We start from the raw sequence: 57,671 nt of genomic DNA on the forward strand, positions 1-57,671 counted from the left end.
TGGCTATACTTGTTTGGCATCATGTCACAAGTTTCCGCCTTCGTGGCGCACAATCATCTGCATATACAATTAGAAAGTTATCTCCCTTGCATTCTTTGGTAATAATAAACTTATACCATAGTGTCAATACATTGTGCATATATATGTTTGCTAGGATTGGACTTATGATATTGCCTTGAGCTGAACCTTCTTCATTCGCCATAAGTTCACCATTATCCAGCACTCCCACTTTAAGATACTTCTTGACAAGACCAATTATGTTGGGGTCTTTAATATAAAGTTTGAGAAACTTGATAATCCATTCATGCTTCATATGGTCGAAGAATCCTTTGATGTCAGTATCCACAATATAGCAGATTTTCGTGTTGTTTAATCTCTTACACAGTTCTTTTATTGCGTTATGACATCCTCGATTTGGTCTGAATCCGTACATGCAGTTCAGAAATCTCGGTTCATAGATAGCTTCCAATATCTTCTTTAATGCTAATTGGACTATTTTGTCCTCATAGCATGCAATTCCTAATGGTCGAAGTTTTCCATTGCTTTTAGGGATATATACCCTAATTGATGGCTGTGGTTTGTATGATTTTCTTTTCAGTCTTTCTACCAAGTCATCTAAGTTTTGCTCCAGATTTCTCCCGTACTCTTTCTTAGTAATCTCATCAACACCGACTGCTTTGTTTCCGTCTGATTCTTTGTGACATTGCAAAAGCATTTCTTTATTGATTAGATGATACAACGATGTGAACTCTGGTCCCGGCGAATTTGCCGATATTTCTGCTATTCTTTCTAATTTCGTCTCCATCAATACCTCCGTCCCTGAGTACGGTTGATGTGTCCTCAGAAAGACCATTATTATGTAGCTCCCTTTCCTCCGTTGGCATTACCCAACTTCTTCAGTACTATGAAGCTATCCGACTGCCTACTGTTCTTTTGACATTCTCCTGTTTTGCAGTTGTTTGCCATACTTGCAATGGCAAGAAACAATAGGCTCTCCCCAGTTGACTGAATAATCACAATGTAAAACATAAAGTGCTCTTTGACCCCGCAGAAGCAAACCATTTCTCACCAATGCGAATTGATTTGTATTGCTTTCCGTCGAAATTAGAACGTCAGCCTTCTAAATGTCAAAATTTCGAGGCTCAATCACACTCTCTATTTTCTCGCTGTCTACGCTTAGCAACTACCATTACTGACAGTCACCCAAGACTCGCTACTGGCGGTTGGTTAGACCTTACCAGACAGGCATTCCACCTGCTAGACTACTCGCCCTTATCTGGGCGCACAACTCCGATTTATCATAATCATTCTACCATACCGTTATGAATAAATCATCTCATGCAAAACAATTTCTTCTGCCCGATTGTGAATGTTATTGCAACGCTGCACCCATTCCATCTGACAGATACTCTTTAATTCTTCTGTGACCCCCTCAGCAGCTTTCATCTGCTCTATGATTGTATCTAATCGCTTCTGTGCCTGTTCGTTCAGATCTGCAAGATATGTCCATAATTCCCCTGTCATGGTCAATGTATTCAATCTGGCTGGGTGGACTTCTCTTAAATATTCCCGGTGCATCCGTCCGTACTTTCCGATAGGGCGGTGTTCCTCCGGCAATTTCAAATCTGGTAAATAATAATCTCCATTCAGAGTGTAATGCAGTCCGTTTTTCTCTTCATAAATGTGTTTCTTTAATCCGCTCATATTTTTAATCTCCTCATTCTGGTTTGTTGTTTCTGCAAGTCTGACTCTCCAGAAATATTGGTAAATCATTGGTAAAATCGAGAATTGAACACAAGAAATGCTATTTATAGAAGTATTTAAGACGATTTAAGACTTTTTCTCACGAACAGTAAATCCTGCCGTGGCAGACAAATAACACTCTTATCATTGCTTAAAACTCCTTGAAATGCTGTATTTACGCTGTTTACAGGCATTTTCCGATAATCTTCAATCCTGTCATTTTCCTGTATATCACAGCATAAATTCGTATATTTTCTTATCCAAATTTAGTAACTTCTTAGTAATAACCAGCCTGGAAAACAGGCTTTCTAAGAACCTTATAATCAGATTATTTTTAATTCTTTTTTCTATTATTTTATCATACTATGCCAGTTTTGCAATCCTATTCATCTCTTCTTTTGCATCAATTAATCCCAGATGCGTATATACGTTTAACGTAACCCCTATATCAGAATGTCCCATTAAATATTGGAGTGCCTTCGGATTCATTCCAGCTTTCGCCATATTGGAACAATATGTATGCCTACATACATGTGGATGTGTCAAGTATAGGACAAAAAAAATTTTATTTTTTTCTGCCGAAGACTATCTGACGCTTCCATCAGGTAGTCCCAGCACCTTTATTATCTTCTGATAAGTCCTTCTTGTCCTGCTCAAGTTACCTCTGTTCCGAAAAAATATCGTCAAAATTCCATTCGATTTCAATTTCATCCTGACTATGAACACGGATCACCTTGATAATCTCACGCAACTTCTCTGTATCGAACTTCTGAATTCCCAAGAAATCTTTTAGTTTTATTTTATCAGAAAGTTCATTTTGTTCAAGAAGCTTTTTACTATTCTCCGCATCTTCTATCTTTCGTTTTATTTCCTCCAGCTGTACACTTATCTTTCCAGCTCTCTGCTTATACGAATCACGATCTATACGACCATCTTTGTAAGCATCATAGAGTTTCATCTTTTCCGAGGTCAACTGTCGGCTTTGTTTTTGCAATTCTGCGGTATTGATCTCTTTGTCGTCGCATTGCCTGTTGGAAGATACTTTCTTTTCTTTTTCCAACATTGACGCTGCATACTGATGGACAAGCCCAAGGATATTCTCCTCCAGCGGTTCCCGTCGGATCACCAGACTTCGACACACAGGATCTCCATTGGTTCGAGCATCTGAGCATTTTAGCAGATGCTCCGTTTCTTTTAGTAAAGAATGCCCACAGTTGGCACATATCAGTAATGCCGGCTGTTTTTTACGCCTTTCCAGAGTAAAATTGGTGCGTGATTCCGCAACACTTCTCTTCTTTTTCGGATGCATTTCATTTGCTTTTTCAAACAATGCCCTGTCTATAATTGCCGTATGATGATTTTCCAGGCGAATCCATTCTGTTTCATCATTCAGAACTGCTTTATGACCGGTATGCATACTGCAACGTGTTTTTCCCCAGATTCTGGTTCCAATATAAATCTCATCCCGGACAATTGCCGCTACTGTCGTAGGGCTCCAATGTTTCTTTTTGATCGTGTCAAACCTCTGGAACTGCACCTGATCCCCTCTTGATAATTTCTGCTCATCACAAGTGGCAATCGCCTGTCTGTTCAATTCCCTTGTAATATCTGCAAAACTTGTTCCTTCCGCTGCCATCCGAAAAATCATTTTCACGACTTTTGCAGCCTCCGGATCAACTTCCAGTCTTCCGTCTTTTCCTTTTTTATAGCCATATCTGGCATTTACTGGAAGGCGTGTACCATTTCTCGTTCTTGTCTGTAATGCTGATGAAATTTTCTTGGACAAATCCAGGCTATACATATTGTATACCAGATTCTGCAATGCTACATTCATTCCACCAGTCATTCCGCTGCTTGCTGCACTGTCATAGCTGTCATTAATCGAAATAAATCGAATCTGTAGAAGTGGGAAAATATATTCAATATAAAATCCAACTTCCAGATAGTCTCTTCCGAATCTGGAAAAATCTTTTACAACTACACAGCCGATTTCTCCACTTTTCATGTCATCCTGCAGCTGTTGAAATCCCTGCCTTTTAAAATGAGTACCGCTGACACCGTCATCCACATATTCCAGGATATCTGCCTCAGCAACACCCAACTGATCAATCACAAATGATTTTAACAGAATTCTCTGAGAAGTTACACTGTCGCTCTCTTTTTTGGCTCTGCCATCTACATTGTCATCTTCTGCGGATAAACGGATGTAAACAGCTGTTTTTCTATGATCTGTCATCTTGACTGCGCCTCCTTCTCTTTCTTTAATTTCTGTAAATCTGCAAACTGATCGTCATATACCAGCTTGATCTCATAATCATACTTACCATGGATAATAATTGAATCCACAAAGGCATCTGCCATTTCTTTTGTCAGCTTACGCTTTGACATATAAGTATGTATCACATTTCCCCAGCCTTCTTCAATGTGGTAATCCTGGGAATACCGAACCTTTGCCGCCAATACTGTGTCCAGACGGCTCTTGATATTCTCAATTTCATTGGAATAGATCCGAGAAAACTGTATGTACTCTTCTTCTGTAATCAAACGTTCCGAGTAATCTTCATATAAATCCGACTTACGCTTACTGATTCGGCTTAGTTCCCGTCGGAGTTTCCCCACCTCTTTATCCAAAAGCAGGTACTGTGTCTGATTTTTGGAAGCTGCATTCATTTCCTGAATCATTTTTTCTGTATCCAATACGGTTTTCATATGCGTTTGGATCAGGCGAAGAACATCGTCATCCACATATTCTTTTCTGACTCTGTGCCCTTTGCATTGCTTTCCTCCGGATTTATGGTTAGTATTGGCTCCGCAGATATAAAAGAATGTGCCATTTCTTTCTCTGGACAACGTCATGCGGTTGCCACAGCCTCCGCACCATATTTTTCCTGTATAGAAATTATGATTTCGAATAGCCCCATTGTTCTGCTGATGTTTCTTCTTATAAGCTTCCGTATATTCCTGAATTTTAGATTGTACCTGTTGAAACAACTCTCTATCTATAATCCCTTCATGCGTGTTCTCCACATGCACCCATTCACTCTCTGGTCGATTTCTCTGTTTATTTTCCTGGAAAACACTTTGCTGATATTTTCCAAATACAGAATCACCTGTGCAATGAACATCCTGAAGTACTCGCTTCACTTCATAATTATTCCAGGGTTTAGACTCCGGAAGCGGCTTTTCACCGGTTTTATAGAATTTTCTCTGTAAAGTCGGCGATAAAACTCCATCTTTATTGAGCTGTCTTGCAATATCACTATAATTCCTGCCATCCATATACATAGAAAATATACTTTTCAGATGTTCTGCAGCTTCATCATCAACAATCAGCTGATGATGGTCTTCTTCTGACTTTCTGTAACCATACGGTTCCCAGGCACTTGTAAATTTTCCCTCTTTCCAAAGTGCTTTTTTTGCGCTGCTACTCTTCTTGGCAAGGTCTTTCGAATAGAATTCATTGATGATATTCTTCAGTGGAACTGTAAGATCCACACCTTCTCTGAAAGAATCGAAATCATCTGTCACAGCCAGGAATCTTACATGGAAAAACGGGAATACTCGTTCAATATAATTGCTGGTTTCGACATAATTTCTGCCAAGTCTGGACAAATCTTTTACAATAACACAATTGATTTTTCCATGCTTGATATCTTCCATCATCTGTACGAATCCAGGACGGTCAAAATTTGTACCTGAATAGTCTGAGTCCTTATAAACTTTCGCAACCGAAATATCTTCCGTATCTGCTACAAAGTTTTTCATCAATTCCACCTGGGTTTCTATCGTTCCTCTTTCTAGTGTTTCTTCTGTTTCCATTGAAATTCTGGCATACAATCCTGCCCGGAATGGTCTGCTCATCTCTGTCTGGACGGTTGCACTGCTGACTACTTCCGGAATGTTTTTCCTGCTCTTTCGTGCCATTTTATACAACCTCCTTTACCTTGACCTGCAGATTATTATCATCATCTATTACCGTATCAACTCCCATAGCCGGTAATTGACTCAGCAATGTCTGATAACAATCATCAAAATCAAAAGTGATCTCTATATTCTTTTTATCATATACTCGGATTTGCCTGATCAGTTCTACCACCACAGTGCGGGACAGTTCTTCAATATCTTGATATTTCACAAAATAATCCAGCCAGGTATTGGCATTGTCTGCTTTTTCCAGCTCACTATCCATTTCTTTCTGGATCGCACGGATACTCTCTTCCGCATTTTTAAGCCTCTTTCCATAGGCTGCATGAAGCTCTACATAGTCTTCTTTTGATACAATGCCCTCTTTCATATCCGAATAGAGCATCATCCGTAACTCCTTACAGCGTTCTGTCTCCTGTTTTTTCTTCTCCAGCCTGTCCTGCAGCTTCTTCATATTGATCTCCTGAAATGGCACAGTACCAACAAATTCCAGGACTCTTTTCAGGTGCAGGATATTCTGGATATGCTGTTTCAGCATCACCAGTACGGCATCTTCCAGATCCTTTTCCGGTATTCTATGACTGGAACAGCGTTTTGTTTCTTTATTTGTGGAACATAGATAATAAGCATATTTTTTCCCTGCCACAGTGGAAACCTTTCTTGTCATAGGTGCACCACAATCCGCACATACAGCAATTCCGGATAACAGATATACCTGCTTTTGGTCAGGTGAAGTACGTGTATCCATGCCCAGAAGTCTCTGAACAATTTCAAAATCACGGTCACTCACCAGTGGCTCATGATTTTTCTCAATCCGGATCCAGTCATCTTCCGGTTTCACATAAGTCTGCTTCACTTTATGGTTCGGTGTTGTCCTTTTTCCCTGCACAAGGTTTCCGATATAAACCTCGTTTTCCAGTATTCTGCGGACTGTAACAGAACTCCAAAGTGCCTGTTCTTTCTGTCGGAAGCCAGTTTCATAATGACTGCCACTGCTGATTTTATACTCAAATGGGGAAAGAATACCCAGTTCATTTAAACGATTAGCGATCGCATCCTGACTCATTCCCTGCAGCTTCATCTTAAAAATATCCTGTACTACACTGCCTGCAGATGGATCAATCTCTAATTTATGCTTATCTGTCTTTGTCTTCCTGTATCCAAAAGCTACAAACGGAGTCACGCATTCGCCTTTTTTCCTCTTAATCTCAAGATTACTCCTGATCTTAATAGAAATGTCACGGCAATAAGCATCATTGATTAAATTCTTAAATGGGATAATGATTTCGTCTGCCTGATTCTTTCCCTTGAGACTGTCATAATTGTCATTGATGGCAATGAAGCGCACACCAAGAGCCGGGAATAATCTCTCGATATACTTCCCGGAATCAATATATTCCCTTCCAAATCGTGATAAGTCTTTTACCACTATGCAGTCTACAATCCCACGCCGGATATCTTCCAGCATTGCCTGGAATGCTGGGCGCTCAAAATTAGAGCCTGAGTATCCATCATCAACTCGGACTGAAACAACTTCAATATCTTTTTTGTCTTTCAGGAAATCCAGAATCAAAGCTTTCTGGTTAGAAATGCTATTACTTTCCAGTTTTGCTGAACTGGAAATATCGCCATCTTCTTTAGATAATCTGACATAGATGGCGGCATGATAGATTTTATTGATATTCTGATACATATCTTACCTCCTTTTATTACGTCAGAAAATCCATGTAATAAAAGGGGGCTGCATAATTTGTCCTTACCGACATTCTAACACAGTCCCCTCAATCTTGCCAGTACTTTTTCAGACACTCAGAAGCATATTCTCAAATGCCTGCTCCATAGATATACCGTTATTAGCAAATCTGACTTTTACTTTCATATTACCGATCCGGACCAAATATGGATTTCCTACTTTATTCAGAAAAATATCTCTCCGTTCCTGAAGCGATTTATTTCTGTCTGCTTTTATCATCCGTAGGTCAGTCATTTCATTGATATCTACATCACTGAAATCCTGCTCCAGATAGTTTCTATATTCCTCTGCCGTCATGCCCTTCTCCTTCCATTCCCATCTGAATCCGTACTGCTTTCAGTACCCGATCCAGGCTCCACTTATTTACTCTTCCGCATTTCTCAATAATACATTTTGTAGAAATGCTCATAACCTGTTCGGCCAAGGCTAGGCTTCCTTTTCGGATCCCTGTCATGTCATATTTACTGATAAATACATGTGTTGGCAAATACCGCTTCTTATATATTCTTGACGTCAGCGGAACTACTGTAATGACTGAACTGTATGTATTAGCTTTGTTGTTACTTACTACGATCACCGGTCTTACTCCACCCTGAACCGAAGTTGTCGGGAACATACCGAGATCCGCCCATAAGATATCTCCTCTTCGAATCGTCACTTGTCATCTCTCCAATCCTTTTTTATTTGTAAAGCATTCATAGCGCTATATTAGCTCCACAGGAATACGGCAGAGTTCCTTTCCAAGACGGAAAGCTCTGCCGCATAACCTCTATAGCCAATTTGATTATTAAACAGTGCTCGCTCGATTCTATTTATCCTCGATACCCCGAATCGTTACTCCCGCATATGCAGGAAGGGAATAATAACCTGCCCGGATGCATACTCCGGACCACAACCCGGAAACTCTCGTTTCCAGGCTCCAGCAGTTCATAGGTTTACCAGTTACAGACTTCTCAGGATCTGCAAGTGTATCGCATCTCATACATATCATCGCATCACCAGCCTGCCAGCTGGCTTCGGTCAGTGCTTTTTCGCAGCATTACGGACTGAACTAAAAATCTTTGTTTTGTCTTATAATCCTATAGCGGCATCTTCCTCGTGCTCTTTGCATGAAATGTCACGTCAGTTATTATTGGATATTCAGTTATCATGGTTCATTTTAGGAAGTCCTTTAACTTCCTCTAATTACTAAAGTCAAATGACTTTGGCAGATGCAAAAGATTTTGAAAAATTTTTTAAAAAAATTTATTCATATACATTTCACGCATCTTATTAAGAGTGGATTTTAACTTGTATGACAGCATCTGTCTGGAAATCCCCATAATCTCCGCCATCTGTGTCTGTGTCTTGTTTTCAAAGAAAATACCATAAATAATCATGCGTTCCTCTAAGTTCAGTTGATTGATCACTGTGTGAATATCCTGCTGTTCCATTTTTGTCAGTACACAGTGCTCCACATCACAGTTCAGATCTGGAAAATCCTCAATCATGAAGCCTTCTCCATCAATGGACTGACCGCTGTAAGGTACTTCTCTCAGCATCTTATCCACAACCTCACCCAGTTCATTCTTAATCTCAACTTTTTTTGCCTTGCTGCTTCTGTAAAAATTATTCATCGCATACGCAACTTCTTTTGTAATCTCGATCATTTCTCCATCAATATTTGCGTAATACTTTCCTTCGTAAAAATATGGGTGTTCAATATACATATCCGTTCCTCCTGAATTTGAAATCTTGTTGCTCGTTTCAAATTCGGAAGGAGGACCTTTGTTTAGGATCATGCCTGCTCCGCCTTCATCCTGCCGGGACACATCCGCAGTTATTGGCTGATAAATTCAGGCACGAAAAAAAGCCCCAGTAGTTTTTCTTAACTACTGAGGCTTCTGTCTCTTTCTTGTATTCAGTTATCTATGCCCTCTTTCATCAGCATAATCATTGTATCAGGATAAAGTTCACAAAGTATCCGCAATACGTTCCCATAAGTTCATGTCATAACAGAAATCGTACATATTTCGGTGTTAAAAGTTCACCCTGCTATTCTTTTACTTCTTTTCCATCTATATAGAGTTCAAATATATCAGGATTATTGACAACATCATAATCCTTTCCATATTCTACAGGTCTGTATTCGACTGTCATCACCGACGCTCCGTCTTCAATATCCTCTTTCCATAGATATATATTCATACCAAGGCTCGTCGCATATCCTCTGTCCGTAGAAAACTTTATCGAATAAAAGAACTTTTCTTTAATACTAATCCTATCCGATACCAGTCTTTTCCCTTTCTTGCAAGCAGTAATCCCAGCCCAAACTTCTGGTACATAATCTGCACAATCAGAGATACTTCATAAATTCGTTACTATTTTTCAATTATAATACTCTGATAAAAATATCGAGGACCTCATTTTCAGAGGCCCTCTTAATACAAACTTTCCATGAACATCTCGAGCTTAAATCCAGAAGCAGTTATCCTGATATGTACATTAACAGATCCTGTGTATAATATTGTTAACTTCCTGATGAATTAACTCTCGACTGTACGAGAACCTTATAATAATGGATTTGTGACTGTTTTATAAGTTAACTCTCGAGAGTTAATTAATTCTCGTGTCGTTAACGATATAACACGCACAAACCGCATAAATAAGCCATTTATTTGGAACGAGAGTTAATTTTACAGGAAGTTAAGAAATATACTATAAATGAGCAAATTTGAAAAATTGCACAAAATTATCCTGCTAACTTCATAAATGCCTTAAAATCATTACTTCCTTTTGCAAGTTGGAAGAGATACTGATACTTTTCTGTCTGAATAATGCTTCCAATCCGGTGGTAGCCTTTTTCAAAAGAACAGAATTCACCAGTCCCTGTCACACACATAAAATGTGCCATTGACATAAGAAGCCAGTATCTTCGGACTCCCTGTGCAGAACGTATCTGATAGCTGTCCAGTGCCAGTTTATTCTTACACTGGCGAAAAAATACCTCTATCGGTCACCGGCAGACATAATAAGACAGTGTTTCGTCCAATGATAATGAAACGTCTGTACTGAGAAAAGCACGCAGTGCTTTTGGATTTCCAAATGCTTTTTCCGGATAACTTAAAAGAACTACGGCATTTTCAATACCGTTGAGTTTTCCCTCATAACGATACACGTAATATTTTTGTTTTTTCACTGTCACAAGGCGAAAATTGGAACGTGTGGACGTTAAAAAAGCAGCAAACTCATTAAGTTTCTTTTTGAATCCAAATGGATAAAGCATCCGGTTTGTTTTCAGTGCACCTATGGTATGAAATCCTCCGGCTGCGAAAGTGTTGATTATTTTTTCAGAAGTATACCAGCAGGAAAGCATAACAGCAACTGCCTGGTGTCCGTAATCCTGTTTCCCCTTTAAATGGGATTGGTGAAAGTACGCGTCTTCAATTGGATGCAGAGCCTGTGACGAAGGCTTTGTTTTTGAAGCTGTCGTATCATCTACAATACAGAAAAAAGGCTTTCCGGTGCGAGCTGCTTCTGAATAAATAATCTCTATAACAGAACGTTTTAACGTATCTGAAAGTGAGGAATCATCCCATTTTCCTGAATTAAGGAAATGTGCGATCGTAGTCCTGTGACAGGAACTGTTTTTAGCAAAGTCCGTGGTTTTCCCATGGTATCCTAAAAGAAATATGCTGATCAGAATGCTCATAAGATGATTTATCACTCGATTGGAATAAAATTTGTATAAGTTTAATTTCTTAAGCTGGTTGTATATGAATGTAGAATGATGTATAGTATTTGCGAGAGACACCTTCTTTCGTAAATGTTGCAAATGTTTGTTTAGGTACTTTCATTATACAACACACGGAATCAAGGTGTCTCTCTTTTATGCAAAATCACGAACTTGCTCATTTATAGTTAATTATCTGCCTACAATTCTATCAAAAAAAGTAAAAAATACTTAAATTCGGAACAGATTACATTAATGGCTCAATATATCCTAGCTTTATTGCTTTGTTATAAGCTTCAACTGTATTAGATACTTCAAGTTTATCATAAATATTTTGAATATGGTTATATAATGTACGTTCACTTATAAAAAGATTCTTTGCTATTTTCTTCTTTATATCCCCCTTACAAATTGCTCGTAATATTTCAATTTCCCTCTCTGTTAATACCTCAATATCTGGAATTTTATTATAATATGTTTTATTACAAAGAACTCTCTTTAATCTTTCTACTAATTCCTCCATAGAAACAGACTTATTTATAAAATCCGCAGCTCCTTTGTCAAATGCCATCTTTTTGTATATAGGCATATCATACGAAGAAAGTATAACTACTTTTGAATCTGGATTAATTGATAATATATCTGCCAATATTTCAAATCCATTCTTTTCAGAACTATTCTTTAAATTTATGTCCAATAGAATAATATCAAATTCTTTTTCTCGAAACGTACGGAAAAAATCATTCTCCCTTTCAACATAGTAGCAAAGTGATACAAATTGACTCTCTATCAGTAATTTCTTTAAACTCTCTCCAAATAATCTATGATCATCAAATAGTAAAATTTTCACTAATCTACCTCCAGCTCGACACTAGACCATAAAATGCCATTTGAATAATTATATGTCAATTTCCCATTGTTTGCCTCTACAAGCACCCTCAAAAGTAGCACACCACCTTTAGACTTGAAAATATTTTCATAATCTATTGCACTCGCCCCATCACTCTTGCAGTTAATTATTAACACCATATTTTCGTCCAATTTTATTTCGTATTTGATATAAGTCGCATTGGAATGCTTAAAAATATTGTTAATCAATTCCTTACTAATCTGTAACAGCATTTCTAAATGCACTTTATTTTTTAGATATTTTTCTGCTTTTTCATTTATATCAATTTTTAATTGAACTTTCTTATTTGGATATATGGCTTGTATAGAATTTAACATATTTTCTAAATTAATATAGGCACCATATTCCAGAAAAATATTTGCCGAATAAAAATTCATCATTTTCCTTGCACGATCTTCCAGATTTAATAAAACCTTTTTCGATAGCACAATATCCGGTTGTTCTAATGCTAATAAATTGTAAGATGCTCTGATATCCTGGACAATATCATCGTGAAGTATTCTTGAAAAATTCTCTCTTTCAGTATTTATATACTTTGTTAAGAAAAAAAAGGAACTTATTTCTCTATAAAATTCTTGCCTATCCTCTATATGTATCATAGTTAATATTTCAAACAATAGCATAAAAACCTGGAAAATCATATTAAGGCAAAATGAATCCCAATCAAAAATATAAGATATATATACTACTAGTGGTATCCATAAGGTTAAAATATATTTTGACTTCTTTGCAGAAGTCGGAAGTATATGTACATATTTGAAATTTATCCATTTATACTTAACAAAAATATCTACCGCCATGCCCAATACTATCATAAACGAAGAAAAAAGGACAAACCGATTAATGTAAAAAAGCAATCCCAAAAAATAAGAAATAAGAACAGTTATTTCTTCCTTATATCTTTTCCTGGCTAATAAATTCCTTGCCTTATACAATAAAAATAATACAAATGCGATTTCAAAAATTATAATACCTGTTCTATGTATCATGGAACTACAGAATAATATAGGAACTGTATAATCAATACTATCCACTATATCTGTTTTTTTTTGTGATGTCATAATATATACATATAATGCACTAATAAAACAAACTAACAATATCATAGATAATGCATTTATCTCTACAGCATCATTTGTAATCAAATTAAATTTATAAAAAAAACTCCACATAACAATTATAGCTATATGGAGCAGAATATATATGCTGTACTTACTCTTCATACTCTTTTTCACCCACATCACTGAAACATCATTTACCGTATCTAGTAGTATGCCATTACAATTCTCTCTTTAGTGGCCATTCGCAGAACAAATACACTAACACACAAACTTATTACATACTTTATTATAACAGTTAAAATAAAATTATTGCTCCAGGAATAAAACATACTCTCAATAATTAAAATAAAAAAATAAAATACTGATATACGCAAAGAAATTCCCTTATATTTATTCATATCTCTTATAACCAAAATAACTGCATTAATAATTATACTGCTTAATAAGGTAAATGTAAAGAAATCAAGTATTTGGGCAACATCAGGTGATCCTATTTTGTATATAGTAATACCTAACAGTGGCATAAGAAGTAAGAGAGTTGATATCCACAAAGAAACTGTATGATTAATAAGGATAGATTGAAGCCTAGTCCCATTTGCAATCAACCACTCTATTCTTCTTGTGATTTTTTCCATTTGTAGTAAATCTTTACTTAATTCACAGGCAAATATAATATATAAAAAAATATACCCCTTCCAAAGCATATCAATATAAGTATATGAGCCAATTATTTTTTCCTGCCCTTTACTAAATAAGGTTAATATACCAAAAATAATTGCTACTAGACTCATAAAAACAAAATTACCTGTTAAAATTTTTTTCACATGAATCCTAATAATAGTCAAATCCATTGTCCAACACTCCTTACAACACTTTCATTGTCTAATTTAGAAATCTTTCTGAAAGAAATAACAGCTAAAATTGTCGCACCAATTATATTCAGAATAATAATAAAAATATACATACTAATATTTAAACCTGATACAAATTCAACAATTTCATTCGCACACATAGCACTAATATAAATCAGAAAAAAATTTCCAAAAAAGACCATATTTTTAAATAACTTATATTTTTCTACAGAAAATGTAATTGTATTGAAAAATAGAACTTCAGTGTAACTCATTATTACTGTCGATATAAAAAAGGCTATAATACCAAAAAATGAAATTTTAAAATCTATGAGATAATAACCTAATACAAATATAATAAAAGGAATTATAATTGATGCTTTTAAAATTTGTATTGTGTAGGCCTTAATAATAAACTTTAAATCAATCCCTGATGCTAAAAAAAACTCCATCCGTTTACTCATTTTATCTTTCACTGTCAAATCTATTATTATAGAATTTGCCTGAAGAAGAGTACATCCTAAAAGAACTACAAAAAAAACTAAAATAAGATAATCTGTTCCTTTTGAATAAAATTGATCCTGTTGAAATACAACCAACATCAGTGTCCCAAGCACTCCTACTCCTAACATATTAAAAATTGTAGATTTACTCTTAAATATAATATAAAAAACAGCTTTTTTAATATTATTCATAATCTCCACCTTCTTTTATAAATAACTCTTCCAGTGTTGTCCCTTTTATGTTATCTATATCCTCATTGAAAACAACCTTACCATTTTCAATCATAGTGACATAATCTGCACTTTTCTCAATTTCACTTAAATCATGAGATGTAATCAATATTGTTTTTCCTTCTTCCTTTAGTTTCTGGATAATCTTTCTTATTTCAACACGAGACAACGGATCTACCCCTGATGTTGGCTCATCAAGGTAAATAATCTCACTGTTGATTAGTATAACGATTAGAATTGACAATTTTCTTTTCATTCCTTTTGAATACGTACTAACACGTTTCAATAAATGTTCTGTAATATTTAATGAATCACTATATTTCTTATAGTCCTTTACGTAGTATCCAAAATACAACCCAAAGATTTTCAAGTTCTCCAAACCTGTTTTATCCTCATATAAATAATCATTCTCAAGCAACATTGCATGTTTACCCGATACAGATATTTTTCCTTCATCTGGTTCGTATAATCCGGTGAGTAAACGCAATAGTGTAGTTTTTCCTGCTCCATTTGCTCCTATCAAGGCATGGACAGAATTTTTCTTGACAGTAAAATTAAAATTTTGAAATAATTTCTTACCATCAAACGCTTTTGAAAGATTGTAAATAGAAATAATATTTGTCATTATATTAACAGCCTCCTAAACTCATTTGGTATATATTGGGAATACCATGCACAATTTTCAAAGCCTTTTTCTTTAGCAGCTACTAACCCACGTATTATGCAATAACTACAAAAGTACTTTTTTTCACACCCTGAGCATTCTTTACTTGTATAATCTGGAGCTTGTATACCACGAATCATATTCATTAATTGATAATTATTTGAAAACAACTGTCCGATATCCTCTTTAAATACATTTCCCAAAGATTTAATCACTGTCTGGTTATCCATTGCACAAAATTTGATTTCTCCCTCTGGCGTTATTGAAGGATTCGATGTAAATGCTCCACAATTCTTTGCGTTGCTATTTCCGTCTTTAATTTTATATAAAAACCCTTTTCCATATCGGGTATTAATGTTTTCTATTACTTTACCAACCCTTTCATGTTGTTCTAATGTCTTTAAAAGCAAATTATTTTTATCCTCTAAATCAGCTCTTCCCATAGGAGTAATTGCTGATATACCATAAGTTTCGATACCTGCTTCTTTTACCCATCCTGCAATATTTTCAATTTGGTCAATGTTTTGCGGTGTTACCATTGTAACAACTCTCATCAGTATTCCTGAATTATTAATTCTCATAATTGTGTCTTTAACACGGTGAGTAATATTGGGTATTTGTGTTCCCATAAACCAATTTATATAATCATCATTATCTCCGTGTAAATCGATTTGTACAACTGTCTGCTCCTTATGTTCTGCAATCAGTGCGAACAATTCTTTATTCCAAAATAAACCATTCGATAGTATACTTACTAATGAATAGTCAAGATTATACGCTTCATTCAGGATTTCTAAAAACCTCGGATGACACGTGACTTCTCCACCTGTAAATTCTACTACTCTTGTCCCTGCTTTACGTGCATCCTTAAGTAACTTCTTTATTTCCTCTGTATTATCTTTAAATGCATTCGTTGCACAATATTCTCCATAACAGTGCAAACACTTTGCATTACACCTATGTGTAATTTCTACAGAAATAGCTGATGGATACTGTGTTTTTCCATTTCCAAGTATTGGTATTTCTATTGGATTTGTTTTTTTTAAATACTCCACAGAAATTCCTGGATTTTTCTCCAATTCATTCAAAAAATTATTTAATTTATACTTAGCCTGTTCTTTCTTCTCTAAATGACAACTGATCATCATGTCAACTAGATCATCAAATGTTTTTGTCCCATTTAGGTTACGTATAATTTCTAAAGCATCTTTGTTAATGCGATACAATGATTCACCCATCTTTTCATAACGGTTATTTATTACAAGAATATAAGAATCTCTTTGTCTTTCTATTGCTTTTACGTTAATTAATCTCAGATACATACCTTCTCCTTATTGTTGTTTAACCTACAATATAATCAATCTTATTTCTATTATCATCTGTAATTATTTTATAGAAAGAACAGGAAGTGAGAATTATTACTATCTAGCGGTAAAATCTCACTTCCAGTCTTCTGCTTGTTATGATTTATTACTCAGAAAAATCCAACAAAGCCTGCTGCACCCGCTGCAGCAATTGCGGATGGTCCACAGAACATACACCCTGTACATCCTGCACATAATTTACATCCGTTTCCCATTGGTGAAATACTAGGATTCATGGCATTTCCTCCTTATGTATATTCTCGACTTTGTTATCGAGTGACTAAATTATATATTAGCTTTACGACATTTACATGAGTAATTACTGCAATGTTCTTAGATTATGTCGATTATGCCATTAAGCTTAATCATTAAAAGCTTTATTTACTACTATAAATATAATATTCCTATTTCCATTTATTCCCCTCTAAATTCAAGATCATATCTTTGGAATGCGATTTCGAAATCTTTACGTCTTCTTCTTGCAACATTTATTTCTTATCCATTTATATTTATTGTTCCTTTTTTATAAGAATCAACATTCATTAAATTTACAATGCCGCTCTTACTAATTCTTATAAATAAATTTCTATCCAACATGTCTTCCAGTTGCACGAGTGAACAATCTCTTCGCATTGTTTTGCTTCCTAATTTCTATTCACATCAATTCTGAGAAAGCACTTTTTCTTTGTGTTCCAATTTCTTAAAAAGAAGCTGCCAGAAAATCATATCTTCTGGCAGCTTCTTTGAAATTCAGTATTTGTTAATGTGCAACACTCATGCTCTCATCAATCCATTTCTGTACGACATCGACGCCAATCTTAACGGCTTTAGCAATCTTGTCAGCAGGTAAACCCATCTCTGCAAGGGCAATCGTTGTCTCTTTTGCTTTTTGCATTTCACCGCTTTCAATACCTTCACTGTAAATCTGTTCCATCTCACGGCACATGAATTCCACCCCTTTCTGTGTTTCCTTCAATTCGTATACTCTGTCAGCAAGTATCTTACTGTGCATATCTTCTGCATTCTTACAGTGAAGATCATGCATCAGTCTGCCTAATTCTGTATCCTCTTGTTTCTTAGAATTTACATAGATAATATGAGCTTCATCCTTAAAATTCTCACTGACTTCTTCGATTTTCCTGTCTATATGATAAATCGGAAGTCCGTATCCAAGTGCATCGTCTCTGGTGATAAAAATCACGTAGCTTTCCGGAAGTTCATCAAAATCCTGTCCTGGATTTAATGTGTTCATATCCATCAGACCACTATGATACCTTGCTCTTTTGGGAGATGCCCCTTCGTTGTCCTGTTGGATTTCTACATCCATCTGCTTGCCTTCAGAATCTCTGGCAACACAGTCCAGAATAGCTGAACGCCCCTGCAAATTCTTATAGTCTTTCTGCAGAACTTGATCAATCACTTTCAGATCCTTTTTATTCATAATTACCTGCAGAACATATTCTGTACATTCCCGTTTCTTGAATACATTCCGCATAAACACATCGCTCATGATGGTAAGGTCTTTTAAGATACCCTTGTATCTTTCGTAACGTGTTTCCAATTCTTCTGTTTTCACGATTTCTTCTTTCGCCACGTCCATTCTCGCCTCCATTCTTTGCTATGTCAGGATAGGTTCCTAAATGTCTCCTATCCCAATTTCATCTTAACATCAAAATCAGCTTTTCACAAGCCACTATTTTATCCTACACCACTTGAAAACAATAATTTCCAATCAGTTTCATCCAACTATTATATTTATTCTTTTCACACACCTTTCGGCAAATTTCATTTTCCATCAATACACAGAACATCTTATCATAATCAAATGCCCAGACAGCACCATTCACATGGTTTTCCACTGCTTTCTGATCTATGTGCTTTAAGCGTGTGACCATTTTTTCAATTTCTCCATTTCCCAAGTTACCGATATTTTTACAGATAAACCGAAAGAAATTCAACGTTGCATATTCGTCATGCCAATGGAATTCTTCTGGATTGTTTTTAATTTTACTGGCTCGCTGCTGTTCTTTGATTATCTGATCAGCTACACCCTTCATCGAATCTTCGTATCTCATATTATTCACCTACTCTTCCTCAACGCCCAGTGATGGTTTAAATCTTTTATCTTTTGCCTGCGGTACCACTATCTCATAAAAATAAAATCCTAAATATCCAAGTGCCTGCTTCTTCATTTTATAAAAAGAAGTCCTGCCTACGCCTAACTCCTGCTGTACTTCCACATCTGTCTTATTATAATGACTGCAAAAGCAGGAATGAAGAATCTCACTGAGCATCACACCATTCGGTGCATAGAACTTTACCAGTGTCATTCCACGATAGATCATATCTGACAAGCCGTAAATAATCATCAGGTTATTCATTTCCCGGTGCATCTTTGGCACATTCAGCTGATTGTTATAAATGCTCAGATAACTCAACGCATATGCCATATCTTCATTGATTTTCTCCTGGCACTCCATATCCAATTCTTCTAACACAATCTGATTTTCCAAAATCAATTTCTGATAGCTTGTCATCAGTTCCTTGATATCTGTATAATGTCTCTCCATCGTTACTTCCAGATAATCCTGTGCATGGCTTGCCATCTGGAAGGTAATCTCTTTCATTGATTTAATTGCATAATCTCTGTCTGTCATCAGTTTCAAAATCTCCTTATCATCATCACACTAACTGGCGGTCTTTCAGACCAGTTCGCTTTCCCCATGATTTTGATGGGAAGCAATTACTTACTACAACTTGCAGAAGCGGATATCCAAAAGGCATTGTGGGAGCTGCCTTTGCTGACCGGAATCCATCTTCTTATGTAAAACCTACAGGAATATAAAGGGAAAGTGACTATCCCTGCCGGTTAATAATCCAAATAATATCGTCTATACCAATCTCTCCTTATGCTGTTTTTCTCTCCATAAACCATTTATCCACTTCATAAAACAAATGGCTTTCCTGTCCCTGTATCATACAGGTATACATCATTCCTACACCGCCTGCCTTTCTGCTGGCACATCGCTCAATTTTCAAAATTCTGTCAATGTTATATTTTTTTCCATCTTCCCAGGTGAAAAATATAGGAACCAGTTTTCCGTCTTTCCGAAACTCTGCCACTACATCTACATACACTTTATTCATACCGACACCTCACTATAAGATCTCTATTGCTCTTGGCGATGCCGGAATCCTTCGGATATATCCGTTTTGTTCCAACTGCTTAATTCTGGAAAAAGCAGATGACGTTGATCTTACTCCGATCAGTTTTCCAAATTCCCGAACTGTCGGCGGATATCCATGCTCCTTCGTATAATTCAAAATGCACTGATAGCTTTCTTCCTGTTTTCTGGTTAATGTCTGTTTCAAATCTATCCCTCCCATTATCCATGAAAATAACTGTGTGGATGAACTGTATGTGTACCAGCGTCCAAGTGGGATAAGACTTTATCCTGATACATAACTGCTCTCTGTATACTGAAATAACCAAACCGTCGTCTGATCTCATCTACAGTGCGATCCATCTTTTCCAATTTTTCCTGTTTCTCTTGATTACCAAAAAGTTCCAACTGGACGGGAATATCATCCAACACAAGATCTACTGCTCGAATACCAAGGCTTCTGATTGGATGCTCCCATTTATAATAATCCTTAAACAATTGAAATGCTGCTGTAACAATCTCATCTGTTATATTTGTTGGATGATGTAATTGTTTCTGCCTCGAAAAACGAAACAAGCCATTGTCTCGGACCGTAATTTCTATCGTTTTGCATTTAAAACCATGTTTTCTTAATCTTGCTGCAACGCTTTCTGCCAGTGCCATCTGAATGATCCAGACATCCAGATCATCTTCTAAATCTCTTGGAGTTGTGGTACTATTACCAATTGACTTCACCGGAGCTGTATACCCATCTTTGCAAACTGGATCATCGTCCCAGCCATTTGCAAATGACCATAACACAATTCCCATCTTTCCAAAATGGCTTTCTAACATTGCTTCATCACTTTCTGCAAGTTCCCCAATGGTTCGAATCCCCAGCTTCTGAAGTTTCTTCCGAGTCTGTCTTCCAACATAAAGCAGATCCGATGCAGGAAGCTGCCAAATCATACTTTTATAATTCTCCCGGTTAAACTCTGTAATCGCATCTGGCTTTTTGTAATCTGAACCAAGTTTCGCATAAATCTTATTCCAGGAAATTCCAATACTTACCGTTACACCCAGTTCGTATTTAATCCGATGGCTGATTTCTCTTGCAATCGTTATTCCGCTTCCTTTCAGATTTCTACTGGCTGATACATCCAGCCAGGCTTCATCAATCCCATATGGCTCGATCTTGTCCGTATACTCCGAATAGATTTCTCTTGCCATCTGTGAAAATCTCAAATACAAGTCCATCCGTGGTGGCACAAAAATGATTTCCGGACAAATCTGTTTTGCCTGCCATAATGCCATTCCGGTCTTTACACCTTTTCGCTTTGCAATATAATTTGCTGTCAGCACAATTCCATGTCTGGCTTCCGGATCACCGCCAACTGCAAGAGGCATTCCGGCAAATTCCGGGTGATGCAGCATTTCCACACTTGCATAAAATGAATTCATGTCGCTATGAAGAATTGTCCTGTCTCCCATTAACTCCACCACCTTCTCTCTGTTTGGTTTATTGTCTTATCAATTTCTGTATGCTTAGTATATATCTCCGTATTGGAGATAGTCAAGCGACATCTTGGTCGTATTATCTCCTTTTCGGAGATTTTTCTTGATTTTTGATTTTATTCGGGTTATAATGCATATAGAAAAATCAAAAAGAAATGAGGCGAACATATGCGTGCTTTCGGAGAAGTATTAGTAGAAAACAGAAAAAGGAAAGGCTACTCCCAGGCGGATCTGGTGGACTTACTTGCTCAGGAAGGAATTGAAGTTACTACGAAAGCAGTCTCCAAATGGGAGAATCTAACAAGAGAACCCTCCTTACACACAATCCTGACAGTTTGTCAGATTTTAGATATTGAAGATATATACGAAGAATTTTTAGGTGAAAATCCATTTGATCATGTCATGGAAAATTTGAATGAAGACGGCAAAGCTAAGATTATTGAATTTGCCAATCTTCTGCGGGCGTCCAGAAAGTATCTTCCGCATAGAGCCGATATCATTCCATTTGAAAATTATCAGCCGATTGCAGTAGAGCCAGCTTCTGCCGGTACTGGAAATTATATTGAAGACAGTGTAAAAGAAAGTTACAATGTCGGTCATCTCGCACCTGAAAAGACGGATTTTGGAATCCGTATATCTGGTGACAGTATGGAACCAATGTATCATACCGGAGATGTTGCATGGGTTCATAAACAAGACAGTATCTCCAACGGTGAAATCGGTATCTTCTATCTCAATGGCAATACCTATATCAAAGAGCTACATGACGGTCCGGATGGAGTTTATCTGGTTTCATTGAATGAAAAGTATCATCCAATCCAGATTTATGAATCTGATTCTTTTAAAATCTTTGGGAAAGTAATCGGAAAATGCAAAGGAGCAGAAATCCCTGGTTTTCATTAAAGATCAACTGCAGACTTCTAGCCTGCTCTTGCTGAAAATAATAAAGGAAGTGATAAAATGGCAATTAACAACACACTTAAAGATATCCGTGAAGAACGAAATCTCGTTCAGGCAGATCTTGCAAAAGCTGTCGGTTCTTGCAGTGATACCATCGGACGCATTGAGCGTGGTGAGCGAAATGCCTCTCTCGAAATTGCAATCCGTCTGGCACATTATCTGAAAATGCCAGTAGAAGAGATTTTTCAAATTGAAGACTGAACCGCAAATATCAGAAAACCGAGGACTGTTCCCCGGTTTTTCTTTTTCGCTAAACTATTTAGAGTCCTTTTACAAACTCAACTGCATTTTTTATATCTTTTCCATCTGGATGTCCTTTTGCTATACCACCCACCAGTTTAAATGGGCCAAATGTGTCATAGCCCTTGCATCCGAATTTTCCGATTGCTGTAGAATGCTTCTTGCCCAAAATCTGCTCTATGGATTTATAATTCGCACTTCCACCATAAGTACAGATCAGAAATACCCCTTTGTCGTCCGGTAGATTCTTCTCTGCAAATCCCAATATCGACTGATGAAATTTTGAAAAATAGATTCCTGATGCAAACCCAATCGTATCATAACTGCTCAGATCTGCATCTGGCTGTTTTACAGCATCAATCAAATCAACCTGACACTCTTCTGCAATGCTCTTTACTAATTTCTCTGTGTTTCCATGATGCACAGATGAATATACGATTACCTTTCTCATCATTCTTCCTTTCCTCTATTCCCATCAATCATATCATAGCTCATATCCAAAAAATCTAATGTCTTTGCTTCACTTACTGAACCATCCAGTAAAATTGTGATCCAGTGCTGTTTGTTCATATGGTATCCTGGCAAAAATCCAAAGGTCTGAATAATCATACTTGTCATTTCCGGATCACATTTTACATCCATAATATCGACAAATTCATTTCCTTCTAATCCTAGTTTGCATTTTTCAACGCTCATGACCACAGCATACCATTTTCCATTCTTATGTCGCAACACAGCATTATCTGGTGATTGTGCCCATAAATACTCCGGCATCGTACCATACTGTTTCTTCACATATTCAAAAATTTCTTCTTTCTTCACAATCTATTCAACTCCTGATTCTCCTGATATCCTGCCCATAATCATACCATATTTTCACTTCCCGTGCTACCTGCCAAATTCTTTTGCATTTTCCCGGTTCTCCTGACTTTAACTAATAGAGGGGTAAAACAGCAAGGACAGGAAGTGAGGATACACTTCCGGGAAATCCCAATTTAGGGTACCCTGCCCTAAATTGAAAAACGTTGAAAGCAACGATACTACTGTCCTCTCAGAAAGGAGAACCCACCAATGGCTGAAAGAAAGAGAAACAAAGAAATCCATTTTTATGTCACCGAAGAAGAAAGGAAGCTTATACGCAGGAAGATGATAGAATCAAAAACCAAAAACATGGGAGCTTATCTGCGTAAGATGGCAATCGACGGTTACATCGTCAACACCGATACCACCCCACTGAAGAAACAGTATGAGGAAATGCACAAGATTGGTGTAAATATCAACCAGATTGCAAAAAAGGTAAATACCACCGGAGATCTATATCCAGAAGAAATGCAAGAATTGAAAGAGATGGTGAAAGAATTATGGCGTATCTTAAAATCTTCCCCATTAAGGTAACTGACAAGAAAGCTCTGGACTATATTACAAATCCAGATAAGACAGATGAAAAACTGTTAGTTTCCAGTTTTGGCTGTTCCCCGGAAACTGCAGATCTTGAATTTTCTATGACAAGAGAAATGGCAAAAAAGAATGGAATGGATAAAGGCGATAACCTGGCATTTCATCTGATCCAATCATTTAAACCTGGAGAAGTTGATGCCGAAAATGCCCATCGCTTAGGTCAACAATTTGCTGACGAAGTGCTGAAAGGAAAATATGAGTACGTGATCAGCACACACGTTGACAAAAATCATATTCACAATCATATCATCTGTGCGCCCATAAGGGGCAGAGTAAATCCGCTTAGCAAGCGGCAGGCGTGAGGTTTCATGCCTGTGGTCAACGGCTAACCTGGATGGGGAAACCCAAAGGGGACAATAGCACGACCGTAACGCTGTGAGTTGGCAAGTTGTCATGCCACGACTGAGCAGCAAGACCAAAGTTCATATGAGGATAAAGCCTACACTGGTTGAACGGCAGTCCGAGGGACATTTGTGGTGGTCGCAGCGGAAGACAGCTATATCCGCTGCGCTGTGCATCTCCGCCAGAAAAGATGACTGGCAGGAGCGAAACCGATGTGCAGCCCGTATGTATCAGCATAAAAGGACGAAAACCGTATCCGACAATGAACACAGCTTTTTACTCTGTTACTAAATGGGGATTGCCTAAGTTGGAATGCTCGCAAGAGCTATGGGTGCAGGCCCTGAAAATCCAATATGGCAACGGAGCCGCCGTAGTAGTCCGAGCGTGTTAATGGCACGCACATGGCGAAGGGCGGCAGTTCATTCGATTCAATGCAAAAGAAAGGAAGGTGCGTGAGGCACTATGAGAAATCCAGAAAATGTATTGAACAGTCTGCAAGAGCATTCAGCTCAATCCGGCTATGTCTATGACAGATTGTACCGCAATCTGTTCAACCGGGAATTTTTCTTACAGGCGTATCAAAATATCTATGCCAGTCAGGGAAACATGACCGCAGGCACAGACGGGAAAACCATTGACGCAATGAGCCTTGAAAGAGTTGACAGGCTTATTGCAGCCCTGAAAGACGAATCTTACCAGCCCAAGCCGTCCAGACGGACATATATTCCCAAAAAGAATGGAAAACTCCGTCCTCTGGGCATCCCGTCCATTGACGACAAGCTGGTACAGGAAGTTGTCCGTATGCTGTTGGAATCCATCTATGAAAACAGCTTTGAGGACACCTCCCACGGCTTTCGACCCAATAAAAGCTGTCACACAGCCTTGAGAATGATTCAAAATCGCTTTACACGGTGCAAATGGTTTGTGGAGGGAGACATTAAAGGCTTCTTTGACAATATCGACCATAATGTCATGATTGGCATCCTCCGCAAGAGAATCAAAGATGAACGCTTCCTGCGCCTTATCCGTAAATTTCTTAATGCGGGATATATGGAAGATAACCAAGTGCATCAAAGCTACAGCGGCACGCCACAGGGCGGCATCATTAGTCCTATTCTCGCCAATATCTATCTCGACCAGTTCGACAAATATATGGCAGAGTTTAAGAAACGGTTTGACCGTGGGAACAAGCGAGCCGTCAATGTGGAATACCGCAAGCTGAGCGATAAGAGAATCCGACTCAAAAGAAAGCTGGCAAAGGCAAAAACTGAGGAAGAAAAGCAGTCCTTACTGGAAAGCATCTGGGAACTGGACAAGGTTCACAAGTCCATCCCCTGTAAAGACCCTATGGACGAAAACTTCCGCAGACTGCAATATGTCCGCTACGCTGATGACTTTCTTATCGGTATCATCGGAGCCAAAGAGGATGCACAGGCTGTGAAACAGGAAATCGGCACATATATCGCCGGACAGTTGAAATTGGAACTGTCGGACGAAAAGACGCTGGTAACCAAAGCGACAGACCGGGCAAAATTCTTAGGATTTGAAATCAGGGTTACACCGCAGAGCAATCACACCAAGAAAACCAAAAGTGGTTCTACGGCCAGAAATTACAGCGGCCATGTCATGCTGGAAGTCCCAACTTCCGCCATTCAGAAGAAGCTGCTGGAACTGGGAGCCATGAGAATCGATGTTCGCAATGGAACAGAGATTTGGCAGCCCACCCATCGCGGAAAACTTGTCGGGCGAACGGACCTGAGTATTCTTGACCAGTACAACGGCGAGATACGAGGATTCTGTAACTATTATGCGATTGCAAACAATCGCTCCAAGCTACACAAGTTCCGCTATATCATGGAGTACAGCTTTTACAAAACTCTGGCCTGTAAATACCGCACAACAAAGCGCAAAATCATTGTTCAGTATCGTATCGGCAAAGACATCGGTGTGAAATTTCAGGACAAACATGGCAAGGAGCGTATTCGACTACTGTGGCAAGGCAGTCTTGCCAGAGACCCCTATCCTCTGGGAAAAGAAGCGGATATTATCCATAAGCCAAAAGGCATTCTGAAGAAGCCCAGTCTTGGCGCACGATTGAAAGCAAATCGGTGTGAATGGTGTGGAAAAGAAACTTCAGTGTTGGTGATGCACCAGGTAAGAACGCTGAAAGAGCTGGATGAAAGTCAACCGTGGGCAGCTTTTATGAAAAAGATTAACCGGAAAACACTGGTAGTCTGTGAAAGCTGTCACACTAAAATACACAGTGCAGACTGTGAATGAATGGAGAGCCGGATACAGCGAGAGTTGTAAGTCCGGTTCGGGGGCGAGTGTCCGGAAACCTACCGCAGCAATGCGGCAAGGCGCTGGGTACTTAGCCTACTCAACGCTGCAAGCTTTGTTGATCATCACAAGTATGTTTCCAATAAGCGGAGCTACCATAAACTCTGCAGAATCAGTAATCGTATCTGCCATGAAAATGGACTTGCCACCAGCATGCCAACCGGAGAAAAAGGTACAAGCTATAAAGAGAACATGGAATATCATCGTGGCACCAGTTGGAAAGCCAAGCTACGTGTCGCAGTTGATAAATCAATCTGGACTTCCATCAACTATGAGGAATTTCTGCAAAAGATGCAGTTAGCCGGATATGAAGTCCGGCAGGGAAAGCACCTGTCCTTCCGTGCACCGGAGCAGAAGAACTTCACTTATATGAAATCTCTCGGAAGCTATTATTCCGAAGAAAATGTTCGCATCCGTCTGGCTAAAAATCGTAGCAAAGTAAAAACTCCAAGACATCTGTCCAGAGAAGCTCGCTTGTATATCAATATCTCCACTTATGTCACAACTGGAAATCGAGAGGGATTTGAACGATGGGCAAAGCTCAATAATCTAAAAGAGGCAGCCCGCACCTTCAACTATCTTTCCGAAAATAACTTGCTGAATTATGACGATTTCAGGCAGCATGTATCTGACATTGAAGCTTCTGTGAAAGTTGCCGACCAAAGAATAGCACAAATCAACAGTGAGCTGAGCACGCAGAAAGTCATTCAGAAACACTGCAATTCTTACCGGCTTTGTCGTAAAGTAATTGAAGATTGTAAATCTGCTAAAAATCCAAAAGCATACCGCACCAAACATCAGGCAGAATACCAGCTCCACGATTCACTAAAAAAAGAGCTTCAGGATCTCGGTATCACCAAAATCCCAAGCTCTAATAAAATCCAGAAGCGGATTGAAAATCTTGAATCTGAACAGGATGCTACTGTCCGGGAAAAACAGGAATTGCAGAAAAAGCAGAAAACCCTAGAGATCATTCAGCAAAATTTCACTGTACTGCTCGATGCTCCAGAGATCAGTTCAGACTTACTTCCGGCAAAAAAGGAACCTGTTTCTGTCACAAGAGAAAAATAAGATTGCACTGGCAACTCACTCATTTTCTTCCAAATCTTCCCAAGGTTTCAAATCCTTTTCCTCCCAGGTGACACCATACGGTGCACCTCCGGAGGTATAACCAGCAATACAGAAAAATCGGTCATCTTGCAAGATCTCTTCTTTGGTCAGATTATCTCTTGCTTCTTTTTTCCGTTTTGCTCGCCTCTGTTTCCTCTTTTGTTTCGCAACAGCTGCTTTTTCTTCCGGCGTTTTCCTATGTCCTTTTGCCATAAGTGTTTCTAGTGTAATTCCACTCTGAATGTCTTTTAGTATACGAGTTTCATACCCTGTTTCACGTTTCTCAACAATTCTATAGTATGATGAACATAAAAGATTCGGTGAATCAACATTGTACTAATACTTTTTTTCAACCGAAGTTTTCAATTTTTCAAAAGCTTCTTCACTGATTACATGTTCTATCCGACAGGCATCTCTTTCTGCAGTTTCCCGATCAACCCCGACAGCTACAAGCTGCTCCGTAAAGAACTGATGGCGTTCATAAATTTTCTCGGCAACCTCCCGCCCGGCATTAGTCAGATTGAGGTATCCATCTTCATCGACAGTCAGGAAACCGCCATTCTTTAACACACCTACTGCATGGCTGATGCTCGGTTTACTGAATCCCATGTGCCGGGCAAGATCAATGGATCGGACCATACCCTGCTTCTTTTGAAGAATCAGCACAGCCTCCAGATAATCCTCCCCGGACGCATGAATCTTCATCGGTTCCTCCTTTATGCAAGGCTCCAGCCGGAAGCCTTTTTACGGATATTTACAAAATCCTGATAAATCCCGGCTTTTGCCATAAGCTCGTCATGGGTTCCCTGTTCGCTGATCCGTCCATCAGAGATCACCAAAATCTGATCTGCCTGACGGATGGTATTCAGGCGATGTGCAATCACAAGTAATGTTTTACCCTTTACCAGCTCATTGATTGCCTCCTGGATATAGCTTTCATTATCGGTATCAACACTTGCAGTCGCTTCATCCAGAATGACAATCGGTGCGTCCTTCAAAATGCATCGGGCGATAGAGATTCTTTGCTTTTCGCCGCCGGACAGAGTAGCGCCGCCTTCACCGATGACTGTCTGGAATCCATCTGGCAGCGCCATGATAAAATCATAGCAGCGGGCTTTTTTTGCAGCCTCATAGACTTCTTCCTCGGTAGCGTCCGGTTTACCCATGCTGATATTGTTGTAAATGGTATCCTGGAACAAGTACACCCTCTGGAAAACCATGCTGATCTGTTCCATCAGTTCGGCGAGAGGTACATCCCGAATATCTGTACCACGGATTGTCACTTTGCCGGATTTCACATCCCACAGCCGCGCCAGAAGGTTCGCAATCGTGGATTTGCCACCGCCAGACGGTCCCACAAGTGCGGTCATGGTATTCTTCTGCATAGAGAAGCTGATGTTGTGCAGGACTTCCTTGTCCTGATAGGCGAAGCCCACATCGCTAAATTGTACTTCTGGCTGATCCGGCTGTGCCTGTGACAGAATATGTTGATTTCCGTTATCGGGAAGTTCGGGCTCGTCCAAAACAGCTTCAATGCGGTCTAATGCGGCATTCATCACGGTCAGTCGGGTTGCTTCTCCATAAAGAGCTTTCAGAGGTCCAAAGAGATCAAAGACAAACAGCAGCACGCCCAAAAGATAAGCCAGGGAGAGTACGCCTTCCTGATGTAAAAAAACGGATAAACCGAAGATAGCGGCAATACCCACGCCATAGAGAATGTTTAAGCCAGTGGTCCACGGTGTCATTTTCTGCTCAAACTTCGTATTGACATCCCTTGATTTTTTGAAGTTTTCCGTTAATTCGTCAGATTTTTCTCCGAGCAGATTGTAACTTTTGATAACCCCAATTCCTTCAGCAAAAGACAAGACCGCATCCGTCAAATTCTCGCTTTGGTTTTGACGCCCGACAGCCTCCTTGAAGGAAACCTTATTCATATATTTTGCAACCAGTGATGCCAGCAAGGTAATGATTACCGCAATCAGCCCAAGTCTCCAATCCAGTACGAACATAAAAACAGCTAAAACCAAAGTAGACAGCATATAGCTCATCATGTTGCCAATGGTACTCATAGAAACTTCCTCAATGAATACCATATCCGTACTGAGAACAGAGCTGATTTTTCCAATATTCCCCGATGTAAAGTAACCCATCGGCATTTTTCTTAAATGATTTCCCAACTCCATCCGTTTATCAGCAAAGATCATAAATCCAGCGGCACTTTGCAGACGGTCGCTCAAATAGTGAACCACTGTCTGAACCACTACAACAGCTAATAATCCAAGTCCGACAAACAGACAGGTCTTTCCAGTCAGCGTATTATCAGCAAACCCGGCCAAGACAATAAACGCCATGAAGATCGGCATTTTGGAGAGAATGGACTCGACAAATGCACATAGAAATGCAGCCTGAATACGGCTTTTATACCTCCCGGAGAGGTTCAGGATTCTTGAAATCAATGCAAACATTTATCTTCCCTCCTTTGCAGTAGATACTTTCCACTCGGCGCTGTCCTGAGCCGCTTTCCACAACTTTTGGTATTCTGGGCAAGCTTGAATCAGCTCCTGATGTTTTCCGGTTGCCACCATCTTTCCGTGATCCATAACGCATATTTGATCTGCGTTCATTATAGCGGGAAGTTTGTGAGCGATAACTACCAAGGTTTTTCCCTCCACCAGCTCCGCAATAGCAGCCTCCATTTTTTCCTCATTTTCTGGATCAGCATAGGCCGTAGCCTCGTCAAGCACTACAATCGGGGCATCCTTCAATATTGCCCGCGCCAGGGAAATTCGCTGGCGCTGCCCCCCGGAAAGCATTTTCCCCGCATCGCCCGCCATGGAGTGAATACCTTGCGGCAGCTTTTCCAGAAACTCCATACACCGGGCTTTCTTCGCCGCCTGCATTACTTCCTCATCGGTAGCATCCAAACGTCCAAGACGGATATTTTCCAGCAGGGAGGTGTTAAACAGGTACTGATCCTGAGCCACATAGGAAATGCGGCTGTTCAATGCCTCCAGGCTCATATCACAAAGTTTATGCCCGCCAATGGAAATGCTCCCTTTCTGCGGGTCATAGTAGTGGATCAACAGTTTTGCAAGGGTGCTCTTGCCAGAACCGGATTCACCAACTAGGGCAGTTTTTTGTCCTGCTTGTGCCACAAAGGTAATATCGTGGAGGACTTCGTTTTCCGCTATTATCGGTTTCCCATCTGGGCCAGGCTGTGTCGTCTGATACGCAAAGGAAACATGATCGTAAGAAATGTTAAAATCCTGTCCGTGGAAATCATCCTCAGCAGCTTGCAGCGGTGCCGTATTTAACATCTGTTCAAGTGCCGTGATCTTATAATTCAGATTCGGAATCGTCTCCATAAAGCCCAGTGCTTTCAGGAGAGGAATCCCAATGCTGAGGGAAAGGCAGAGGACTAAAATCAAATCAGGTAAAGTGCTTATGCCACAGAGAACAAACCATGCCCCAAGAGGCAAAGTCAGAATAACAGTGCAGGGCAGTAGACTTCCGTATATCGCCATCCAGGGCCAGGCGGCCTTATACCATGCCAAGGTATAATCCCGATAGTCCGTTACATCCTTGCGGAAGTTCTCGTAAGATTCGCTCTCCCGGTTGAAAACCTTGACAACCTCCATACCATTGATGTACTCAATGATCGTGTTGTTCATTTTCTGTGCAGACTGATAGTAGGGACCCATGCGCTTCATTCCAACAGAGTACATAATGACCATGGAGAGCAGGCTGATCGGGATAGAGGCCAAAGACATAAGAGCCAGTTTCCAGTCCGCACAAAACATAGCAACATAAATCACCAGCGGGATCAGTAAATTTGCGATACCCTCTGGGACTGAATGAGCAAGGAGCAATTCCAAGCTGTCCACATCATCGACAAACAGCTTTTTGATTGTCCCTGTCCCTTTTTCCTCCACAATGCCAAGGGGAAGTTTCTCAAACTTCTTTTGCAGAGATACCCGCAGCCGCAACAATGTGTTATATGCTGCTTTATGAGAAATTGATAATCCCCATCCATAAAAAAACGCCTGCAAAACAAGACAGATCAAAACCCCTATAACACGCAATAAAACAAATTCTGTTTCAACAGAATCGCCCATAACCAATGGCGAAATGACCTGATAGGCCAGCACAAAAGGCAGGATACCCGTAAGAACGCTGACCAGTACGACAACCGTGGCCACATACATATTTTTCTTATATGGCCCTGCGTACTCAAAGATTTTTTTGAACATAAGCCCTCCTTATATTGAGCCGTACTGTCTGTGCTTCAAAAACAAGAGGCCGCCAAAGTAAAGTGGCCTCTTATCATTATCTTTCTGTCCAGTCAAGGCGGCCCTGACATTCATAATTTCTAAAATTCACTGGCGGATTCGGAAAAAATCCAAAACCTTTTTACTGCCGGATTCGTCCAATGGATAGCTTTCTTTTACTTGCCCTTTTTCCATATGGACTACATACGAACATCCCGCCATCACCAACTCCGGATCATGCGTAATAACAAGAAGCGTTTTGCCCTGATCCGCGAGTGACTTCAAACTCCGCGCAACTTCCCTCATATGTTTGAGATCAAGCCCGCTTGTTGGTTCGTCAAACACAATGATCTCCCGGTTACTCACAATGGCAGACGCGATCGCTACCCGCTGTTTTTGCCCGCCGGAAAGAGAAAGCGGGTGCCTGTCTTTATATTCCAGCAGATCAAACTGTTTAAGGATTTTATCCACAACAGTTTCATCCTTGTTGTCCATGCTCAGAAGCACTTCATCCGCCACGCTTTCGGTAAATAGCTGATGGCTGGTATCCTGCATTACCATGTAGCAATGTTTGAGCCGGGCTTTCCAATCAAGGGTTTTCCCCTCAACCTGCAAAAAGCCACACTTCTTTTCCAGTCCGCAAATACAGCGGGCCAGAGTAGATTTTCCAGCGCCATTCAGACCGATAATGGCAATCGTTTCTCCAACAGGCAGTTCTGCACTCGGAATATGGAGGCTTTCCGGTTCCCGCTTTTTATACGCAAAGCAGAAATTTTGAAATTCCATCTGTTTAGCTGTATGCGCCTGATACTGATTCGCAGGCTTCAACTTCGAGAGAGAAAACGGCCGCAGCCCTATTTCTTTTCGAGTGCCATCCGATAAGCTGTCAAATTCAGCAGGCGTGTATTCCCGTTCAATCTCCCCATCTTTTACATACAGCACACGATCTGCAAGATCGTGAAGGTAGTAAAGGCGGTGTTCTGCGATCAGAATTGTTTTGCCCTGCTTTTTCCAGAGGCTTAGGACCTGCCGCAGGTCATCAATAGCAGCCATATCCAAATTAGAAGATGGTTCGTCCAGGACCATAATTCCCGGCAGCAATACACTTGATGAAGCACAGGCTATTTTTTGCTTTTCGCCTCCGGACAGAGCAAACACGCTTCGCCCCATCAAATCTTCAATATGATAATCGGAAACTGTCCGGTCAATCCTTTTCAGGATATCCTCCTGAGGATAGCCTAAATTTTCACAGGCAAAGGCTAATTCACTATCCGTATCCACGTTGAAAAACTGACTTTTGGGATTCTGGAATACAGATCCCACCATAGCAGCCAAGTCATAAAGCGGCGTATCTGATACGCTTTTTCCGTCCAGAAGGACATCGCCCTCTAATTTGCCCTCGTAATAATGAGGCACCAGCCCGTTTACCAAACGGGTAATCGTTGTTTTCCCACAGCCGGATTCTCCCGTGAGTAAAACAAATTCCCCTGTGTTTATGGTGAGATTGACATTTCTAATCCCTCCGCCGCTGGATTCTTCACCATAAGAAAAAGAAACATTTTGAAAATCTATCATGGCAAAATCCCTCCTGCGGAAATTATCGGGGAAGCAATCGCCCAAAACACTACAAAGCAACAAAACAAGATCAGCACCACATCGGCAAAATTGAATTTAAGCTGGCAAATGTTTGTGCGTTTGACAGGAGCGCCGAGGCCACGGGTAATTGCCGCAGCGGAAAGTTCCTCACCGATTTTCACGGAGCAGGTAATCATCGGGATCAGCTTATACTCCAATATTTTTGAAGATTTTTTCCCTCCAAGTTTAATCCCACGCATTTTCATAGCGTCACTGATTGCTTCTGACTCCTGAAAGACAGTTGGAAAGAAGCGGAACATGACCGTTAAGGGGATCGTCACTTCTTTAGGCATATGGATTCTTTCCATGCCGGAAATCAATTCACTGACCGTTGTTGTTTTCACTGCATAGGCAGCAATCGCAACACTGGGAAGGATTCGGCAGAAGAATCCTATTGTAAACAGAACAAGGAAATTCAATATCCCCGTAAGGTGCGGCAAAACATAAATTTGGACAGCATAAAAAACAGAAAACACAGCAATATAGCCCACAGCTTTTGCACATTGTTTCGAGGTAAGCAGCAATATAGCCGGAACCACACAAAGAACAAGGCGGATCAGTCCCATAGCTTCTCCGCCTGTTCCACCCATGACAAAAATGCTTATGATGAAGATGAGCAACAGTTTTGTACGCGGATCGAGCCGCAACCCTTGTTCTGTTTTTTTGCTGAGCAGAATTTCCCGCGCCATTATGCAATACCGGCACGCTGGAAGTGCTTTTTGCAAATGGCTTTCCCAATCATACCTCCGACAAGGCCAAACACAAAGCAGGCAACCAGCAAAATAGGCGCAATCCACATAGGCATATATGTATTAAGGGTAGCTGCATATTCAGCGCCGTATCCTTCAGTCAGCATTACCATATAGCTTTCACGGTTCAGGAAAATGGGAGCAAAGTTGCCAAACACCCAGATGCTGAACACACCGCAGGAAAGAACTGTACTCTTTGCACTTTTGTAGTCTGCCTTTTTCAGGATCACGTCAGCCAACAGGCCGCCAACAAGACCAGTTACCATAGTAAGATAGCCGTTGCCGAAGAACACCATGATTAGGCCAATCAGGAAACCCATGATTGCAGTCATCCCGAATTTTTTAGCCTTTGTAACATACAGCATATAGGGGATGCCGCCAATCAAAGGACACAGCACCGCCATCAGCGGAATAAAAATGGGGATGAAGCCAAGCATCGCCACCAGCATAACAATGACGACATAGATGACGGTGTAGATGCCGATAGTAATTAAATCTTTTCCCTCAAGCCGGGAACTTTTTTTCTGGGAACTCATACCAGTATCCTCCTATCTAAAAAATGGTGTAGTTAGCATTTTCTAACTACACCACATATAATAACAATTTACGCCTACATTTCCAACCCAAAAACGGTTTTATTCTACCCAAAATCGGTATTTTTTAATTTTAACCAATCGTATTTTCCGTTTTATAGTTTTTAGGAATTACCCCATACTTCTTTTTGAATGCCGCAGCAAAGTTACTCGGTTTTGAATAGCCTACAAATGCTGCCACCTGACTTACGTTCAAATTACTTTCTAATAGTAGACTTGCCGCCTTTTCCAATCGCTGATCTATAATATACGCATGAACCGATGTTCCAAACAGCGAGGAAAAACCCTTTGACAATTTTGAAGTACTAATATTGACTTTTCGCGCCAATTCCTCACAACTTGGTGCCAAAGCAAGCTGACTGTCAATGATTCTCTTCGCTTCTATGATGGATTCTCGGTCACTTCTGGAAATTGCTATATAAGTTGACGCAAGAATACTCAGTTCCAAAATCTCACTCAAATATACAGATAACAACTCAAAAACTTTGCTTTCCAAAAACAGGTATCCCAATCCGCCGCGATATTGCGTGAAGTCTTTCAGTTCCGCAAAAATGTGCTCCATATAGGGAGTAATACCTACTTTTGATATACCTTCCAATAGTTTTTTCTGATAAACCTCAATCTCACCAACATCAAAATAGTCATTCATAATTTTACGGAAATACGACAGTGGTACTTTTACATTTTTGAAAAGGAAATCGTTTTGTTTGGAATAGCACAGATATTCCATTTTCCCGTGTCCACGATAAATACAGGACTCACCTTTTTGTATGCTGATACTTTGTCGGCTATCTGCAATATTCCAGGAAACACCATCATTGAAGCAGAACAACATTTGAATGTATTCTTCGCTACTCACTCCCTGCACGTTCATATCTGAAAAATAATTCATTTTCCAGTCCGAAACAACTGCTCCCTGTTTCGTGACCACCTGTAAAATCTGCCCTGTCCCCATGTCTGCTGGAATATCTATGGTTATTGTCTGCGGTGAATTAGAGAGCAGATCACGATAAAGATTATTCATGTATTGGTTTGTCATGTACAAGCATTCCTCCCGAAGTTAGATAAGACTAATTAAATTTTACAACTTCCAAAGTAAAAAGTCAAATTTTGTAATCATGTAAAAAGCAGACACTACTTAATGTAAATTACAAACTTCACTTACTTCCATTTCTTTCTGCATCTCACAAGACGATAAAGTCACTTTTAAAACCCATTGTACTGACAATTTAATATTAATTCTCATTATTCTCCCTGCACATCGCTAAATTATCTTATAAATATGGCATTTTAGGAACACCTGACAGTTCGAGAGTTAATTTTATCTGAAGTTCATATTTATCGTGCTTTTATTGCAAGTAATAATGTTTCTGATAATTTAGCTGTTCTAAAGTGCATTTTTGTCAATTGGTTTAAAATTTTTTCCACACTCTGATAATTCCACGACATTAGGCTATCTACAGTACTAACTATGTTTTTACCACAAAAAACTTTATAGGTCAATCTCCATGTCCATTGATCCATCCCCACTTGCTTTATATCGGTAATATACGTCTCATAGCGCAATCTTCCTTGAGTAGCCACCGATATTCTGCTTCCTACTGGCGCAACAAGAAATTTCGGTTCTAAAAGTTCTATCAGGATTGGGACATTTATATTCAAATTTTTATCTAATTTATACAATAATTTTTCTTGTTCATCCCTTTTTAAATGACCAAGTACTCCCATGCACATTACACCACTTATTTTATCTCGAAATGAATATTTACCTACATCTATCGGCAATAGAGAAATTCTCTCTTTAACTTCATTATGCTCCATTAATCTTGCCATAAACGCTGTTCTCATATAAGCCGATGGTTCTAAAGCAATTATTTCTTTATCACATATCATATTAGCCATCTCTATTGTTGTTTTTCCAGTTCCTGCACCTATATCCAAAATGATTCCATCTAAATCCTTAACCATATCAGCAAATTTGTTTAAAACAATTTTTTTGTTCCCTATCTGTGAAAGAGCTGATAAATCATAAAATTCTACTGTCTCTCCGTATACATTCTCAATTTCATTCAATCCCGTCATTCTCCTTTTTTATTAAATGTCTTTTTTCCAAATCATAAAATATATTTTTTATGTCACCAAAATTGTCATAATCAACGATATTCATATAGCCCACTTTCTGACATATTTCAGACCATAATTTTGATACATATATTTGATATTGCGCCATGGACATTTTTTCTGTTCTATTTTGCTTAAATAAAATCTCTAAAGCTTTCTTTACTGCATCCGGCCATATTTGTTCAAACGTTTCTTTTACTGATGGTAACATTACATTTCCTATAGTAACACCAGAGGGTATATTTACTTCCTCTTCTACATTAATACTTAGTGTTCCATATTCATCTCTTGGCATATGCAAGAAAGGAAGCCATATTACCGGACCATGGGTATTGACCAGACAGAGCCGCCCTGTGGAAAATGTCAATTCTATTCTATGATATAAATGTAATGGATGGTCTATATCGTTACGATCCACATTGGTATTCACTATAAATGTTACCGGAACCATTCCAATTATACCACTAATAACTCTGTTACCCCCTCCTGCCATAGAAGTTGTATAAGATTCTGCTACATTTCCCAATTTCCATGTTGATAAGCCTCCCAACGCACACCCCAATATATCTATTCCATCATATAATACATGTATAGCGCATTCCAAGGATGCATTTATAAGATGAGCATGTTTACTTATTATTTGTGCCGCCTCTAAAAAATCTCGAATTGGCTTGATATACCGATAAAATGGATTCAACATAAAAGCGGCACTTCCGGATTCTCTTATACAATTAACAATTTCTACCTCATGAGCAGGATGTTCTAATAATGTTGGTATCCCTTTTGCAAGTATACTTTTAGCTATATTGGCACCGTTTCCACCTCCAGCCGCATTAGGTACAACTACACATGCTGCATCAACATTTTGATTTATTTCTTTAATATCCGTATACATTGGCACATTTAGATTCTTTGAAAGAAGTCTGGATCTATCGCTTCCTTTTCCCAATATACCCATAAGCTCATATTCTTTACTTTCTGCAATAGCTTTCAAATAAATTTTCCCAAATCCTGTTCCACATACTAAAATCTGTTTTTTCTTCATATCTTTCCCTCTGATTTGAACTTATCTATTTTTTTAAGTTCATCTAACACTTGATATTTTTCAAGATAACTTGCCATTGTATAAATTCCATCCTTCCTAGGCATTTCAAATATTGCATTGGCAGTAATCGCTAATATTTCGCCAGTTAAAACACTCGGATTTTTTCCTTCAAAATAAATGCATCTACTATCATTTCCTTTATTTTGTCTTACCCATATAAAAGCTTTTTGGTTGCTATTTTTCTGTCCCATTAATGCATTTACTAAATCTTTTTTTTGACAATGCGCCTTATTTACTATTGAAAATAAACTTACAGGTGCCGCCGTATATGAATCAATATTAAGCATATATTTCCCTTGTATAATTTCTTGAATTTCTTCTGTAACATATGGCAATATAGATAATTTCGAAATTCTTGTTGGAAGATTCAGCGGACTTCTTTTCTGAGCAGGTAAAATTTTTCCATTTCGCACACATGCCATAGGAATTCCAGCTTTATAACTTTTTATTTCTTCCACATAATCGATTGCGGCAGCTTTTGAAAAATTATAGACACCTCCAATAATCATCTCTATTAAGTCATCATTGAAAGCTTCTTTAAGCACAGAAGACAACATCCATCCTGATAACCCCGGAAATATTCCCGAACCAACTATAGCGGTACCTTTCATGCTAGAATTCCTCATTTTTCTAATTAAATGAATTCCTCCTGGGTCAACATACGGAATATTCTCTGCCATTGCTCCAAGTAACATTTTTTCACTATAGTCTGCGGAAGGTCCGATTGCTCCTATTACCAAATCACTTCCTTTAAAGAATTTTCCAATATTACTTTCCTTATCAATATCAAGTTCAAATAATTGGATGTTGGGAGCCATATACATTCCTGTATCTTTTATTGTTTCTATATTCCGTACACTGACTCTTAATGAATAGCCTAACTTACTTAAAACCTTACACGCTGTCACACCAACAGTACCTGTTCCGCCAAGAATACAGATTGTTCTGCGATTATTTATCATTTTCTAGTTCCCTCATAATAATATCAAAAATGTCATTACTATTAGATTCAAATTCTCTAACGTTACCTAAAACAGCCTTTTCCCAAGATTTAATAGCAACTGAATTTCCGTCAATTATGCTTATATCTCCTAAATATAAATCACTTTCTTTTGCTTTAGATGGATTTATTAAAAAAATGCGGTTAATAATAATGTTTTCCCCCAATAGTTCACTTGCCTTAGTTATGCATAAAGAAGCCATTTCGGAAAAGGCAATAATATATTTCTTTTTAACATTTATGTCTTCATGACATCTTTCAATTATTTCTTGCCCTCCCACTCTCTTACAACTTATGTTTGAAGCGCTCAACTTTTCTATAAGAACATCTCTTATTTCATTTTCGTTATCCCCAAATATATATACAACAGTATATGAATTTCTTGTTTGATTTCCTGCATTACTATGCATTTGATTTTTTGAAGGATTTTTACAATCCGATATATACTGAGCAATCCCCATAATTGTTGGCATCGTCAACGATGCCCGTAATATTTCATCAAATCTCATGCCTTGTGCTTCTTGTATGTCACTAACTATGCGCCCAGAAATCTGAGATAATAACAAAGAATCAAGTCCATTTTCTAATAAATTATCTTCATAATCAATATAATCATTTCCAGAAATAGAGCATACGATTTTTTTGATACTTTTAGCAAGTTCTACATATTCCTTCTTTTGCGAAATTAAAGTTGCTTTTGCATTATGCTTTACCTTGATGTTCTTTTGTATACTCTCTGCCAGTCCTTTTCTGTCTATTTTGCCATTAGTAGAAAGTGGAAAACTCTCTACATTTACAAACTCTGAAGGAATCATTGCTGGTGGCAAAAAAAAGGCTAACTGCTTTCTGTATTCTTCTTTCGTATAGGAAATGCTCGATATTTTATTTTTTATAAAAGCTATCAGCACACCCTTCCCTATACTTTGATTATAAACCACGCAACAATCTTCAATATTTTGCATTCCACGTATTGCATTTTCTATTTCCGCAATTTCTATTCTATGCCCATTGATTTTTACCTGATTATCTAATCTGCCTAAAAATTCAATGTCGCCATTCTCTACATATCTTCCATTATCTCCAGTGAGATAAATCCTGTTCTTTTCTTCTTCCAGATAAACAAATTTTTCTTTTGTTAATATTGTATCTCCTAAATAGCCTTCTGCCAAAGAATATCCTCCTATGGCAATTTGCCCCGAAACATATTCCGGACAAATTCTCAATTCCTCGTCTACAACTCCCATCCACTGTCCAAGCAAAGCTTTTCCATATAATATAGTAGGCCTTTCTTCTATTTCATCAATTTCATGATATATAGACCAAATCCCACCTTCCGTAGCGCCTCCCAAACTAATCATTTGAGCGTTGGTCATAATCTTTCTTAGTCTTCCTGGCAGACTAGTATTTATCCAATCTCCGGATAACAGTACTAATCTAACTGTCGGATAACTCTCCGATTTAGACGCAAAAGCATCTAACATTTCCGCCTGCGCTGGAACACTATTCCACAAGGTCACTTTGTATTCATTAAGTAATCTGCCCCAATGGGATGCATCTGGTCCTTTTTCTGGATTCGGTAATACTAATGTTCCACCAACTCCCAATACACTAAATATATCAAATACAGAAAGATCAAATGACAGTTCCGCAATACCAAGGATTGTATCCTCTTCCGAGATATTATACATATTTTCAATAGATATAAGAGTATTTTGTGCCGCAGTATGTGACATTACTACACCTTTAGGCTCTCCTGTAGAGCCAGAAGTAAATATTACATATGCAATAGGATTTTGGAATTCTGGATGCTTTTCTAATCGGTATTCCAAATTCTGAAGTATCATATTTACTTTTTTCTCATCCAATTCCACAATAACATTTGCTTTTGATAAAATTTTTTCTTGTCGTGCCAATGGCTGTTTTATATCAATAGGTAAATAAGAAAATCCAGCAATCAAAACACCCATTACTGCTGCAATTTGATTTACAGATTTTTTCATTCTTATCGCAACCAGTCCAGTTCTATTTTCCACAAATTCTTTTCTTAAATAACCTGCTATATATTCTGCTCTTTCCAACAATTCTCCATATGTCACTGTTTCAACAGCATCTATTACGGCAGTTTTATTAGAATTCTTTTTCGCATACTTAACAAATCTCTGTTGAATACGAGATTGATTCGTAATACCTTTATTTCGTTCGCAAATTACTTTTTTCTTACTCGCACTTGGCACTATAATTTCCAATGGATTCTTCCATTCTTCCGAATGTTTTATTCCAAGTATTCTTATTGTTTCAGTAAAAGACTCAAACATCTCCGTTACAATAGATTCTTTTATCGCACCTTTTCTTGTATCCCAGCTTATCATCAGGCCTTTTTCTTGATCTTCTGAATCTATCTCATCGACTATCTGACAATCAATCCATACTTGAGGGGTATGACTAAACCCATATTCAATAGTGCCTACAGTGCCATCAGTCTTCAAAACCCCTGTAAATACGATCGGCATTAATAATTCCTTTTCTTCAGACACTTTACTCAGTTCTCTTAGCACTTCGACACCAGAAAAAGAATTATGCTCTAAATCCTCCATCAATCTTTTTGTAATTTCTTTGACTCTTTCTATAAAACTCATATTTTGAGTTACATTTACTTCTAGCAAGTTCACTGCTGTAAAGTCTCCTACTATGGAATTAGTATTATTTCCGATAGTTGGTCTATTTTGAATTGGTAAATTGAGTGTAAAATGTTTATTCGAACTCCACCTTGAAATAACTTCTGCGTATATACCAATAAGCACCGATGAAACTGTTACTCCGTATTCTCCTGCAATTTCCTTTATACGTTTCCAGTCAGACTGATTAATATGTTTCTGAAATCGATAAAATTCATATGTATTTTCACACTTATCTGCGGCTCGTCCATCTTGTGGAAGAATTGGAGCCTCCGGTAATTTTTTCAGTCTTTCTAACCAATACATTCTATCCTGATGCCATTTTAAACTTCCTTTACGTTGTTGATTGAACATTGCATAATCTGAAAACTTATACCTTATTTTTTCTAATGAAGCTCCTTTCAAAAGTTCTCCCATTTCAGAAATCAGAAGTTGCACACTTGCAAAATCTGAAACAATTAAATCAACAAGTAGATGGAAAAAATTTCCTTCTATACGCTTCGTTATTAGCACTTTAAATAATGGAGGTTCCTCCGTATGAAAAACATATTCACTAAAATCTTCCCTAATCTTAGATAAAGTATCTACTTTTTCCCTCTCTGCCATTTTTTGTAGATTTACTATTTTAATTTCATAATCAATCTCATCTCTCTCTAAAATTTCAAATCCGACCTCTGTTACTTTCGCTCTTAGCATTTCATGCCTATTTACCAATACTTTCCAAGCTCTTGATAGTTCTTCTGCACTGTAGGAACCAAAATCAACCTCAATATATCCTTTACATCCAATTCCACCCCACTTCACAGCTTCTGTTTTTCCAACTAAATAGGCTGCTTGCACATCAGTCAAAGGATATACATTAGTTTCATAATCATTATCCGTAATAAACTCGTCTATCGTTTGTTTTTTCTTCAAAATTTCAATTATTTCTTCTTTATATTTTTTAACTTTCTCTTTAGAATTTTCTGTAAAATTCCCTTTGGAATCTTTATATTTTAATTTTCCATCAACAGTTTCAAAAGTAACGCCTTTTTTTTCAAGCTCTACTAATAATTCTCCTGCTACTTTTTTCGTGTCCTGCATTTTTTAAATTTCCCCCTCTTCTACAAATTCTGCTATATCTGTATTTTTTCTCTTATCAACCAATTTTGTTAGTGCGTTAATTGATGGATTCATAAAGACCTCTTTCATGCGTACCTCTATTCCGCAACGAGCATTAATAGCCGCAACAAATCTAGCCGCAAGCAAGCTGTCTGCACCTATCTTAAAAAGGTTCTCATCCAAATCAGCCACTTTATTTTTCAATAGCTCCTCCCAAATCATCAGTACAATATTTAATACTTTGTCAGACATTATTTCCACACTATCAGTTTTCTGATATTCTGCCAATCTTCTTCTATCAACTTTTCCATTTGCATTAAGAGGAAAATTTTCTAATCTGTTTATAGAATTCGGTATAGAATACTCAGGAAGATGTATCTTAAGATAATCTTCTATTTCACTCTCTGCAATGTACTCTCCCAAGTAAAATGCAACTAATTCTTTATGGTATTTATCCCCCTGAGCAACAACTACGGCTTCTTTTATTCTTGAAATACTTTTTAATACACTTTCAATTTCTCCCAACTCAATTCGATGTCCACGTATCTTTACTTGGGTATCCATTCGCCCTAAAAACTCTATCGTTCCATCTGCCCATCGCCTTCCCCGATCTCCTGTTCTATACCAACGTTCCCCTTTTACATCCGTAATAAACTTTTTCATTGTTAGCTCTTCATCATTAATATAGCCTTTCGCCAGACTTCCACCTCCAATTTGCAATTCACCAGGAATATCAACTCCGCACTCCACAAAATTTTCATCCGTAATCCTATATTTCTGTTTTGGTAATGCTTGCCCATAAGGAATAGAATTCCACAATTTATCTACTTTTGAAACGCAATAATAGTTGGACCAAATTCCGCCTTCTGTCGCTCCGCCCAACGCTACAAATTGCGAGTTTGCTGAAGTTACTTTATACCATTTCTCCGGTAAATATAAAGGAATCCAGTCCCCTGACACTAATGCCAACCGCAATTTACCAAAATGATTATTTTCCCCCATTATCAAAAACATGTCCAATAACGCGGGGGCACTATTCCAAATAGTAATTCCATAAATCTCTATCAGATTTTTCCATACTTCTGGATCTCTAAAGTCGTCTTCATCAATTAAAACAATTGTCCCTCCAACAGTTAAAAGACCAAATATGTCAAAAACCGACAAATCAAAATCAAATGCTGATATATTTAATACGGAATCTTCCGCACCAATATTCCACATATGTAAAATTTCTTCTATTGTATTCATTGCAGCCACATGACTCATTTCTACTCCTTTAGGTTCTCCGCTAGAGCCCGATGTATAAATAATATAGGCAGTATCTTTTGAATTATTTTCAATACACCCAGTCCATGGATTCTCTTCTAAAAAGGCTTCATCCTGCAATACAAGAGCCGGCTTGACATTTTCTATGATTTTTTTCCGACGTCCTAACGGCTGCTTCATCGCAATCGGAACATACGCTGCACCTATTGCAAGAATTCCTAACAATGCAGCTACTTGTCCAATACCTCTCGGCAATATAACTACAATCTTATCATTTCTTCTTACTCCTCTTTGCCACATATAGTTTGCTGCACGCAACGCATATAAACGCAACATCTTATAAGAAACTTTCTCATTTTCATAGATAAGCGCAATTCTCTCTGGATATTTCAATGCATTTTCATAAAATTCTCCATGTAATGTTTCCTTTCTATTAGAAAACTCTCGATCGTTCATCATATACATTTCCTTTCCTCAACTATTCCACATTCTTTTTAAGCCATTCTACGACTCTCACAATAACCTCATCTTCTATAGTACCGCCTTCATCCTTTAATGGAGAACTTACCTTAGAAAGTGAATGTCCCAACCCTTTAAACAAAATTATATCTGCATTATTCCTTGCTGCCTTTGCTATTTGCACAGCTTCTACCGGAGAAATCCATCCGTCATTCAAACCATGAAGTACTAAAATAGGTAATTGGATTTTTTTTATGTCATCTAATATTCCTGCCCATGTTTCTCCAGGAGCATTTTCAGCAAATCGAATTAAAGTAGTAGGATCTGCAACTATTTCATCTGCCAATGGTATCCAATTATCTATTATGCTGAATCTTCCTTTCCCTTCTGGATCAAGTTCTTCATTAAATTTCATATTTCCCTCCTTATCCGTACCAAGAATAAGTAAATACAGAGAGAAAGAGATAGATGTGGAGTCCGGTATGCAATTCAAAAAATCCGAAATTTCTAATATGCTATCATTATTGTTATCCAACTCTTTCAACTTTTCTACTGTAAGTTCGCGCAATATATAAGAGAAATAGGAACTCCATCCTTCTGCAATACCCGACTGAAGAATCAAAGCCTGCGCATTCGGAAAATCTGAAACTAAAGTTGTACAAACTCGTACTCCTTCACTCCATCCATAAAACAGAATTCCTTCCACTTCAGACAAGCCAGAAACAAATCTCGTTACCTCTCTGGCATCCCGAATAATTATTTCTATATCATAATTTTCTCTTTTATCATAACGAAATACCGCATATCTAGCTTTCACAAACCCTTCGCTCAATAAATCAAAATTACGGGATACTATACCTCCCATGGATTCAACTGTAGCGTGCCGATCAGATGGACCGGAACCATGAAATAAAATAATCGTTTTCCATTGACCTTGCCTTTCTGGCAAATCTAATTCTCCTGAAATTTTCATTCCATTTTCCAAAGTAATTTCCAATTCTTTTACAAACATATTTTTATTCTCCCTAATATTTTTCCATAAATTTCTTTATATTATTTACATAAGCGCCAAAAATATCAGTAATATATTGTTTATCAAAGATGTCAATAATATAATCCCATGAAATCTTCAAATATCCCAAATCATCTCTTACATGGTGATCTAAAACCACCTGCGGTGTTTGGCTTATCGCATATTCTTCTTTGAATGAATATCTTTTTTTTGTTACCTTAGACACATTCCCCTCCAGCATACAAGTAAACACTACTGGCATAATCGCTTTTCCTGCTCTACCTGAAGAAAGCATTTTTAATATATTGCTTCCTTCAAATTTTCTATATTGAACTAACCGCCACATCTGTTCTTGAGTTGCTCGAATAGCATCCAATAAAGAATCCGTTTTTTCTTGGTATGATATTACTGCATTGTTAGTAAATTCACCCAGTATCCCATTCACATCTTCATGCAATAACTGTCTATTAAACAATGTTACATTTATGGAAAGTCCTGGAGTTTCACTATATTGTGCCAGTGTTTTCATAAAAATTGTAGAAATTACTGCAGCAGGAGTAAAATGATAGTTTTTTATTTTCTGATATAATCGTTGTGTTTCTATAAAAGAAAAATCACATTCAATTCTATCAAATCTTACATTCTGCACTTCTGCAAATTTTTTCTGGTAATTCAGTTTGGGAAAGCTCGGCATATTTTTTACTTTTTCTTTCCAGTATTCTTCAGCTTCCAAATCTCCTTTATCTGTTTTTAATCTCATGTAATTCATAAAAGAGATTCGTGGAAATTTAACATCTTTTCCATAGTACAAACTGAAAATCTCGTTCAACAGTAATTTTGCACTCCATGCATCCAAAATAATACAATCAAAATCTACATGTAAAACACTTGTCTTTCCTGATGTTTTCCCAACGCAAAAATGGAACATGGGCCATTTATAATAATTATACCTATGATGACTTCTCTCTAGCCGCTTTTGCTCTCTATCATTCCCATCATATAATGAATAAACTGGCACAGAATAATATGGCACATTATCTAAAAAACTCGCTTTCCCCTCATGTGTTACAATCAACCGTAATGCATCATTTTTAGAAATAACCAGATTTATCATTTGCTCAAGTCGTTCAACATCCAAAGATTCTATTGTATATTCGATGTAATAATGCGCATTTATATTTCCCAACTCACACCCAGCCGTTTGTCCCACAACATAAGCTGTTTGTATTGATGTTAATGGAATCACATTTTTTTCGATCATTCGAAAGAAATCTAAAATTTGACCTTTAGCCATTTTAAGAATCCTTAATGTTTCCGGTGCCAATTGTCTGTTTTTAGATCTGTATCGAATTTTCTCCCCTTCTCCCCAAATTTGAATGCCATTCTCTCTAAGTTGCTCCAAAAACTCCAAAATATCGGTATCATTATTAAATATGTATTTACTCATTACGTTTCCTCTAATATATATCTTTCGATTTTGCTGATAGTCGGATACTCAAATAACTTGCCGATATCCATAAAACACCCTATTTTCTCCGTCATTTGGTTAGTAATTTGTATTGCCTGTATCGAATTTCCACCTATTTCAAAAAAGTTATCATTTATATCAATATTTTCAATTTTTAAAACTTCTCTCCAAATTGCGAGTAATTGCTCCTGAAGTTGAGTAAGCTGTTTACAATTATTATTCTTTTTAAAAATAGGCTTTCTATTTTTTTCTGCAACAATCAAAATTTTATGAATATCCTTTTTCCCATTTGAATTAAGCGGAATAGCATTCGTTTTAATATATTCTGTTGGAATCATATAGATCGGAAGATCTTTTTTTAACATTTCCTTATAAAACTTGTCTATCCGGTCACGATACCTTTTTTCCTCTACTAATACAGCACATATGTCTTCTATCGCATTATCCCTTTTAAAAAAAACAAACGCTTCAGTTATACCTTGAATCCTTCGTAATGCAGCTTCAATTTCGCCCAATTCTACCCGATATCCATTGATTTTTACCTGATTATCCAATCTTCCAAGAAATTCAATATTACCTTCATTCCAATACCGTCCCACATCTCCAGTACAATACAATCGTTCCCCAGTTCTATCTAAAACAACAAACTTTTCTTCTGTTTTTTCATTATCGTTTAAATATCCCTGTGCAACGCCATCTCCGGCAATATAAAGTGTTCCCGGTACCCAGTCAGGGCAATCTTCCATATTCTGATCCAGAACATAATACTTCTGGTTTGCAAGCGGTTTCCCATACGGAATACTCTTCCAATCTTCCGGCACAATCTCTGGGATCTCGAAATGATTGGACCAAATACTGCCTTCCGTCGCTCCTCCAAGTGCAACAATCTCAACATTCTGAAACAGATTACGGATTCTCCCCGGAAGTGAAACCGGAACCCAGTCGCCACTCATCATTACCAACCGCAACGATTGTGAAGTTACCTGCCTTTGATATTCCTCATATTCTGCCAGCATTTCTACAAAAGCTGGCACGCTGTTCCATACGGTAATATTCTCATGATTCAACCAGTGAATCCAATGCGCTGGATCTTTTCCATATTCCGGATCCGGAAGAACCAATTTCCCACCTGCGCCTAAAACGCCAAAAACATCATAAACAGACAGGTCAAAATGAAGATTGGAGATTCCAAACGCCGTATCCTGTTCTGTAATCTGATAGCGTGCATTGATATCCAGTATTGTATTCACTGCATTATGGTGAGTAATCATTACTCCTTTCGGCATCCCGGTTGTTCCCGACGTATAGATTACATACGCAAGGTCTCCCGCCTTATTCTCCTGTGCTTTGTATTCAGAATCGGTTTTTAATCCAGACACAGAAATACAATCCCACTCGTGCAGCCATTCGGTATCCTGATCATACGCCTGATTCTGCACAAGAATGATTCTTGTTCCACTGTCACGGAGAATCTTTTCAACTCGTTCTCTCGGATTATGGATATCTATCGGAAGATATGCGGCTCCGGCAAACAGGATTCCATAAACAGCAACTACCTGCTCCCACCCTTTTTCCATAAATACAGCTACCGTCTCTTCTTTTTTTATTCCCATGCTCTTCAACTGCCCGGAAATGTAAAACGCCTCTTCTTTTATCTCCCGATAAGTCATCCGCCTGCTGCACGTTACCAGCGCCTCCTTATCCGGAAATTTGTCTGCCGCCTCCAAGAATAATCCATCCAACGTTTTCTCTTCAAATTCAGCCGCCGTTTCATTCGCCTGACGCCGTTTTTCTGAAATTTCCGCTGTTACCAGACTTGCCGTTTTTTCCTGCATGATCTCCGGATGAACTGCTAGCGTATGAAGCAGGCCGGTATATGCCCGGAACATCTCATCCAGCATTCCCGGATAAAATAATTCGTCCACGGAATCCCAAAACAGGCATAAACAGCCATCCATTTCAACCACCTGATGATCCAGCCACACCTGCGGCGTCTGTGAAATGTTATAGTTCAGTTTTCCAAGCCACTTTCCTTCATTCCACTGCTCCACGCCAAGGCCACTGGTAAACACTACCGGCATAATAGCGCCCCGCATATTTCCAGTCTTTTTCTTTAATTCGCGCTCCAGTTCAACCGCGCCATAAGCTGTATGCTCCAGATCTTCTGTAAGCTGCTTCTGAATTGCCTTTGTCCTTTCCGCAAAATTATTCCCTGCATTCTTTATCTCCAGCAATGTCAGTGTTGTAAAATCTCCAACCAGATTGTTCACTTCCGGATGCAATTGTTTCCGGTCAAACTGCGTCAGATTAAGTGTAAAATCCTTATTACTGCTCCACAAGCGGAGAGTCTCCGCATAAGCACTCATCAAAAGAACAGAAGGCGTTACCTCCAGTCTTCCCGCCGCGTCTTTTACAGACTGCCATTCTTTCTGTGACAGTTTTGCGCTCCGGCGACAGAAACGCTGCTCTGTAATCTGGCTTTCGTTCTTTGCAAGCGGCAGATCCGGTGCGTCCGCAAAAGTCTCCACCCGGTCTTCCCAATATTTTTTATCTTTCTCATAAGCAGAGGTAGACTTTATCTGCTCCAGTCCCAGCACGTAATCCCGGAAAGACAAAGTAATCGGCATTTCCGCTTTTCCATTTCGATATACTTCTGCCCACTCATTTAAGAGATGGAACATACTCCAGCCATCAAAGATAATATTGTCAAAACTGATATGGATTCTATGCTTCTGGTCCTCTATTTTAGTGATTCGCACATCAAACAGAGGCCATTCATCTGTCTGAATTACCTGATGAGACATCTCTGCCCGTTTTTCATCCAATGCCTTTTCTTTTTCTGTCACTTCCAATTGTCGGATATCCGTCACGTCAATATGATACTGGGGAGTATTCTCCAGTATGCGCTGCATACCATCCGGCTGGATAATAACACGCATCATCCCATGCCTCTGTATCAACAGATTCCATGCCGTCTCTGCGCACTCAGTATCAAGGCCGTCTGCATCCAGTTCAAAATAACAGTGCGTTGCAACATTCCCCAATTCATACAATCCGCTTCTGCCAAGCCAGTAAGCATACTGCACATCGGTTAATGGGAACGGATGATATGCTTCCTCCAGATTCGGTTTGATCTGCAGTGTATCTTCTTCTTTCTGTTCGGACTGTTCAATAGCTTTTGCCAGAGATTTTACGGTCAGATTTTCAAAAATCGTGCTGATCGTTATTTTGCAGCCGAAGGTTTTCTGTACTTCCGAGATCAACCTTGTGGCAATCAGCGAGTCTCCCCCAAGGCTAAAATAATTATCTTCAATTCCGATATTTTCATATCCAAATAATTGTTTCCAGATATCTAAAAGCTTTTCTTCTGTTTCTGTCGTTGCCTTTGAAAATCGGATAACCGCAGTTTCTTCTTTAAAATCTTCCCGCAATTGCTTCCTGTTAATCTTCCCATTGGACAATGTTGGGAGCTGCTCCATGAAATGATAATTCTGTGGAACCATATACTCCGGCAGTTTTTCTGACAGATATTCCCTTAGTGCTCCATTATGATAGGACAGGACAGACGCCTGCTGTCTGCTGCAGCATATACATCTTCCATATCTCTCTGTCACAGCACAGTCTTCGCCCAATCCTGCCTCTGATAAACATTCTCTCCACAGCAGGCAATCCGGGGTAACCAGCCCTGCTTCTTTTCTCTTGTCCCGAATATCCGCAAAACCATTTTCCAAAAAAGCCGCTGTAAGTTCCTGAAGGTATGTCCTTACCACAAGGTCAGTCATCAGCAATATTCCGTTTGGCTTCAGTAATTCCGCTACTTTCTTTACCGCATCAGCAGCATCAATATTTCTATGTAAAGCATTTACCGATATCACAATGTCATAACTATGCAAGGACATCTGCTGCTTATCCATGCCTTCTTCCAGATTCAGCATCTCAAACTCGACTCTCTCATATCCCGCAAGTTCTTTCTCTGCTTCCTGCAGAAAATATTTTGAAGAATCCGCATAAGTATAAGCCACGCTTACATCTTCCAGTGCATTCAAAAACTGTCTTGTAATTGCAGTGTCCCTTGTACCAATTTCTATAATCTGGAGTGGCTCTTTTCTGCGTTCTTCTGCCAGAAGCCTTAATCCCTGCACCAGTCTTTCCACTGTTTCCTCGCAGCCCGGAATCCTCCGAAGCAGCATATTCGGAGCCAAAGCCGGCTCTTTCTGGTAAAATACGTCCAGCGGAACTTCATTCCCAGTAACCATATGCTTCAGATACGGCTTCAGTTTATTAAAATACGTTTCCGTATCTCCAGCTTTTTCCGGTACAGCCACTTCCTTCCCGGTACGCGATAGTCTGCCGTCCTCTTCTCTCAGGATTCCTTCCTTCTTTAAAATTTCCAACCATCTTGCCACAGTATTCTTCTGTGTTTCCGTAATGCTCCCTTTTTCAAAAATTTCCTTCTGCGAAAGAACTTCCTTCTCTGATACAAAAATGCCTAACTCTATGAGTGTCTCCAGCATAAGCTGTACACATCTCTGGTCTGCATAGGCAAGGAAATTTTTGTATGCTGTCTTCCGTTCCTGCTGCATCTGCCAATTGCTGACATCATCCTTCAGTTCTTTCCAGCCCCCGCCAAAGATATCTGTGCCGTACAAATACGTTGTAACTTTAGAATCTTCCTGTATCGGCGCTCCGATATAAGCAGCCAGCGTTTTATTGCCATGACCATCACTAACTGTATCAACAACTGCATGAGCCACACCCGGAAACTCCTGAATCGCATGTTCAATTTCTCCCAATTCAATCCTGTGTCCACGGATCTTTACCTGATGATCTTTTCTTCCCAAAAATTCAATTATCTCATCATCCCAGATTCTTCCGAGATCACCGGTCCGATACCATCTTCCATACTGATCTGTGATAAATTTCTGCCCCGTAAGCGCAGAATCTCCCCTATATCCTTTTGCTACACCAAAACCGCCAATCCAGAGTTCGCCTTCTGCCCAGTAAGGGCAATCCCTTCCATACTCATCCACAACACGATATGCCTGATATCTGAGTGGCTTTCCATAGGGAATAGATTTCCAGTTTTTCGGCATCGGCAGGGTAACATTCTGATAATTGGACCAGATACTTGCCTCTGTAGCTCCTCCCATAGCGACAAACTGGCAATCCTCTGTCCATGCCGCAACCCTCTGCGGGAGATCCATCCCAATCCAATCTCCGGAAAGCATAACCGCCCTGATCGGCAGTTTCTGTTTCATGGATTCCGCCCGTATCAAAAGCATATCCAGAAGCACCGGCACTGAATTCCAAACGGTAATCTGATATTTCAACACTTGTTCCAGCCAGTAATCCGCATTCCTTCTCTCCTGCTCTGGAAGCAATACCAATGTTCCTCCTGCGCCTAAAATTCCAAAAACATCATATACCGACAGGTCAAAATCCATAGCTGATACAGCCAGCGCCCGATCTGCACTTGTCACATGGTACTTTTCATTAATATCCTGAACCGTATTCCATGCGCTTTCATGCGCAATCTCTACACCCTTCGGAACACCTGTAGAGCCTGACGTCATGATGATATAGGCGCTGTCCTTCGGCGACACCTCTGGCAGTCTCACATTTTCCTGTCCCTCTTCCATACCTTCCATCACAAGGATTTCCGTACCTTCCGGCCAGTCCAGTTTTTCGGATAATTCCCGATTCGTGACCACATAGCGGACTCCCGTCTTCTCATGGATTAACGCTCTCCGATCTTTAGGCTGGCTTAAGCTGACCGGAAGGTATGAATTTCCGGAAAGCAAAATTCCTAATGCCGACTCGATCTGTTCTATCCCGCGCGGCAGGGTAAGTGCAACCGGGACGCCCTTAATATCCTTTTCTGAAATTCCTGCCGCCACTGCTGTTGCCCGTGCTTTTAATTCCCCATAGGATACCGATCTTCCGCTTCCCGCATCAATAAGCGCAATATCTTCCGGGCAAACTTCCGCATGGTTCATAACAGCCCAATGCAGGCATTCCACACGCTCCGGCACTCCTGTACGCGCTGTATCTTCAATTTCTCTTTTTCTTTTTTCAGGAAGCACATCAAATCTCTGATTCCAGTCCTTCTTTCCCAATTCATGCAGAAGAATCTCAAAACTCTCCAACATATCCGGGATCATATTCTCCGGGAATAACTCATCCACGCTGTCCCATGTAAGCTGTACGCCATTTTCATCTTCATAACTCTGAAAATCATTCCACACCTGCGGCGTCTGGGAAATCATATAGGAAAACTGCCCCAGTTCATTCCGGAACGTATCATTTACCAACGGCGTTCCCAGATTGCAGGCAAAAACAACCGGCGCCACTGCCGATGCGTCACCACACATCTGCGCAATGTCTCTCTGTACTTGCACGCCGGAATATGCCGTATACTTCATATCCTCATGAAGCTGCTTCTGAATCCTGTCCAACAATTCCGCAAAAGTCGGATTTTCTTCGCAGTTAATCTCCAGCAATAACAGAGTAGTAAAATCTGCTATTACTTCCTCTAACCCCTGCTGCTCTGTTTTCCGGTTAAAAAACGGAATGTTAATAAGGAAACAATGATTCCTGCTCCATCGTTCCAGAACCACCGCATATGCAGTAAGAAGAACCATTGCCGGAGTTGTCTGGTATTTTTTTGCCCGCATTTGCAAATGATCCCATTCTTCCTTTTCGATTCTCACAATCCTGCGGTTGAACACCGTTTTTTCCACTTCTTGCGGACGTTTTGCCAATGGAAGGTCAGGGCCTTTTGGCAAATGCTCTAAACGATTCTTCCAGTATTTTTCTGCGTTTTTCCGTTCCTCCCCTTCTTCCTGTTTCTGCCGTTCTAGATAGGAAGCAAAATTCCACCCTTTTGATTCTTTCGGCAGGTTTTCCCCTCGGTAAGCAGATGCCAAATCCCTCAATAATATCTGCAGACTCTGTACATCAGCAACCAAAAGTGCCATGTCCACATGAAGGCGTGCCTTATTTTCAGGAAAAAGCGTAAGCTCTATTCCTGCTACTTCGCCTTCCTCAATCTTTAACTTCCGATGGGATAAACGTTCTCTGACAGATACTGCCATTGCCTCTGCTTCCTCAGATGACATCCGGGAAAAATCATGAACCTTTATTTTTTCACAATACGGCTTATCCAGGATTTTCTGTGTTCCATCATCCAAAAAGCAGGCGCGCAGCATAGGATGATGATACTGCAGTACATTCCATGCTTTTTCCAGACGCTCCGGATCTATATTTCCCCCATCAAACTCTAAATACGCATGACAGTCTATTCCTCCAAGAGCCTGTTCTTCATCCCTGCCAACCCAATATGCATACTGTACGTCTGTTAAAGGAAACGGCTGTTTCATATCCTTTTCCGGCGTTATCTTAGATTCTTGCGCCCGTTTTTTGCCCGCTTTTTTCTTCATGCTGCGCTGGATCAGCGCCCACCAGCCTTCAAGGGTAGGATTTTCCATCAATGAACCGAATGAAACCTTAACCCCCTGTTTTCTCCACTGGTTTACCAGACGCATGATTGTCAGGGATGAAAGCCCAAGCTCCAGCAGATTTTCGGAATCCCCCAAATCTCTGGCTACCGGCAGCTTTTGTTTGATCTGTTCCTTTATCTCTATATATTCCATGATTCTGTCTCCTTCTATTTTTCCTGCGCCATACGTTCTAATGCTTTCTTATCTATTTTTCCTACGCTGGTCAGCGGCCATGTCTCTACCCGTTCTATCTGATCCGGCATTTTATACGCCGCAACGCCTATTTCCCGCAGGAACCTGTGTATTTCCTGCAAATCGATCCCGGCTTCATCATCGGTCACAAGGAATGCACATATCCGGTTTCCAAGGGTTTCATCCGTAACGCCGACAACGGCTGCCTCTTTGATTTTCGAATGCCTGCAAAGATAAGCTTCAATCTCTGAAGGCATGATCTTTTCTCCGGCGCGGTTAATCTGCTCTTTGATCCTCCCGCCCAAACGTAACCTTCCGTCTTTCGTCCACATAGCTTTATCGCCCGTCCGGTAAAATCCGTCCGACGTAAAGCTCTTTTTATTCGCTTCCTCCGCCATATAATAACCATCAATCGTATACGGGCCTCTGGATAATAATTCCCCAAAAACTCCTTCCGGTACGGCCTTATCTTCTTCATCCACAATCTTCACTTCATCCGCAGGAGACACCGGAGTTCCCTGGCATCTTGCGATCAGGGAACCTTCATCCTCCGGGCTAGTAAAGGACAGTAGCCCCTCCGCCGTACCAAATACCTGCATCAGTTTACACGGCCATTCTTCAATGATCTTATCCGCAAGGGAATCTTCCAGCATTGCGCCGCCCACCTGCAAAATCCGCAGGCTGGATATATCATAATCTTCATCCCATTCCAGCATTTCCATGCACACAGTAACCATAGCAGGAACCAATGCCGTTATCGTGACACCTTCCTCTGTAATTGCGTCAAGGATATCATCCGGGCTGGTCGCAGACGCAAGCACAACTTTTCCTCCCACGTCCAGCGTGCCTAAAAGCCCCGGGCAGCATAACGGGAAATTATGAGCTACCGGAAGAGACGCCAGATAAACGTCACTGCTATCCAGACGGCATCTCTTCGCGGACATGCGGGCATTATACATATAATCCGTATGGGTGCGCGGAATCAGTTTCGGAACCCCTGTCGTCCCGCCGGACAGCAAAAGCACCGCCGTTTCATACCCATCCACAGCCGGAAATGCTCCATTTTCTCCATACGTTTCCGCAATCATTCCACTGATATCCCCGGATTCGCTATCTACAAATATATGCCGGATACATGAATATTTCTCTTTCATCGCATTTGCCATCGGCACATATGAAAATCCCAGATATTTCTCCACCACAATATAAGCGGCCGGCTTTGCCAGTTCAATAATTCCTTCCAGTTCCGCCTCCCTGTGGGCCGGCAGCATCATGATTGGCACCGCCCCAATCTTGGAAAGCGCAAAAAACACGATCACAAAAGAAATCCTGTTCGGAAGCTGCACAAGCACTTTGTCTCCCTTTAAAATCCCTTTACGCAGAAAAGCTGCCGCAAGACAATCTGCTTTTTGCTTTAATTCCATATAACTGATCTCGTCTTCACTGTCCGTGACCGCAATTCTTTCTCCATATTTTTCCGCCCACCTATCAAGCTGTTCTCCAAATCCACATCTCTCCCAGCCTTCCAGATTCTCATATTTGCTCATATCTTTCTTATAACCCATTTTATCTGTCTCCTTTCTTATGCGCCGCCACATACGCAGCATATCCTTTGATCCTGACCGGATACAGAAACCAGTCCTGATCTTTCTTATCTTTTTCTGCAATTTTCTCGTTTCTGACAGAGAAGAAATCCATTCCTCTTCCTAATCCAATTCCAAGCGCCTTTACATATGCCTCTTTCGCCGCCCAGTACTGAAAAAACAGATCCGGTCCTTCATTTTTTACATCTTCCGCTTCTTCTGCAGTATAAAAATTTTCCGCTATCTCCCTATAGTCCGGGCACTCTGCCATCTCCTGCACATCTACTCCGATATCCATTCCGACAGCGAATACCGCCAGTATGAATTCACCCGAGTGCGAAATGTTAAAATCCACTGTCCGCTTTCCCGCAATCTTTTTATGATAAGGCTTACCCAGTTCATTGACAGAAAAATCAATCGTTTCCATATCTAAGTATCTTTTTAAGAGGATCCGCACGACAACCTTCCCGGCTATATAACGCATCCTGTCTTCAGGAAAACGGAATCTTCCGGCTTGCTCCAATTCCTGCCCACTCAGGATATATTCATGGTTCTTCCAGAAATCTGTCATTTCAGGCCAGCGGATACACCATATATGTATCTCATTTTCACGGATATAAAGTTTGTCTGCTGACAGAAATTCCTTTTCTCCGTATCGTTTAATCTCCATTTTTCATTCTCTAAAGCAGTCTCATGACCTCACTTATTACTTCGTCTTCACAATCCCTCAGATAAAAATGTCCTCCCGGAAATATCCGGTAGTTAAAATCATTGTCCGTATACTTTCCCCATTCCAAGATCGCACTCTCATCCGCTTCGTCGTCCTTTTCTCCGCCAAATGCAGAGATAGGTGTATGCAGCACTACTCCCGCTTTATCATAATACGTTTCATCCATGGTAAAATCCGCCCGCAGCATAGGCAGAAAGAAATCCAACAATTCCTGATTCTCTAGTATCTCTTTTGGCGTCCCTTCAAATCTTCCCAGTTCCCTCTTAAACGCTTCATCCGGAAGATGATAGATTGGATTTGGCTCCGGAATACTAGGAACCCGGCTGCCGGAAATAAACAGACATTTTGCAGTATATCCCGCTGCCTCCAACCGTTTTTCCAGCTCATAAGA

Annotated in this window: 53 protein-coding genes and 1 pseudogene (1 of these 54 running past the window's edge); 6 read left to right on the plus strand and 48 right to left on the minus strand. The window is 39.4% G+C overall.

The features are described 5' to 3' along the window. Window positions 1–19: 19 nt before the first annotated feature. The 27 genes from G4417_RS08260 to dinB all read right to left on the minus strand — a co-directional run bounded on the left by G4417_RS08260 (window position 20) and on the right by dinB (window position 21,350). The gene (locus G4417_RS08260; RefSeq protein ID WP_173683081.1) at window positions 20–805 is read right to left on the minus strand and encodes a reverse transcriptase domain-containing protein; all 786 of its coding nucleotides are present in this window, start codon (window positions 803–805) and stop codon (window positions 20–22) included. Between the two features lie 515 nt (window positions 806–1,320). After that, complete coding sequence (locus tag G4417_RS08265) at window positions 1,321–1,704, minus strand: TnpV protein (protein ID WP_173683080.1); 384 nt, start codon at window positions 1,702–1,704, stop codon at window positions 1,321–1,323. A 402-nt stretch (window positions 1,705–2,106) separates the two neighbouring features. Next, on the minus strand, window positions 2,107–2,289 hold the full coding sequence (locus tag G4417_RS08270) for a tyrosine-type recombinase/integrase (RefSeq protein WP_226845253.1): 183 nt from the start codon (window positions 2,287–2,289) through the stop codon (window positions 2,107–2,109). Window positions 2,290–2,401: 112 nt separating this feature from the next. Next, entirely contained in the window at window positions 2,402–3,979 is a 1,578-nt protein-coding gene (locus G4417_RS08275) for a recombinase family protein (protein ID WP_138344195.1), read from the minus strand. After that, entirely contained in the window at window positions 3,976–5,667 is a 1,692-nt protein-coding gene (locus G4417_RS08280) for a recombinase family protein (protein WP_118758656.1), read from the minus strand. Before G4417_RS08280 ends, G4417_RS08275 begins: the two co-directional genes overlap by 4 nt. Before the next feature lies 1 nt (window position 5,668). Next, complete coding sequence (locus G4417_RS08285; RefSeq protein WP_139009371.1) at window positions 5,669–7,360, minus strand: recombinase family protein; 1,692 nt, start codon at window positions 7,358–7,360, stop codon at window positions 5,669–5,671. Between the two features lie 108 nt (window positions 7,361–7,468). Further along, window positions 7,469–7,717 carry a DUF6870 family protein gene (locus tag G4417_RS08290; protein ID WP_015568866.1) on the minus strand — a complete coding sequence of 83 codons (249 nt, stop codon included), beginning with the start codon at window positions 7,715–7,717 and terminating at the stop codon, window positions 7,469–7,471. Continuing rightward, complete coding sequence (locus G4417_RS08295; RefSeq protein WP_005344285.1) at window positions 7,698–8,078, minus strand: type II toxin-antitoxin system PemK/MazF family toxin; 381 nt, start codon at window positions 8,076–8,078, stop codon at window positions 7,698–7,700. The genes G4417_RS08290 and G4417_RS08295 overlap by 20 nt, the downstream gene beginning before the upstream one ends. A 150-nt stretch (window positions 8,079–8,228) precedes the next feature. Beyond that, entirely contained in the window at window positions 8,229–8,402 is a 174-nt protein-coding gene (locus G4417_RS08300; RefSeq protein ID WP_226840949.1) for a hypothetical protein, read from the minus strand. A 253-nt stretch (window positions 8,403–8,655) separates the two neighbouring features. Continuing rightward, window positions 8,656–9,129: a sigma factor-like helix-turn-helix DNA-binding protein gene (locus tag G4417_RS08305; protein ID WP_171030278.1), complete on the minus strand. Its 474-nt coding sequence runs from the start codon at window positions 9,127–9,129 to the stop codon at window positions 8,656–8,658. A gap of 325 nt (window positions 9,130–9,454) precedes the next feature. Beyond that, window positions 9,455–9,607 carry a hypothetical protein gene (locus tag G4417_RS08310; RefSeq protein WP_015529888.1) on the minus strand — a complete coding sequence of 51 codons (153 nt, stop codon included), beginning with the start codon at window positions 9,605–9,607 and terminating at the stop codon, window positions 9,455–9,457. A 544-nt stretch (window positions 9,608–10,151) separates the two neighbouring features. Further along, on the minus strand, window positions 10,152–10,319 hold the full coding sequence (locus tag G4417_RS16940; RefSeq protein WP_015529887.1) for a hypothetical protein: 168 nt from the start codon (window positions 10,317–10,319) through the stop codon (window positions 10,152–10,154). 96 nt (window positions 10,320–10,415) lie between these two features. Continuing rightward, window positions 10,416–11,126: a hypothetical protein gene (locus tag G4417_RS08315; protein ID WP_243121225.1), complete on the minus strand. Its 711-nt coding sequence runs from the start codon at window positions 11,124–11,126 to the stop codon at window positions 10,416–10,418. A gap of 253 nt (window positions 11,127–11,379) precedes the next feature. Then, complete coding sequence (locus G4417_RS17325) at window positions 11,380–11,982, minus strand: response regulator (protein WP_055039879.1); 603 nt, start codon at window positions 11,980–11,982, stop codon at window positions 11,380–11,382. Further along, window positions 11,982–13,265 (minus strand): hypothetical protein, encoded by a 1,284-nt coding sequence (locus G4417_RS08325; RefSeq protein WP_055039880.1) that lies wholly within the window; start codon window positions 13,263–13,265, stop codon window positions 11,982–11,984. The genes G4417_RS17325 and G4417_RS08325 overlap by 1 nt, the downstream gene beginning before the upstream one ends. 41 nt (window positions 13,266–13,306) lie before the next feature. Then, complete coding sequence (locus G4417_RS08330) at window positions 13,307–13,954, minus strand: hypothetical protein (RefSeq protein WP_015529882.1); 648 nt, start codon at window positions 13,952–13,954, stop codon at window positions 13,307–13,309. Next, window positions 13,945–14,649: a hypothetical protein gene (locus G4417_RS08335; RefSeq protein WP_015529881.1), complete on the minus strand. Its 705-nt coding sequence runs from the start codon at window positions 14,647–14,649 to the stop codon at window positions 13,945–13,947. The genes G4417_RS08330 and G4417_RS08335 overlap by 10 nt, the downstream gene beginning before the upstream one ends. Further along, window positions 14,642–15,313, minus strand: a complete 672-nt coding sequence (locus tag G4417_RS08340; RefSeq protein WP_015529880.1) for an ABC transporter ATP-binding protein — start codon at window positions 15,311–15,313, stop codon at window positions 14,642–14,644. The genes G4417_RS08335 and G4417_RS08340 overlap by 8 nt, the downstream gene beginning before the upstream one ends. Beyond that, window positions 15,313–16,674: a radical SAM protein gene (locus tag G4417_RS08345; RefSeq protein ID WP_055039881.1), complete on the minus strand. Its 1,362-nt coding sequence runs from the start codon at window positions 16,672–16,674 to the stop codon at window positions 15,313–15,315. The genes G4417_RS08340 and G4417_RS08345 overlap by 1 nt, the downstream gene beginning before the upstream one ends. Window positions 16,675–16,826: 152 nt before the next feature. Next, the gene (locus tag G4417_RS17160; protein WP_015529879.1) at window positions 16,827–16,952 is read right to left on the minus strand and encodes a hypothetical protein; all 126 of its coding nucleotides are present in this window, start codon (window positions 16,950–16,952) and stop codon (window positions 16,827–16,829) included. Between the two features lie 259 nt (window positions 16,953–17,211). Beyond that, on the minus strand, window positions 17,212–17,349 hold the full coding sequence (locus G4417_RS17730) for a LytTR family transcriptional regulator DNA-binding domain-containing protein (RefSeq protein ID WP_015529878.1): 138 nt from the start codon (window positions 17,347–17,349) through the stop codon (window positions 17,212–17,214). A gap of 127 nt (window positions 17,350–17,476) precedes the next feature. Beyond that, a complete protein-coding gene (locus tag G4417_RS08355) occupies window positions 17,477–18,316 on the minus strand; it encodes a PD-(D/E)XK nuclease family transposase (protein ID WP_138344136.1) in 840 nt (279 codons plus the stop codon). Between the two features lie 103 nt (window positions 18,317–18,419). Then, the gene (locus G4417_RS08360) at window positions 18,420–18,791 is read right to left on the minus strand and encodes a hypothetical protein (RefSeq protein ID WP_138344140.1); all 372 of its coding nucleotides are present in this window, start codon (window positions 18,789–18,791) and stop codon (window positions 18,420–18,422) included. A gap of 9 nt (window positions 18,792–18,800) precedes the next feature. Next, window positions 18,801–19,373: a hypothetical protein gene (locus tag G4417_RS08365; protein WP_054335622.1), complete on the minus strand. Its 573-nt coding sequence runs from the start codon at window positions 19,371–19,373 to the stop codon at window positions 18,801–18,803. 250 nt (window positions 19,374–19,623) lie between these two features. Continuing rightward, the gene (locus G4417_RS08370; RefSeq protein ID WP_138344135.1) at window positions 19,624–19,863 is read right to left on the minus strand and encodes a hypothetical protein; all 240 of its coding nucleotides are present in this window, start codon (window positions 19,861–19,863) and stop codon (window positions 19,624–19,626) included. Between the two features lie 12 nt (window positions 19,864–19,875). Continuing rightward, on the minus strand, window positions 19,876–20,088 hold the full coding sequence (locus G4417_RS08375; RefSeq protein ID WP_117457280.1) for a DNA-binding protein: 213 nt from the start codon (window positions 20,086–20,088) through the stop codon (window positions 19,876–19,878). A 14-nt stretch (window positions 20,089–20,102) separates the two neighbouring features. Continuing rightward, the gene (dinB, locus tag G4417_RS08380) at window positions 20,103–21,350 is read right to left on the minus strand and encodes a DNA polymerase IV (protein ID WP_138344134.1); all 1,248 of its coding nucleotides are present in this window, start codon (window positions 21,348–21,350) and stop codon (window positions 20,103–20,105) included. 192 nt (window positions 21,351–21,542) lie between these two features. Here dinB and G4417_RS08385 point away from each other — a divergent pair, with 192 nt between their 5' ends. After that, window positions 21,543–22,277 carry an XRE family transcriptional regulator gene (locus tag G4417_RS08385; protein ID WP_117457278.1) on the plus strand — a complete coding sequence of 245 codons (735 nt, stop codon included), beginning with the start codon at window positions 21,543–21,545 and terminating at the stop codon, window positions 22,275–22,277. A gap of 57 nt (window positions 22,278–22,334) precedes the next feature. Then, window positions 22,335–22,535 (plus strand): helix-turn-helix transcriptional regulator, encoded by a 201-nt coding sequence (locus tag G4417_RS08390; RefSeq protein ID WP_054335619.1) that lies wholly within the window; start codon window positions 22,335–22,337, stop codon window positions 22,533–22,535. A 58-nt stretch (window positions 22,536–22,593) separates the two neighbouring features. On the opposite strand, the gene G4417_RS08395 is transcribed toward G4417_RS08390, so the two are convergent. Both G4417_RS08395 and G4417_RS08400 read right to left on the minus strand, forming a co-directional pair. Next, window positions 22,594–23,025: a flavodoxin family protein gene (locus G4417_RS08395; protein WP_054335660.1), complete on the minus strand. Its 432-nt coding sequence runs from the start codon at window positions 23,023–23,025 to the stop codon at window positions 22,594–22,596. After that, the gene (locus tag G4417_RS08400) at window positions 23,025–23,396 is read right to left on the minus strand and encodes an MmcQ/YjbR family DNA-binding protein (protein ID WP_054335618.1); all 372 of its coding nucleotides are present in this window, start codon (window positions 23,394–23,396) and stop codon (window positions 23,025–23,027) included. Before G4417_RS08400 ends, G4417_RS08395 begins: the two co-directional genes overlap by 1 nt. Window positions 23,397–23,645: 249 nt before the next feature. On the opposite strand from G4417_RS08400, the gene G4417_RS08405 reads away from it, so the two are divergent. From G4417_RS08405 to G4417_RS08420, 4 genes and pseudogenes are all read left to right on the plus strand, one after another. Beyond that, a complete protein-coding gene (locus G4417_RS08405; RefSeq protein ID WP_015528451.1) occupies window positions 23,646–23,969 on the plus strand; it encodes a MobC family plasmid mobilization relaxosome protein in 324 nt (107 codons plus the stop codon). Continuing rightward, window positions 23,936–24,283, plus strand: a pseudogene (locus G4417_RS08410) (relaxase/mobilization nuclease domain-containing protein); the annotation flags it as partial. The gene G4417_RS08405 and the pseudogene G4417_RS08410, both read left to right, overlap by 34 nt. 553 nt (window positions 24,284–24,836) lie before the next feature. Next, window positions 24,837–26,654 (plus strand): group II intron reverse transcriptase/maturase, encoded by a 1,818-nt coding sequence (gene ltrA, locus G4417_RS08415; protein WP_002610947.1) that lies wholly within the window; start codon window positions 24,837–24,839, stop codon window positions 26,652–26,654. A gap of 213 nt (window positions 26,655–26,867) precedes the next feature. Further along, window positions 26,868–27,785 (plus strand): relaxase/mobilization nuclease, encoded by a 918-nt coding sequence (locus tag G4417_RS08420; RefSeq protein ID WP_420314192.1) that lies wholly within the window; start codon window positions 26,868–26,870, stop codon window positions 27,783–27,785. A 15-nt stretch (window positions 27,786–27,800) separates the two neighbouring features. Here G4417_RS08420 and G4417_RS08425 read toward each other — a convergent pair whose 3' ends face one another. The 19 genes from G4417_RS08425 to G4417_RS08515 form a co-directional block, all read right to left on the minus strand. Further along, window positions 27,801–28,037 (minus strand): hypothetical protein, encoded by a 237-nt coding sequence (locus tag G4417_RS08425; protein ID WP_015528449.1) that lies wholly within the window; start codon window positions 28,035–28,037, stop codon window positions 27,801–27,803. 123 nt (window positions 28,038–28,160) lie between these two features. Next, window positions 28,161–28,529 (minus strand): metal-dependent transcriptional regulator, encoded by a 369-nt coding sequence (locus G4417_RS08430; RefSeq protein WP_015528448.1) that lies wholly within the window; start codon window positions 28,527–28,529, stop codon window positions 28,161–28,163. 11 nt (window positions 28,530–28,540) lie between these two features. After that, window positions 28,541–30,289, minus strand: coding sequence for an ABC transporter ATP-binding protein (locus G4417_RS08435; RefSeq protein WP_015528447.1), 1,749 nt, complete (start codon window positions 30,287–30,289; stop codon window positions 28,541–28,543). Next, window positions 30,290–32,074, minus strand: a complete 1,785-nt coding sequence (locus G4417_RS08440; RefSeq protein ID WP_138344132.1) for an ABC transporter ATP-binding protein — start codon at window positions 32,072–32,074, stop codon at window positions 30,290–30,292. 126 nt (window positions 32,075–32,200) lie between these two features. Continuing rightward, the gene (locus G4417_RS08445; RefSeq protein WP_054335617.1) at window positions 32,201–33,667 is read right to left on the minus strand and encodes an ABC transporter ATP-binding protein; all 1,467 of its coding nucleotides are present in this window, start codon (window positions 33,665–33,667) and stop codon (window positions 32,201–32,203) included. Further along, window positions 33,664–34,416 (minus strand): energy-coupling factor transporter transmembrane component T, encoded by a 753-nt coding sequence (locus tag G4417_RS08450; RefSeq protein ID WP_055222061.1) that lies wholly within the window; start codon window positions 34,414–34,416, stop codon window positions 33,664–33,666. The genes G4417_RS08445 and G4417_RS08450 overlap by 4 nt, the downstream gene beginning before the upstream one ends. Then, window positions 34,416–35,012, minus strand: coding sequence for an MptD family putative ECF transporter S component (locus G4417_RS08455; RefSeq protein ID WP_015535748.1), 597 nt, complete (start codon window positions 35,010–35,012; stop codon window positions 34,416–34,418). The genes G4417_RS08450 and G4417_RS08455 overlap by 1 nt, the downstream gene beginning before the upstream one ends. Window positions 35,013–35,142: 130 nt before the next feature. After that, window positions 35,143–36,108, minus strand: coding sequence for a helix-turn-helix domain-containing protein (locus tag G4417_RS08460; protein ID WP_015528443.1), 966 nt, complete (start codon window positions 36,106–36,108; stop codon window positions 35,143–35,145). 299 nt (window positions 36,109–36,407) lie between these two features. Continuing rightward, entirely contained in the window at window positions 36,408–37,142 is a 735-nt protein-coding gene (locus tag G4417_RS08465; RefSeq protein WP_055222064.1) for a class I SAM-dependent methyltransferase, read from the minus strand. Beyond that, complete coding sequence (locus G4417_RS08470) at window positions 37,135–38,235, minus strand: Gfo/Idh/MocA family oxidoreductase (protein ID WP_055222066.1); 1,101 nt, start codon at window positions 38,233–38,235, stop codon at window positions 37,135–37,137. Before G4417_RS08470 ends, G4417_RS08465 begins: the two co-directional genes overlap by 8 nt. Continuing rightward, entirely contained in the window at window positions 38,232–39,257 is a 1,026-nt protein-coding gene (locus G4417_RS08475; RefSeq protein WP_118721479.1) for an NmrA family NAD(P)-binding protein, read from the minus strand. Before G4417_RS08475 ends, G4417_RS08470 begins: the two co-directional genes overlap by 4 nt. Continuing rightward, on the minus strand, window positions 39,247–43,053 hold the full coding sequence (locus G4417_RS08480) for an amino acid adenylation domain-containing protein (protein WP_138344131.1): 3,807 nt from the start codon (window positions 43,051–43,053) through the stop codon (window positions 39,247–39,249). Before G4417_RS08480 ends, G4417_RS08475 begins: the two co-directional genes overlap by 11 nt. A 3-nt stretch (window positions 43,054–43,056) precedes the next feature. Continuing rightward, entirely contained in the window at window positions 43,057–44,796 is a 1,740-nt protein-coding gene (locus G4417_RS08485) for a non-ribosomal peptide synthetase (protein WP_171030276.1), read from the minus strand. 19 nt (window positions 44,797–44,815) lie between these two features. Beyond that, window positions 44,816–45,808 (minus strand): alpha/beta hydrolase family protein, encoded by a 993-nt coding sequence (locus G4417_RS08490; RefSeq protein ID WP_138344130.1) that lies wholly within the window; start codon window positions 45,806–45,808, stop codon window positions 44,816–44,818. A gap of 13 nt (window positions 45,809–45,821) precedes the next feature. Next, window positions 45,822–47,255 carry a condensation domain-containing protein gene (locus G4417_RS08495; protein WP_015528437.1) on the minus strand — a complete coding sequence of 478 codons (1,434 nt, stop codon included), beginning with the start codon at window positions 47,253–47,255 and terminating at the stop codon, window positions 45,822–45,824. Continuing rightward, window positions 47,255–54,928, minus strand: a complete 7,674-nt coding sequence (locus tag G4417_RS08500) for a non-ribosomal peptide synthetase (RefSeq protein ID WP_138344129.1) — start codon at window positions 54,926–54,928, stop codon at window positions 47,255–47,257. Before G4417_RS08500 ends, G4417_RS08495 begins: the two co-directional genes overlap by 1 nt. Before the next feature lie 14 nt (window positions 54,929–54,942). Next, window positions 54,943–56,532: a (2,3-dihydroxybenzoyl)adenylate synthase gene (locus tag G4417_RS08505; RefSeq protein ID WP_117576640.1), complete on the minus strand. Its 1,590-nt coding sequence runs from the start codon at window positions 56,530–56,532 to the stop codon at window positions 54,943–54,945. 1 nt (window position 56,533) lies between these two features. Next, window positions 56,534–57,220, minus strand: a complete 687-nt coding sequence (locus G4417_RS08510; protein ID WP_117457266.1) for a 4'-phosphopantetheinyl transferase family protein — start codon at window positions 57,218–57,220, stop codon at window positions 56,534–56,536. Between the two features lie 10 nt (window positions 57,221–57,230). Continuing rightward, window positions 57,231–57,671, minus strand: the 3' portion of a protein-coding gene (locus G4417_RS08515; protein ID WP_179961961.1) for a thioesterase II family protein. The gene runs 279 nt beyond the window's last position; only the last 441 of its 720 coding nucleotides appear in the window; its start codon lies off the right edge, out of view — the gene reads right to left on this strand; its stop codon occupies window positions 57,231–57,233.

Source organism: Blautia wexlerae (genome assembly GCF_013300825.1).
In the GTDB taxonomy this organism is placed as follows: domain Bacteria; phylum Bacillota; class Clostridia; order Lachnospirales; family Lachnospiraceae; genus Blautia_A; species Blautia_A wexlerae_B.

Excerpts from the sequence above, each read along its gene's own strand:
- G4417_RS08260 (WP_173683081.1), bottom strand. The coding sequence starts at position 805 with ATGGAGACGAAATTAGAAAGAATAGCAGAAATATCGGCAAATTCGCCG.
- G4417_RS08265 (WP_173683080.1), bottom strand. The coding sequence starts at position 1,704 with ATGAGCGGATTAAAGAAACACATTTATGAAGAGAAAAACGGACTGCAT.
- G4417_RS08275 (WP_138344195.1), bottom strand. The coding sequence starts at position 3,979 with ATGACAGATCATAGAAAAACAGCTGTTTACATCCGTTTATCCGCAGAA.
- G4417_RS08280 (WP_118758656.1), bottom strand. The coding sequence starts at position 5,667 with ATGGCACGAAAGAGCAGGAAAAACATTCCGGAAGTAGTCAGCAGTGCA.
- G4417_RS08285 (WP_139009371.1), bottom strand. The coding sequence starts at position 7,360 with ATGTATCAGAATATCAATAAAATCTATCATGCCGCCATCTATGTCAGA.
- G4417_RS08290 (WP_015568866.1), bottom strand. The coding sequence starts at position 7,717 with ATGACGGCAGAGGAATATAGAAACTATCTGGAGCAGGATTTCAGTGAT.
- G4417_RS08300 (WP_226840949.1), bottom strand. The coding sequence starts at position 8,402 with ATGAGATGCGATACACTTGCAGATCCTGAGAAGTCTGTAACTGGTAAA.
- G4417_RS08305 (WP_171030278.1), bottom strand. The coding sequence starts at position 9,129 with ATGTATATTGAACACCCATATTTTTACGAAGGAAAGTATTACGCAAAT.
- G4417_RS08310 (WP_015529888.1), bottom strand. The coding sequence starts at position 9,607 with ATGAATATATATCTATGGAAAGAGGATATTGAAGACGGAGCGTCGGTG.
- G4417_RS16940 (WP_015529887.1), bottom strand. The coding sequence starts at position 10,319 with ATGTCAATGGCACATTTTATGTGTGTGACAGGGACTGGTGAATTCTGT.
- G4417_RS08325 (WP_055039880.1), bottom strand. The coding sequence starts at position 13,265 with ATGAAGAGTAAGTACAGCATATATATTCTGCTCCATATAGCTATAATT.
- G4417_RS08330 (WP_015529882.1), bottom strand. The coding sequence starts at position 13,954 with ATGGATTTGACTATTATTAGGATTCATGTGAAAAAAATTTTAACAGGT.
- G4417_RS08335 (WP_015529881.1), bottom strand. The coding sequence starts at position 14,649 with ATGAATAATATTAAAAAAGCTGTTTTTTATATTATATTTAAGAGTAAA.
- G4417_RS08340 (WP_015529880.1), bottom strand. The coding sequence starts at position 15,313 with ATGACAAATATTATTTCTATTTACAATCTTTCAAAAGCGTTTGATGGT.
- G4417_RS08345 (WP_055039881.1), bottom strand. The coding sequence starts at position 16,674 with ATGTATCTGAGATTAATTAACGTAAAAGCAATAGAAAGACAAAGAGAT.
- G4417_RS17160 (WP_015529879.1), bottom strand. The coding sequence starts at position 16,952 with ATGAATCCTAGTATTTCACCAATGGGAAACGGATGTAAATTATGTGCA.
- G4417_RS17730 (WP_015529878.1), bottom strand. The coding sequence starts at position 17,349 with ATGCGAAGAGATTGTTCACTCGTGCAACTGGAAGACATGTTGGATAGA.
- G4417_RS08355 (WP_138344136.1), bottom strand. The coding sequence starts at position 18,316 with ATGGACGTGGCGAAAGAAGAAATCGTGAAAACAGAAGAATTGGAAACA.
- G4417_RS08360 (WP_138344140.1), bottom strand. The coding sequence starts at position 18,791 with ATGAGATACGAAGATTCGATGAAGGGTGTAGCTGATCAGATAATCAAA.
- G4417_RS08365 (WP_054335622.1), bottom strand. The coding sequence starts at position 19,373 with ATGACAGACAGAGATTATGCAATTAAATCAATGAAAGAGATTACCTTC.
- G4417_RS08370 (WP_138344135.1), bottom strand. The coding sequence starts at position 19,863 with ATGAATAAAGTGTATGTAGATGTAGTGGCAGAGTTTCGGAAAGACGGA.
- dinB (WP_138344134.1), bottom strand. The coding sequence starts at position 21,350 with ATGGGAGACAGGACAATTCTTCATAGCGACATGAATTCATTTTATGCA.
- G4417_RS08385 (WP_117457278.1), top strand. The coding sequence starts at position 21,543 with ATGCGTGCTTTCGGAGAAGTATTAGTAGAAAACAGAAAAAGGAAAGGC.
- G4417_RS08390 (WP_054335619.1), top strand. The coding sequence starts at position 22,335 with ATGGCAATTAACAACACACTTAAAGATATCCGTGAAGAACGAAATCTC.
- G4417_RS08395 (WP_054335660.1), bottom strand. The coding sequence starts at position 23,025 with ATGAGAAAGGTAATCGTATATTCATCTGTGCATCATGGAAACACAGAG.
- G4417_RS08405 (WP_015528451.1), top strand. The coding sequence starts at position 23,646 with ATGGCTGAAAGAAAGAGAAACAAAGAAATCCATTTTTATGTCACCGAA.
- ltrA (WP_002610947.1), top strand. The coding sequence starts at position 24,837 with ATGAGAAATCCAGAAAATGTATTGAACAGTCTGCAAGAGCATTCAGCT.
- G4417_RS08420 (WP_420314192.1), top strand. The coding sequence starts at position 26,868 with ATGCCAACCGGAGAAAAAGGTACAAGCTATAAAGAGAACATGGAATAT.
- G4417_RS08425 (WP_015528449.1), bottom strand. The coding sequence starts at position 28,037 with ATGGCAAAAGGACATAGGAAAACGCCGGAAGAAAAAGCAGCTGTTGCG.
- G4417_RS08430 (WP_015528448.1), bottom strand. The coding sequence starts at position 28,529 with ATGAAGATTCATGCGTCCGGGGAGGATTATCTGGAGGCTGTGCTGATT.
- G4417_RS08435 (WP_015528447.1), bottom strand. The coding sequence starts at position 30,289 with ATGTTTGCATTGATTTCAAGAATCCTGAACCTCTCCGGGAGGTATAAA.
- G4417_RS08440 (WP_138344132.1), bottom strand. The coding sequence starts at position 32,074 with ATGTTCAAAAAAATCTTTGAGTACGCAGGGCCATATAAGAAAAATATG.
- G4417_RS08445 (WP_054335617.1), bottom strand. The coding sequence starts at position 33,667 with ATGATAGATTTTCAAAATGTTTCTTTTTCTTATGGTGAAGAATCCAGC.
- G4417_RS08450 (WP_055222061.1), bottom strand. The coding sequence starts at position 34,416 with ATGGCGCGGGAAATTCTGCTCAGCAAAAAAACAGAACAAGGGTTGCGG.
- G4417_RS08455 (WP_015535748.1), bottom strand. The coding sequence starts at position 35,012 with ATGAGTTCCCAGAAAAAAAGTTCCCGGCTTGAGGGAAAAGATTTAATT.
- G4417_RS08460 (WP_015528443.1), bottom strand. The coding sequence starts at position 36,108 with ATGACAAACCAATACATGAATAATCTTTATCGTGATCTGCTCTCTAAT.
- G4417_RS08470 (WP_055222066.1), bottom strand. The coding sequence starts at position 38,235 with ATGAAGAAAAAACAGATTTTAGTATGTGGAACAGGATTTGGGAAAATT.
- G4417_RS08475 (WP_118721479.1), bottom strand. The coding sequence starts at position 39,257 with ATGATAAATAATCGCAGAACAATCTGTATTCTTGGCGGAACAGGTACT.
- G4417_RS08480 (WP_138344131.1), bottom strand. The coding sequence starts at position 43,053 with ATGCAGGACACGAAAAAAGTAGCAGGAGAATTATTAGTAGAGCTTGAA.
- G4417_RS08485 (WP_171030276.1), bottom strand. The coding sequence starts at position 44,796 with ATGATGAACGATCGAGAGTTTTCTAATAGAAAGGAAACATTACATGGA.
- G4417_RS08490 (WP_138344130.1), bottom strand. The coding sequence starts at position 45,808 with ATGTTTGTAAAAGAATTGGAAATTACTTTGGAAAATGGAATGAAAATT.
- G4417_RS08495 (WP_015528437.1), bottom strand. The coding sequence starts at position 47,255 with ATGAGTAAATACATATTTAATAATGATACCGATATTTTGGAGTTTTTG.
- G4417_RS08500 (WP_138344129.1), bottom strand. The coding sequence starts at position 54,928 with ATGGAATATATAGAGATAAAGGAACAGATCAAACAAAAGCTGCCGGTA.
- G4417_RS08505 (WP_117576640.1), bottom strand. The coding sequence starts at position 56,532 with ATGGGTTATAAGAAAGATATGAGCAAATATGAGAATCTGGAAGGCTGG.
- G4417_RS08510 (WP_117457266.1), bottom strand. The coding sequence starts at position 57,220 with ATGGAGATTAAACGATACGGAGAAAAGGAATTTCTGTCAGCAGACAAA.